General features: G+C 57.1%; 47 protein-coding genes and 1 pseudogene (2 of these 48 running past the window's edge). 43 read left to right on the top strand and 5 right to left on the bottom strand.

Annotated features, from left to right (window positions below; genetic code table 11):
- Positions 1–2,591: the 5' portion of a polysaccharide lyase family 7 protein gene (locus G8764_RS19250; RefSeq protein ID WP_166166826.1), read on the bottom strand. 2,044 nt of this gene lie to the left of the window's left edge; the window shows 2,591 of its 4,635 coding nt (coding positions 1–2,591); its start codon is at positions 2,589–2,591; its stop codon lies off the left edge, out of view.
- Between the two features lie 610 nt (positions 2,592–3,201).
- Positions 3,202–3,528 carry a flagellar protein FliT gene (locus G8764_RS19245; RefSeq protein WP_166166823.1) on the bottom strand — a complete coding sequence of 109 codons (327 nt, stop codon included), beginning with the start codon at positions 3,526–3,528 and terminating at the stop codon, positions 3,202–3,204.
- A gap of 342 nt (positions 3,529–3,870) precedes the next feature.
- On the opposite strand from G8764_RS19245, the gene G8764_RS19240 reads away from it, so the two are divergent.
- The 11 genes from G8764_RS19240 to G8764_RS19190 all read left to right on the top strand — a co-directional run bounded on the left by G8764_RS19240 (position 3,871) and on the right by G8764_RS19190 (position 18,131).
- Positions 3,871–5,595 (top strand): flagellin N-terminal helical domain-containing protein, encoded by a 1,725-nt coding sequence (locus tag G8764_RS19240; protein ID WP_166166820.1) that lies wholly within the window; start codon positions 3,871–3,873, stop codon positions 5,593–5,595.
- A 373-nt stretch (positions 5,596–5,968) separates the two neighbouring features.
- Positions 5,969–7,705: a flagellin N-terminal helical domain-containing protein gene (locus tag G8764_RS19235; protein WP_166166817.1), complete on the top strand. Its 1,737-nt coding sequence runs from the start codon at positions 5,969–5,971 to the stop codon at positions 7,703–7,705.
- Between the two features lie 89 nt (positions 7,706–7,794).
- A complete protein-coding gene (locus tag G8764_RS19230; protein ID WP_166166814.1) occupies positions 7,795–8,178 on the top strand; it encodes a flagellar protein FlaG in 384 nt (127 codons plus the stop codon).
- A gap of 242 nt (positions 8,179–8,420) precedes the next feature.
- The gene (fliD, locus tag G8764_RS19225) at positions 8,421–11,204 is read left to right on the top strand and encodes a flagellar filament capping protein FliD (protein WP_166166810.1); all 2,784 of its coding nucleotides are present in this window, start codon (positions 8,421–8,423) and stop codon (positions 11,202–11,204) included.
- A 173-nt stretch (positions 11,205–11,377) separates the two neighbouring features.
- Positions 11,378–12,355: an NAD-dependent 4,6-dehydratase LegB gene (locus G8764_RS19220; protein WP_166166807.1), complete on the top strand. Its 978-nt coding sequence runs from the start codon at positions 11,378–11,380 to the stop codon at positions 12,353–12,355.
- A complete protein-coding gene (locus tag G8764_RS19215; RefSeq protein WP_166166804.1) occupies positions 12,348–13,502 on the top strand; it encodes a LegC family aminotransferase in 1,155 nt (384 codons plus the stop codon). The genes G8764_RS19220 and G8764_RS19215 overlap by 8 nt, the downstream gene beginning before the upstream one ends.
- The gene (gene neuC, locus G8764_RS19210; protein WP_166166801.1) at positions 13,495–14,688 is read left to right on the top strand and encodes a UDP-N-acetylglucosamine 2-epimerase; all 1,194 of its coding nucleotides are present in this window, start codon (positions 13,495–13,497) and stop codon (positions 14,686–14,688) included. Before G8764_RS19215 ends, neuC begins: the two co-directional genes overlap by 8 nt.
- Positions 14,688–15,764, top strand: a complete 1,077-nt coding sequence (gene neuB, locus G8764_RS19205; RefSeq protein ID WP_166166798.1) for an N-acetylneuraminate synthase — start codon at positions 14,688–14,690, stop codon at positions 15,762–15,764. The genes neuC and neuB overlap by 1 nt, the downstream gene beginning before the upstream one ends.
- Complete coding sequence (locus tag G8764_RS19200; protein ID WP_166166795.1) at positions 15,757–16,368, top strand: NeuD/PglB/VioB family sugar acetyltransferase; 612 nt, start codon at positions 15,757–15,759, stop codon at positions 16,366–16,368. The genes neuB and G8764_RS19200 overlap by 8 nt, the downstream gene beginning before the upstream one ends.
- Positions 16,368–17,423, top strand: a complete 1,056-nt coding sequence (locus G8764_RS19195) for a nucleotidyltransferase family protein (RefSeq protein WP_166166792.1) — start codon at positions 16,368–16,370, stop codon at positions 17,421–17,423. Before G8764_RS19200 ends, G8764_RS19195 begins: the two co-directional genes overlap by 1 nt.
- 12 nt (positions 17,424–17,435) lie before the next feature.
- The gene (locus G8764_RS19190) at positions 17,436–18,131 is read left to right on the top strand and encodes an acylneuraminate cytidylyltransferase family protein (RefSeq protein WP_166166771.1); all 696 of its coding nucleotides are present in this window, start codon (positions 17,436–17,438) and stop codon (positions 18,129–18,131) included.
- 445 nt (positions 18,132–18,576) lie between these two features.
- Here the strand turns inward: G8764_RS19190 and G8764_RS19185 are convergent, their stop codons facing one another.
- The gene (locus G8764_RS19185) at positions 18,577–20,613 is read right to left on the bottom strand and encodes a motility associated factor glycosyltransferase family protein (protein WP_166166768.1); all 2,037 of its coding nucleotides are present in this window, start codon (positions 20,611–20,613) and stop codon (positions 18,577–18,579) included.
- Between the two features lie 228 nt (positions 20,614–20,841).
- Between G8764_RS19185 and fliS (G8764_RS19180) the strand changes: the two genes are divergently transcribed.
- Complete coding sequence (gene fliS / locus G8764_RS19180; RefSeq protein WP_166166765.1) at positions 20,842–21,219, top strand: flagellar export chaperone FliS; 378 nt, start codon at positions 20,842–20,844, stop codon at positions 21,217–21,219.
- A 207-nt stretch (positions 21,220–21,426) separates the two neighbouring features.
- On the opposite strand, the gene G8764_RS19175 is transcribed toward fliS (G8764_RS19180), so the two are convergent.
- Positions 21,427–23,100 (bottom strand): tetratricopeptide repeat-containing response regulator, encoded by a 1,674-nt coding sequence (locus tag G8764_RS19175; RefSeq protein ID WP_166166762.1) that lies wholly within the window; start codon positions 23,098–23,100, stop codon positions 21,427–21,429.
- Between the two features lie 301 nt (positions 23,101–23,401).
- Between G8764_RS19175 and G8764_RS19170 the strand changes: the two genes are divergently transcribed.
- The 6 genes and pseudogenes from G8764_RS19170 (at position 23,402) to G8764_RS19145 (ending at position 29,380) form a co-directional block, all read left to right on the top strand.
- On the top strand, positions 23,402–23,773 hold the full coding sequence (locus tag G8764_RS19170; protein ID WP_166166759.1) for a flagellar export chaperone FliS: 372 nt from the start codon (positions 23,402–23,404) through the stop codon (positions 23,771–23,773).
- A 122-nt stretch (positions 23,774–23,895) separates the two neighbouring features.
- Positions 23,896–24,156, top strand: coding sequence for a hypothetical protein (locus tag G8764_RS19165; RefSeq protein WP_166166756.1), 261 nt, complete (start codon positions 23,896–23,898; stop codon positions 24,154–24,156).
- Positions 24,157–24,222: 66 nt separating this feature from the next.
- On the top strand, positions 24,223–24,594 hold the full coding sequence (gene fliS, locus G8764_RS19160; RefSeq protein ID WP_166166753.1) for a flagellar export chaperone FliS: 372 nt from the start codon (positions 24,223–24,225) through the stop codon (positions 24,592–24,594).
- A gap of 343 nt (positions 24,595–24,937) precedes the next feature.
- Positions 24,938–26,384, top strand: a pseudogene (locus tag G8764_RS19155) (sigma-54 dependent transcriptional regulator).
- Between the two features lie 196 nt (positions 26,385–26,580).
- A complete protein-coding gene (locus G8764_RS19150) occupies positions 26,581–27,807 on the top strand; it encodes a sensor histidine kinase (RefSeq protein WP_166166750.1) in 1,227 nt (408 codons plus the stop codon).
- A 1-nt stretch (position 27,808) separates the two neighbouring features.
- The gene (locus tag G8764_RS19145) at positions 27,809–29,380 is read left to right on the top strand and encodes a sigma-54-dependent transcriptional regulator (protein WP_166166747.1); all 1,572 of its coding nucleotides are present in this window, start codon (positions 27,809–27,811) and stop codon (positions 29,378–29,380) included.
- A gap of 230 nt (positions 29,381–29,610) precedes the next feature.
- On the opposite strand, the gene G8764_RS19140 is transcribed toward G8764_RS19145, so the two are convergent.
- Positions 29,611–29,799, bottom strand: coding sequence for a PA3496 family putative envelope integrity protein (locus G8764_RS19140; RefSeq protein ID WP_166166744.1), 189 nt, complete (start codon positions 29,797–29,799; stop codon positions 29,611–29,613).
- 451 nt (positions 29,800–30,250) lie between these two features.
- Between G8764_RS19140 and fliE the strand changes: the two genes are divergently transcribed.
- The 25 genes from fliE to G8764_RS19010 form a co-directional block, all read left to right on the top strand.
- On the top strand, positions 30,251–30,625 hold the full coding sequence (gene fliE / locus G8764_RS19130; RefSeq protein WP_166166738.1) for a flagellar hook-basal body complex protein FliE: 375 nt from the start codon (positions 30,251–30,253) through the stop codon (positions 30,623–30,625).
- A gap of 135 nt (positions 30,626–30,760) precedes the next feature.
- Positions 30,761–32,452, top strand: a complete 1,692-nt coding sequence (fliF, locus tag G8764_RS19125; RefSeq protein ID WP_166166735.1) for a flagellar basal-body MS-ring/collar protein FliF — start codon at positions 30,761–30,763, stop codon at positions 32,450–32,452.
- Positions 32,445–33,482, top strand: a complete 1,038-nt coding sequence (gene fliG / locus G8764_RS19120; RefSeq protein WP_166166732.1) for a flagellar motor switch protein FliG — start codon at positions 32,445–32,447, stop codon at positions 33,480–33,482. The genes fliF and fliG overlap by 8 nt, the downstream gene beginning before the upstream one ends.
- A gap of 47 nt (positions 33,483–33,529) precedes the next feature.
- Positions 33,530–34,495: a flagellar assembly protein FliH gene (locus tag G8764_RS19115; protein ID WP_166166729.1), complete on the top strand. Its 966-nt coding sequence runs from the start codon at positions 33,530–33,532 to the stop codon at positions 34,493–34,495.
- A gap of 2 nt (positions 34,496–34,497) precedes the next feature.
- A complete protein-coding gene (fliI, locus tag G8764_RS19110; protein WP_207951978.1) occupies positions 34,498–35,865 on the top strand; it encodes a flagellar protein export ATPase FliI in 1,368 nt (455 codons plus the stop codon).
- Positions 35,866–35,876: 11 nt separating this feature from the next.
- Entirely contained in the window at positions 35,877–36,320 is a 444-nt protein-coding gene (gene fliJ / locus G8764_RS19105; protein WP_166166723.1) for a flagellar export protein FliJ, read from the top strand.
- Positions 36,321–36,841: 521 nt separating this feature from the next.
- The gene (locus G8764_RS23010; RefSeq protein WP_166166720.1) at positions 36,842–37,876 is read left to right on the top strand and encodes a diguanylate cyclase; all 1,035 of its coding nucleotides are present in this window, start codon (positions 36,842–36,844) and stop codon (positions 37,874–37,876) included.
- Between the two features lie 533 nt (positions 37,877–38,409).
- Entirely contained in the window at positions 38,410–39,990 is a 1,581-nt protein-coding gene (locus G8764_RS19095; RefSeq protein ID WP_166166717.1) for a flagellar hook-length control protein FliK, read from the top strand.
- A 498-nt stretch (positions 39,991–40,488) separates the two neighbouring features.
- Complete coding sequence (locus G8764_RS19090; protein ID WP_166166714.1) at positions 40,489–41,010, top strand: flagellar basal body-associated FliL family protein; 522 nt, start codon at positions 40,489–40,491, stop codon at positions 41,008–41,010.
- Positions 41,011–41,050: 40 nt separating this feature from the next.
- The gene (fliM, locus tag G8764_RS19085) at positions 41,051–42,067 is read left to right on the top strand and encodes a flagellar motor switch protein FliM (protein WP_166166711.1); all 1,017 of its coding nucleotides are present in this window, start codon (positions 41,051–41,053) and stop codon (positions 42,065–42,067) included.
- On the top strand, positions 42,064–42,501 hold the full coding sequence (gene fliN / locus G8764_RS19080) for a flagellar motor switch protein FliN (protein WP_207951972.1): 438 nt from the start codon (positions 42,064–42,066) through the stop codon (positions 42,499–42,501). The genes fliM and fliN overlap by 4 nt, the downstream gene beginning before the upstream one ends.
- 7 nt (positions 42,502–42,508) lie before the next feature.
- On the top strand, positions 42,509–42,997 hold the full coding sequence (gene fliO / locus G8764_RS22355) for a flagellar biosynthetic protein FliO (RefSeq protein WP_207951971.1): 489 nt from the start codon (positions 42,509–42,511) through the stop codon (positions 42,995–42,997).
- A 155-nt stretch (positions 42,998–43,152) separates the two neighbouring features.
- Positions 43,153–43,851 (top strand): flagellar type III secretion system pore protein FliP, encoded by a 699-nt coding sequence (gene fliP, locus G8764_RS19070; protein ID WP_166166886.1) that lies wholly within the window; start codon positions 43,153–43,155, stop codon positions 43,849–43,851.
- A 27-nt stretch (positions 43,852–43,878) separates the two neighbouring features.
- Positions 43,879–44,148 carry a flagellar biosynthetic protein FliQ gene (locus tag G8764_RS19065; protein ID WP_166166708.1) on the top strand — a complete coding sequence of 90 codons (270 nt, stop codon included), beginning with the start codon at positions 43,879–43,881 and terminating at the stop codon, positions 44,146–44,148.
- 7 nt (positions 44,149–44,155) lie between these two features.
- Complete coding sequence (gene fliR, locus G8764_RS19060) at positions 44,156–44,935, top strand: flagellar biosynthetic protein FliR (RefSeq protein WP_166166705.1); 780 nt, start codon at positions 44,156–44,158, stop codon at positions 44,933–44,935.
- Positions 44,935–46,071 (top strand): flagellar biosynthesis protein FlhB, encoded by a 1,137-nt coding sequence (gene flhB, locus G8764_RS19055; RefSeq protein ID WP_166166702.1) that lies wholly within the window; start codon positions 44,935–44,937, stop codon positions 46,069–46,071. Before fliR ends, flhB begins: the two co-directional genes overlap by 1 nt.
- 791 nt (positions 46,072–46,862) lie before the next feature.
- Positions 46,863–49,088 carry a flagellar biosynthesis protein FlhA gene (gene flhA, locus G8764_RS19050; RefSeq protein ID WP_207951970.1) on the top strand — a complete coding sequence of 742 codons (2,226 nt, stop codon included), beginning with the start codon at positions 46,863–46,865 and terminating at the stop codon, positions 49,086–49,088.
- A gap of 129 nt (positions 49,089–49,217) precedes the next feature.
- On the top strand, positions 49,218–50,786 hold the full coding sequence (gene flhF, locus G8764_RS19045) for a flagellar biosynthesis GTPase FlhF (RefSeq protein ID WP_166166699.1): 1,569 nt from the start codon (positions 49,218–49,220) through the stop codon (positions 50,784–50,786).
- A 93-nt stretch (positions 50,787–50,879) separates the two neighbouring features.
- The gene (locus tag G8764_RS19040) at positions 50,880–51,713 is read left to right on the top strand and encodes a MinD/ParA family protein (protein ID WP_166166696.1); all 834 of its coding nucleotides are present in this window, start codon (positions 50,880–50,882) and stop codon (positions 51,711–51,713) included.
- A 30-nt stretch (positions 51,714–51,743) separates the two neighbouring features.
- Positions 51,744–52,493, top strand: a complete 750-nt coding sequence (locus G8764_RS19035) for an RNA polymerase sigma factor FliA (RefSeq protein WP_166166693.1) — start codon at positions 51,744–51,746, stop codon at positions 52,491–52,493.
- A 360-nt stretch (positions 52,494–52,853) separates the two neighbouring features.
- Positions 52,854–53,240: a chemotaxis response regulator CheY gene (gene cheY, locus G8764_RS19030; protein ID WP_166166690.1), complete on the top strand. Its 387-nt coding sequence runs from the start codon at positions 52,854–52,856 to the stop codon at positions 53,238–53,240.
- Positions 53,241–53,264: 24 nt separating this feature from the next.
- Complete coding sequence (locus G8764_RS19025) at positions 53,265–54,065, top strand: protein phosphatase CheZ (RefSeq protein WP_166166687.1); 801 nt, start codon at positions 53,265–53,267, stop codon at positions 54,063–54,065.
- A 20-nt stretch (positions 54,066–54,085) separates the two neighbouring features.
- A complete protein-coding gene (locus G8764_RS19020) occupies positions 54,086–56,434 on the top strand; it encodes a chemotaxis protein CheA (RefSeq protein ID WP_166166684.1) in 2,349 nt (782 codons plus the stop codon).
- A 20-nt stretch (positions 56,435–56,454) separates the two neighbouring features.
- Positions 56,455–57,465 (top strand): protein-glutamate methylesterase/protein-glutamine glutaminase, encoded by a 1,011-nt coding sequence (locus tag G8764_RS19015; protein ID WP_166166681.1) that lies wholly within the window; start codon positions 56,455–56,457, stop codon positions 57,463–57,465.
- A gap of 127 nt (positions 57,466–57,592) precedes the next feature.
- Positions 57,593–57,671, top strand: partial view of a flagellar motor protein gene (locus G8764_RS19010; protein ID WP_166166678.1) — the 5' end (the start) only. It continues 662 nt past the right edge of the window; 79 of the gene's 741 nt are visible here — the first part of the coding sequence; its start codon is at positions 57,593–57,595; the stop codon falls past the right edge of the window.

Raw genomic sequence — 57,671 nt, 5'->3', positions numbered from 1 at the left:
CCGCGCAGCATTTCACGAAGTTCGGTGCGAGAGTACTTGGTGTTCGAGCTGGTGGTGCCAGCGATATTGGGTGTTTTAAATACCGCACCGCCATCTGCCGCGTAGAAAAACTCATCTGGCCGGGTGCCGCCGTCCACCAACCACTGGGGATTGGATTCGGAGTTGCCACTGGGGAAGGTAATATACCAGTGTGAGAAATCAATATTGATGTCACCGTCGTAGCTACCCGGGGCTGGCTTGAAACTGGAGCCGGGACCCACGTCGCTGTCGCTCAGCACAAGCAGTTCGTCGGCATTGGCGCCAACGCCCGAGGCGGCGAGCAAGCCATTGGCTGCGGTGGTCAATATCGCTTCGCCCTCAGCGCCGGCAAGTACACCGATGTCGGTAGCCGCGGCATAGTACTGGTCACCGGCAAAGCTGCTGGCAGCGCTGATGGCACAGTCGTTTTTAAAGGCCGCAGCACCAGTACCATTGCCGCCCTGGTTGGCGACGCCGTTGGCCACAAGGTTACTGGCAAAGTTGGCGATAAAAACATTAGCCTGGCATTTGCTGCCGCTGTAGGTCTTGATGGCATGGTTGCTGTTGATAACCGTGTTGTGGGCTACGGTTACCGGGCTTACCGGCAGTTTACTGTTACCGCTGTTGGCGAAGGTTTCAGTGTTCAACAGCAATGCAGCGCGCTGCGATGAAGTTGTTTTCAAGCCTGCGATATAGTTGCCGGTGATGGTGTGGCCGAAGGGCGCAAACATAATACCGCTGTCGTCGCTATTGTCACCGGAAGAAATAATTACGTTTTTACTAACGGTATTTTGAAAGCCATCTTCCAGCGAAATACCGCCGCTAGAGTTGACGATGGTGTTGTTATAAATGCTGCTGCGGCTGGCTTGCACCCTGATTACCCGACGGTCGGCAATCACATTGTCGAAGCGGTTATAACGTACCACGTGGTTGCCCTCACCGTTGCCGTCCCCGGATGTAGAGCGTCCTATCTGCACGGCGTAGGCGTTTGCTTGCACACTGGTACCAGGCATGTCCTTGAACAGGTTGTATTGAATGACATGACCGCCTTCGGTGCCATCACCTTTGTTGTAAACGGTGATTGCCGCACCATTGGTATCCAGGTTTTTGCCGCTGAACAGATTGCGTTCAATCAGGTTGGCTGAACCTTTGACGTAAACCCAGTTGTATTCGCTGCTGTGGCTGGTTGTTGCTGCCTGGCCGAGGAAGCTGTTGTTGCTCAATAGCACGTTGTCACCGGAGAGCAGCAGGTTGCTGTCGCCACAGCTGGAGCCGGGCAGCACGTCCAGTCCGTCAAACGTCAGGCCGACCAGGCCGGATTTGTTTCCGCGCAGTTCAATACAGGTGCTGCCGCTAATGATCGCGTCACTGTCTTGCGCGAGGGTGAGCGTGACCGCGTTGCCAATTCGAATGCTTGCCATAGCAGCGTAATTGCCACTGGCCAGGGCGACCCAGTCACCATCGGCGGCCGAGGCAAGGGCGCTGGACAGTTCACTCTCGCCACTGACCGCAATGGTGGCGATATGGGATGTGCTGGCGGTGGCTGCTTCGGCGTAGTCGTCGTAGTCGCTGTAACTGGCAGTAACGCTAATGATTCTGCCCACCAGTGCGGCATCGAGCGGTAACGATGAGTGAGTTGCATCCTCAATCGCAATACCATCGGCAAACCACTGATAGCTGGCCGCCTGGGCAAGACCGTTGCTGTCATCGAGTACCGCCTGCAGGGTGTTGCCCATTAAACGTTCACCTTGAATATCCAGCTTACCGGCAATGTTGGCATTGCGCGCTGCCACGGCAGGGGTGGCGTCTGAGGTGATGTCTTCCGCAAACGCAAGGTCGTCACTGTACGATGCTTTAACGGTGATGATTTTGCCTTCTTCGTCTGCGGTCAGTTTGTAGGTGGCGGCAGTGGCGCCGGTAATATCTGCACCGTCGGCCTGCCACTGATAGTCAATTGCAGAAGAAATACCATCGGGGTCGCTAACCTCGGCAGTCAAGGTGCGCACAACCCTGGTTTCGCCGCTAATCGCAATAACGCCGTTGCTGATCTTGGCTGTCTCAAAACCGGTGCTGAAGCTCAGGGGCAAGAGCTTATGTTCAAATTCTGCGCGAACAGTAAGTGATTCCCCGTTGGCAATAGCCTGGGTAGTTTCAATATAGGGTTGACCACTTGCGGTCAGGCCGCTGCCGTTAGTCAGTGCCAGGTTGGCGCCGGCAATGATCAGTCTCGAGCCGGCTGGAATTTCAGTGCCGGTGTTGTTGTTGATGGTGATATCGCTGTAGAACAGCTGCTTGTCCTTGTCGACGGCCTGGTGGGTCTTGCCGATGGTCAATCCGGCCTCGACTTCTGTCCAATCGATAACAGGCTTGCAGGCATTTTTATGCTCGGGCCACCAGACACTTAAAAATGTGGAACAGCCTTTTTGTTTGGGGAGGTTTAGTTGATTGGTAATTTGGCCGTAAGCGTTGCCATTACCCGGGGTCCATTCATCTTGACCGCTGGCAGTTTGCACAGCGGCAGTTAATACCACGCCTGAAGTTAGGGCGAGTGCAGGCATCATTATTTTTTTCACGTTTTATTATCTCCAGAAAATTAACCAGGACGTTGTCAGCTGGATGCTTTATTGCGTCGTCGGCTGTTGTACAGAGTGTTAGCCGCCCCACGCTGTATCCCCAGGAGGGACACAGAAAGTGGCAACCAAAACCCGCTGTTGTTATGGATTCCGTTACGGGCGGGGGGCTTTTTGCTGCTCTCTGTTGCGGCCTGGAGCCTCTCCGGACTGATTCGGTGCGCATTTTTAACACCTTTATGAAAAACCGGCCAATACTTTTTGTTTGTCCGAAACGTGGCAAATATATTACATTTTGTTATTAATAAAAATGGTTGCCAATTGGTAATAATTTCTGGGCGAAGCGCTGTATTTTTGTCTTACAAAGAAATGAATAGGCAACCGGAATAGATACCCGGTTTGTGCCGCAAACTGGGTCGATTGGATTGCTAGCGTCTAAGTGGTAGCGGTGGCGGCTACCCTTGCCTGAAGGGTCGGGGGTGAAGGAATCCGAGGATTATGGTCTAAAAAGAGGGCTGCCGTCCTGTGGAGACTGCAGGCAGAAGAGGCGGGCAAGGAGCTAGCGGGACTGGTCTCAGGCGAGATAGATTGCAGGGTGGCTCGAGCTTTGCACCTATAACAAACCGGTTTTATTGTAAGAGTTGGCGGCTTTGCTACCCTTGTGAAATTTCTGCAATTCCCTGGCTTTTCTTTGCCGCGCGGCGAAGACCAATTCTCTTATCTGTTTATCCTTGTTGGTCAATTGCGCAATTGCCTGGCGCACCGAATCCGCCAGTTGATCGGGAATCTCCTCGGAAAACGTTTGCCGTATCAACTCTTGCCGCTGGGTTTCTGTGGTCTCCACATCCTCCCAGCGTTCCTCTTCTATTAAGTGGAATTCCAAATCGCACAGCGCAGTTATTTCCTTCAATTGCTGATGCAGGGTAGCGGCAGTTAACACGGGGTAGCTCTCGCAGTAAAAAACATAGAGTGACAGGGTAGAGCGGACACGAGGTCTGTGCAAGCGGCAATAGCGGTCGCCGCCAGGTGACCGGAAAGGCAGCGGCATGATCTTGCCGGTTTACCCCGGTTTCGCCATTCGAACCTTTGCTATTCGTTTTTTTCTTAAATTAATTCCTTTAAAAACAACCTGTTAAGTTTTTTGTTGAGATTGGCACAGGGGTTGCAATATCACCTGCAACAACAGTATTGCGGCAAACATTTGCACAGCGGCTCGCGACACTGAGTCATTACCGTAGAGCAATTCCTAACTTGGCAGCTCTCAATCAACAGGGGAACAGTTATGCCATTAGTCATTAATACCAATGTGGCGGCACTCAGCTCACAGCGCCAACTGATAAAGTCCGGGTTGGAGCAGGACCAGGCCATGGAGCGCCTGTCGTCCGGTAAGCGGGTCAATACCGCCGCTGACGACGCCGCCGGCCTGGCCATTGCCAATCGCATGACGTCACAAATCCTGGGTCTCAACCAGGCGGTGCGAAACTCCAATGACGGCATCTCCCTGATGCAGACCGCGGAAGGGGCACTGGAAGAAACCACCAGTATCCTGCAGCGCATGCGCGAACTGGCCATCCAGTCCGCCAACGGAATCTACTCCGACGCCGATCGCAGTACTTTGGATGCCGAGGTACAGCAACTGAAGGCGGAAATTGATCGCATCGCCGAAACCACCACCTTTAACGGCCAGCCGTTACTGGATGGCAGTCTCACCAATCTTGAGCTGCAGGTGGGTTCCGAGGCCAACCAGACGGTTTCCCTGGAAGTGGGGTCACTGCGGGCCACCAGCCTCGGTGGTAACGGCGGTAATATCGTCGGCGAGGCAACCGTTAACGGTCTCGCCGACCTCACGGCACTGGCCGCCGGTGATATTGTCGTCAATGGCGTCTCCAACAGCGAGTTGACCGCCACCTCATCGGTTAAAGGTGCGCTGGCGCTGCTGAATGCGGATTTTGAGAGCGCCGGGGTCGAGGTGTCTTCGCTGGTCTCGTTTACGGCCAGTGGCGTCGGTGACGGACAATTGGTAGCCGGTACCGACACCATGGTGATTACCGTGGTCGATGGCGATCGCAACAGCTCCACCTACACCCTGTCGGGCACCAAAAACCTGGCCGAACTGGTGGACAAAATCAATTCCGATACCAGCGTCACGGCTACCCTCGACGATACCGGCAAAATGGTCTTGTCCCAGCAGGGCGTGGAGTCCATCGCGGTCAATGATTCCACCAGTGGCAATGCCACCGGCGTCAGCGTTACCACCGCCAATAACTTCAGCCTGGTGTTCAGTGATGGCGAGGCTGGCAACATGACCATCGTCAACGGTGGCCTGACCAACGCCGAGGTGCTGAACCTGGGTGTGAGTTTTACTGATGCCCGTGGCAATCAAGTCGGCACCACCATTACCGATACCGGCAGCACGGTCATTAACGAGGGTGACCTGATGATCAACGGGGTGGCGGTAGGGGCGTTCAGCGGCGCCGGTACTGTCGCCAGCAGCCAAGCTAATGCCATCGCCGCCATCAACGATGTCTCCAGTCAGACCGGAGTGGTCGCCTTCGCGGCAACCGCGACTACTCTGGGGTTGCGCTCCACCAGCGGCGCGGTAATTTCAGTCGAATATGGCGGCGGTGCTAATTCCGCCAATATGATCGCCGTTACCGGTTTGCAGGAGCAGAATGCCGCCTCGGGTTCGGGCTCTATTGCCGGCATCAGTATCGATACGGCGGCCGGGGCGCAGAACGCTATCGATGTGCTCGATTCGGCGCTGGAAGAAATCAACGCGATTCGGGCCGATATTGGTGCCATTACCAATCGTCTCGAACACACCATTTCCAACCTGATGAACGTGTCGGAGAATACCTCGGCCTCGCGCTCGCGGATCATGGACGCTGATTTTGCCGCGGAAACCGCCAACCTGTCCCGGGCCCAGGTTCTGCAGCAGGCCTCCCAGGCGATGTTGGCCCAGGCCAATGCCCAGCCACAACAGGTGTTGCAGTTGCTCAACGGCTAGCGCCAGACCTGAAATTAGCCCTGCCCATGAGAACCGCTGCCCGACCAGGGCAGCGGTTTTTTGCCGTCTATAAGTGTGCCAATTCCAGTGAATTGGCAGAATTTAATTTTAGATCGTTGGGTTATAAATATTGAATTTTAATATTTATTCTTTGCAAGTTATTGAAAAGTAAAGGATTTTACTTTGAAAATGGTGTTGATGGCGCCTTGCGATTAAATTCAAATTGGCGCTAAAGATCCTTCCTCCGTTGTCGATAACCTTTTCAGGAACGCCCGAGACAACCTCTTGATCGCTCCATAGATTAGGTTCTTTAGTTATCAAGTAGCTCGTCATGTTGCTGGCGCTACAGTAAACAACCACGAAGGAGGCCACCATGCCTTTAGTTATTAACAGTAATATCCCCTCGTTGAGTTCCCAGCGCCAGTTGGTGAATTCCGCGATGGACCAAGAAAAAGCAATGGAGCGCCTGTCGTCTGGTAAGCGCATCAACACCGCAGCGGATGACGCGGCGGGTCTGGCCATTGCCAACCGTATGACCTCGCAGATTTCCGGCTTGAACCGGGCCGTGGCCAACGCCAACGACGGTGTGTCACTGTTGCAAACTGCGGAAGGTGCGCTGGACGAAACCACTTCCATCTTGCAGCGGATGCGCGAACTGTCCATCCAGTCTGCTAACGGAATTTACTCCGATGCCGACCGCACCACCCTGGATGCGGAAGTGCAGCAGTTGAAGGAAGAGATCGACCGCATCGCCGAGACCACCACCTTCAACGGCAAATCACTGCTGGACGGCTCTCGCGGCAAAATTGATTTGCAGGTGGGTTCCGAAGCCAACCAGCTGATCTCCCTGGAGCTGGGTTCCACCAAGGCCTCCACCCTCGGCGGTGCCGGCGGTGACATTATCGGCGAAGCCGCTGCTAACGGCCTGGCGGATATTACCGGTCTCGATGCGGCTGCTGATATCACCATTAACGGTATCGACAGCAGTGCTTACAGCGGTGCAACGACATTGCAGGAAGCTTTGGACCTGATGAACGCCGACTTTAATGCGGTTGGCGTCGAGGTCGGTGCACTGGTCTCCTTCAGTGCTTCCGGCGTTGGTGATGGCCAGTTGGTAGCCGGTACTGACGTACTGACTATTAATGTAATTGACGCTAACGGCAACTCATCAGAATACAATATTACCGGCACCAACAACATGGATGCCCTGATCGCCAAGATCAATAAAGAGACCGCTGTTGAGGCCTCGCTGAACGAATACGGCAAGCTGACCCTGACCCAGGACAATGTACTGAGTATTTCGGTGAGTGAAGCCAACGGTGCTTCCGCGGGTGACGCGGCCGGTTTCCAGTCTGCAGGTACCAATGTAACGCAAAACTTCTCGCTGGTACTTTCAAGCACGAACGGCGACCCCATTACCATTGAAGCGGGCACGATTACGACCGCACAATCCGATGCCCTGGGTATTATGTTGACCGACGACCAGGGCAACCTGCAGGGCCGGGCGGTCACCGGTACTGCGGATGTCAACGAAGGTGACCTGATTATCAATGGTGTAGAAATTGGTGCCTTTGCCGGCGGTACTGCGGCAGCAACCACTCTCGCCAACGCTATCGAAGCTATCAACAAGGTATCCGGCGAGACCGGTGTAGTGGCCTACGACAATGGCAGCACCTCGCTGGCATTGCGCGCCGCCAGCGGCGAGCCGATCTCCATCGAGTACGGTGAGGCGGCAACGGCGGCAGCGGTCGAGGCAGCGTTTGGTTTGTCTGAACAGAACGCTTCCGGCAGCGCCGGTTCCATTGCCAGTATCAGCATCGGCACCCAGTCCGGGGCCCAGGCGGCTATCGGCGTGATTGACGGTGCGCTGGAGCAGATCAACGCCACCCGCTCGGACATCGGTGCCATCAGCAACCGGCTCGATCATACGGTGAGCAACCTGCTGAATATTTCGGAAAATACATCAGCGGCTCGTTCGCGGATTGTGGACGCCGACTTCGCGGCGGAAACAGCGAATCTGTCACGGGCCCAGGTGCTGCAGCAAGCTTCGCAGGCGATGTTGGCCCAGGCTAATGCCGCACCTCAGCAAGTACTGTCGTTACTCCGTTAATAAAGTAACGAGGGACTTGCGCCGCAGTGAAGCAGCTTGAAGTAGTGTTTCCCTGCGGTTCTTGGAAAGATTGAACGAGGTCAACCCATATGAATGAAGTCAGCGGACAACTAACCAGCCCTATACCGGCACGGTCAGCTTCTTCGAAGGGTACTGTTGATGTCGCTGCCAGGCCCGCACCAACCGGCAATAGTTTGCCGGAAGCGGAAGGCAGGGACCAGGCGAAGATGCAAATGGTGGAAGTCACCAAGGAAAAATTGCAGGACGCTGTAACCCAAATGAACCAGAGTGTTCAAATGGAGCAGCGCGATCTTCGCTTCAGTATCGATGAAGCGTCCGGTCACACGGTGGTTCGTGTGCTTGACCGACACAGCGGCGATGTTATTCGCCAGATACCTAACGAAGTTTTTTTGGATATGGCCCGCACTGTTGGCGACGATGAGCCTCTTCATCTGATCAACGTGCACGGCTAAACCAACTTCTACAGGTGTTTAGTGAAGGGTGTGCCTTGTGGCACGCCCTTTGCTGCGTTGTTGGTAGAAATCGGTAGGCGATTAATTTACTAATGCCTGGAGCACGGGAATTTGTTATTCACTTAGTCCAAAGCTGTCTTTGGCGGTGATTCAGAATGACTCGCAGCAGCCGATAACCGTAGTAAGTCATCGTGCTGTGGTCGCGGTATTCGATAACAACGGCCAGGCGGAGAAGGTTGGTAATGGTAGACAATGTTGGCAGTAATATTGGTAGCAATATCATCAGCACCCTTGGTGCTGGTTCGGGTATCAATAGCAAAAGCCTTACCGACCAGTTGGTGGAAGTCGAGCGCTCGGCGCGCCAGACCACCATCGACAGCCGCCGCGAAACTTTTGAATCGCAAATTTCCGATTACGGACTGGTGCGCAGCGCCCTGGCAACCCTGCAGGACGGTGCCAACCTGCTCAGTAACTCAGCCACTTTTAACAGTAAGAGCGCCTCCTTCGGCAGCAGCGAAGCGTTTATTCCCACCGAGTTGAAGGAGACTGCTCCGGTTGGCGACTACTCCTTTAGCGTGGAGGCCATTGCCAAGTCGCAATCGTTTTCAAGCGCTTCCACCTATACGGATCCCACCGACAGTGTGGGTAAAGGTACCCTCACGTTCAGTTTCGGTGAGTGGGATGGGGCGCTTACCAGTTTTAGCCAAAACACGGAAAAAAATCCGGTAATTATTACCATTGACGACAGTAATAACTCCTTGAACGGCTTGCGCGACGCTATCAACGGTGCCGATATGGGAGTGCAGGCCAGTATCGTCAACGACGGCGTCAGCGGCTATCGCCTGTTGATCACCGCCGAGTCCGGGCTCAGCAACCAGCTCAATATCGGCACCGCGGAAGATCCCGGCGCGCCGGGTCTCAGCAATTTCAGTTTTAACGAATCCAGCCAGAACCTGACCCAGCAACAGGCGGGGGCCGATGCCCATTTGACCGTCAATGGCCTGGATGTATACCGCAGCAGCAATGCCATTGACGATGTGCTGGAGGGCTTTTCCTTTAGCCTGGCAAAAGCGGATCCGGGGGTTGCTGTCAGCGTCAGTATCTTTGATGACAAGACCACGGCCCGGGAAGCGGTACGCGGCTTTGTGGAAACTTTCAACGCCTTTTTGGAGGCGGTGCAGCCAGCGGTTGGCTTTAACGAAGAGCTGGATGACTACGGCAGCCTCAATCGCGATGCCTCGGCGAAGTCGGTGATATCCCAGATTCGCAGTATGATCAGTGCCACGGTGCCGGGTATTGACGGTGGCTATAACGCCCTTACCAACGTGGGTATCCGCACCGAATTGGATGGCACCATCAGTATCGACGAAGACGACTTCAGCGCGGCTTTTGATGACAACTACGACCTGGTGAAAACCCTGTTTGCGCCGCAAACTTCATCCAGTTCCGACAAGATTACAGTGACCGGGTTTGGTCCGACCACGGTACCCGGTGACTACGCGGTAGAAATTTCCCAGCAGGCAGAAAAAGGGTATTTGACCGGTACAGCGCCAGCCGCGACCTTGCTCGCCGATTTGGCCGCGGCGCCGGGTAAAAGTGGCTATTATACCGGCGGCCCGGCGGCGTCCAGCCTGATCGCTGATTTTACCCAGCAGAGTGGGTACCTGACCGGGAATACCATTACAGCCCCGCTGGATCTCGCTACCCAAGGGGCCGGTGCCAATGACTATGATTTTAATATCAGTATTGACGGTGTCGCCTCAGCCGCGCCCATAAGTCTCAACGTTAGCGATTATGCCGATTACGACAGCATGGCTGCGGCGTTGCAGACGGCGATAAATTACGACGCCAGTTATAACGGCCTGTACCCGCTCGCACCTGTCAGTGAAGATATTCTGGTCACTTTCGATACCGATCACTTTGTTATAACCTCACCCACCACCGGCACCGACTCGGTGGTATCCGTCACCGATGTTGGCGGCAGTGCGTCCACCCTTGGTTTGAGTGGCGGTGTTACCACAACCGGGACCGGCGATGCCAACGACTTTGATTTTTCCATTACTGTGGACGGTGTCGCTTCGGGTACCATTAGCCTGACGCCCGCTAACTATGCCGACGAAGATGCCATCGCCGCTGAAATACAAACGCAAATCAACGCCGACGCCAATTTGTCCGGTGCCGGTGCTGCAGTCACAGTGGTCTGGGATACAGATCGCTTCGTGGTCACCTCCCAGAGCAATGGTCCTGACTCCAGCGTTACCGGCATCACCGCTATTGGCCTGTTGGCGCCGAACCTTGGGCTCAGTAGCGGTGTTGCCACGCCGGGTTCTGACGATACCAGCGCCTATGATTTCACCGTCAAGGTCGACGGCATTACTTCCGGCACCATTAGCCTGACTGCGGCTGCCTATGCCGATGAAGATGCCCTGGCCCAGCATATCCAGAACAAGATCAATGCCGACACCACGCTTGCGGCCAGCGGTGCCGATGTTGACGTCAGTTGGGATGGCAGCGCTTTTGTCATCACCTCGCGGGAATACGGTGCCAAGACCGGGGCGACGTTTACTGCGGTGGGTGCTAATGCAGCGGACCTGGGGCTCGGTTCGGGCACTTCCACTGCGGGCAAAGACGTGGTCGGCAGTATTGGCGGCGAAGCCGGCTTCGGGGTGGGAAGGGTATTGTTGCCGTCCCTGGACTCCGACGCCTATGGCCTGAAATTGCTGGTCAACCCGGGGGTAACTTCGGCCACTGTGTCATTTTCACGGGGCTTTGGCGGTGAACTGAGTAAGCTTATCGATGCCTATTTGGGCAAAGGCGGCGTGATCGCCACCCGGGAAGCGAACATCAACCAGGATATCGACGACCTGGATCAGGACCAGGAGGTTCTGGATCGCCGTATGACCGCCTACCAGGAGCGCCTGCAGGCGCAGTTCCTGGCCATGGAGCGCATCATTGCCGGTATCAGCGGCAACAGCAGCTACCTGGATGACATCGCCAATCGCTTGCCGAACACTGCCCAGCGCTAGGTTTTTTTGTCGTCAGCCCAGTGGTTTACCCGCTTGGGCGCAATTCTTGCTAGTTTCCCCGGCAGGTGCCAATTTTTTGGCTGGTATAGTGCCAGGCGCGCATTGGTTACCCGTTTGGAATACACGTGGAGGTTGTGTCCTGGCGACACAGCCGCAGGGGAAATCTGGCAGTTATGAAAGTACTGGTTACCGGCGCTGACGGTTTTATTGGCTCCCACCTGGTGGAAATGCTGGCGGGGGAGGGCTGCGAGGTTCGCGCCCTGGCGCAATACAATTCGTTCAATGATTGGGGCTGGCTGGAAACGGTCGACTGCCTCGCTGACATCGAGGTGGTGTGCGGCGATGTGCGTGACGCCGGCTTCTGTCGCCAGATTGCCAGCGGCGTCGACAGCATCTTCCATCTGGCCGCCCTGATCGCTATTCCCTATTCCTACCAGGCGCCCTCCAGCTATGTGGATACCAATGTCCAGGGCACCTTGAATATTTGCCAGGCGGCGCTGGACTGCGGCGTCGGCCGGGTGGTGCACACTTCCACCAGCGAAGTCTACGGTACGGCCCGGTATGTGCCCATCGATGAGAAACATCCCCTGCAACCGCAGTCGCCCTACAGCGCGTCGAAAATCGCGGCGGACGCCATGGCCATGAGCTTTCATCACAGTTTTGAGCTGCCGCTCACCATCGCGCGGCCGTTCAATACCTACGGCCCGCGGCAGTCGGCGCGGGCGATCATTCCCACCATCATCACGCAAATCGCCGCCGGGGTAAAAGAGATCAAACTTGGGGATGTATCACCAACCCGGGATTTCAACTATGTGCTGGATACCTGTCGCGGCTTTGTGCAGCTGGCACAAGCGGACAGTGCCATCGGTGAGGTGGTGAATATCGGTTCCAACTTTGAGATTTCCGTGGCCGCTACCCTGGCCATGATCAAGCGCCTGATGAACAGCGATGTCACCTACATCACCGACCAGCAGCGTTTGCGCCCCAAGGATTCGGAAGTGCAGCGCCTCTGGTGCGACAACGGTAAAATTCAGTCCCTGACCGATTTTGCCCCCCGATACAGTCTCGAGCAGGGCCTGCAACAGACCATAGACTGGTTCTTGCAGCCGCAAAATCTCAGCCGCTATAAAGCCAATATTTACAATGTTTGACGACCTGTTTGAATTTATCCAGCGCCAGTATCCCGCTGAAGCGCCGGTGGCCTTGCACCGGCCGCTGCTGGGAGAGTTGGAAAAGCAATACCTGGCAGAGTGCATCGATTCCACCTTTGTATCTTCGGTAGGGCCCGATATTGCCGAGTTTGAACAGGGCATCTGCGAGCTTACCGACCACCGCTATGCAATTGCCACGGTCAATGGCACCGCTGCCTTGCAGCTGGGCTTGACCCTGAGTGGCGTCGATGCCGGCAGCGAAGTGATTATCCAGCCCTTCACTTTTGTCGCCACCGCCAATGCCATTCGCTACTGCGGCGCCAATCCGGTGTTTGTGGATATTGAGTCCCGCAACCTGGGCATTTGTCCGCAAAAGTTGCGCCAGTGGTTACTCGATAACGTCGAAGTTCAGCAGGGTGTCTGCGTCAATAAAACCAGCAACAGAAGGGTGGTTGCCTGCCTCTGTATGCACACCTTCGGCCACCCGTCGCGCATGGACGAGTTGTTGGCGGTCTGCCAGGAGTTCGGCGTATTGTTGCTGGAAGATGGCGCCGAGGCGCTGGGCAGTCGCTATCGGGGCGAGCACGTGGGTCATCACGGTGACTGGATGGCGATCAGCTTTAACGGCAATAAAATCATTACCACCGGTGGTGGCGGGGCACTGCTCAGCAACGATGAGTCCTGGGCGCAGCGGGCCAAACACCTCGGCAGCACCGCAAAAACCCCCCACCCCTGGGAAACCAGCCACGACCAGCTGGGTTTTAATTTTCGCCTGCCGAACATCAATGCGGCCCTGGGCCGGGCCCAGCTGCAACGCTTTCAGGCAATCCTGGCCGACAAGCGGCAACTGGCTCGACAATACCAGCAGTGTTTGCAGGGTTCCGGGCTGGAATTCGTGCTCGAACCTGACGCCTGTGAATCCAACTACTGGTTAAATGCGGTCTTGTGCCGGGACCAAAAACAGCGCGATCACTTGCTGCAGCTCGGTGGTGAGCAGCAGCTGCAATTGCGTCCGGCCTGGACCCTGTTGCACCGGCTGCCCATGTACCGCGACTGCCTCCGCGGCGACCTGGCCACCGCCGAAGCCATGGCGATGCGGCTGGTCAATTTGCCCAGTTCGGCGCGAGCAGGGGTGCTGGATGCGTAAAATTGCGGTAGTAACCGGTACCCGGGCCGAGTACGGTTTGCTCTCCCGCCTGCTGCGATTGATCGAGGCTGACCCGGACTGCGAGTTGCAGTTGATTGTCACTGGCATGCACCTGTCTGAGAAATTTGGCAACACGCTGCAGGCCATCGAGGCGGATGGTTTTGGCATTGCCGCGCGGGTGCCGATACCAGTGGAGGACGATACCCCCCACGGTGTCTGTGTCGCCATGGCCCAGGCCTGCGCGGGAATTTCAGCCGCATTTGACCGCCTCGCCCCCGATATCCTGGTTCTGCTGGGGGACCGATTCGAAGCCCTGGCTGCTGCCCAGGCGGCGTTGATTCACCGGCTGCCGGTGGCGCATCTGCACGGAGGAGAAGTCACCGAGGGCGTCGTTGACGAGGCGCTTCGTCACGCCATTACGAAAATGTCGCACCTGCATTTTACTGCCACTGAGACCTACCGCAGTCGGGTGATCCAGTTGGGTGAGCAGCCGGCGAGGGTGCATTGCGTCGGCGCTGTCGGGGTGGAGTTAATTCACCATTTAAAGTTACTGACCGCAACTGAGTTGCAGCAGGCGCTGGATTTCAGGTTCAAGGCACAGAATGTGTTGCTGACCTATCACCCGGAAACCCTGAGCGAAGGCCAAGCCCTGGCGGATATTCAGCAGCTGCTGGTTGCGTTGTCGCAACTGCCCGAGCTGGGTGTGATTTTAACCTATCCCAACGCCGACACCGAAAGTGCCGGTATTATCCAGGCGTTGCAGGATTTCCAGCGCGCCAATAGCGACAGGGTGCTGCTGGTAAAAAGCCTCGGCCAACTGCGTTACCTCAGCGCTGTTCGACACGTTGATGCGGTGCTGGGCAACTCGTCCAGTGGTTTGATTGAAGTACCCAGCCTGGGAACGCCGACGGTGAATATTGGCGCTCGACAGAAGGGCCGTATTGAGCCTGGCTCGGTGATCAGTTGTGGTCACGAGACGGCAGACATTGTTGCGGCGATAACCCGGGCCCGTTCCGCGGAGTTTCAGCAGCACTGCCGCACGATTGTTAATCCCTACGATGGCGGAGCTGCCAGTGAAAAAATACTGGCAATTATTAAAGCAATAGAACTGTCTTCACTGACTGTAAAAACCTTTTATGATTTGCCGCGCAACGGCGATTCACAGCATGGGTCGGGAGCGGAGTAATGAGTGTCTGTATTATCGCCGAGGCGGGCGTCAATCATAATGGTTCACTGCAGCGCGCGCTGGAGTTGATCGACGCTGCCGCCGATGCCGGCGCCGATGTGGTCAAGTTTCAAACCTTTAATGCCGCCAGCCTGGTGAATCAGCAGGCGCCCATGGCGGACTACCAGAAGCAGAATATCGGCGTCGAGCAATCCCAGTTTGAGATGCTGAAAGCGCTGGAGTTACCACTAGACGCCTACGCTCAGCTGCAACGCCACTGCCAGGCCCGGGGCATCGAGTTTATGTCATCGCCGTTTGATATCGGCAGCTTGAAGTTGCTGGTGCAGGAGCTGCATTGCCAGCGTATCAAGCTGGCGTCCGGGGAAATTACCAACGGGCCGCTGCTGTTGGCTGCCGCTCGCTGCGGTGCCGAATTGATTCTCTCTACCGGCATGGCCACGACCGACGAGATCAGTGACGCGCTGGCAGTATTGGCCTGGGGGATTGGAGAGCCTGAGCGGGATCCGGACAGTTTGCAGCAGTGCCACGCTGCGCTGGGCGACCCGGCGCTACTGGAAACATTGCGCCAGCGGCTCATTCTGCTGCATTGCACTTCCCAGTATCCGGCGCCAGTTACCGAGGTGAACCTGAAGGCGATGCAGACCATGGCCCAAAGCTGGGGTATTCCGGTGGGCTACTCGGATCATACCGAAGGTATTGTGGTACCCATCGCCGCCGCGGCCCTGGGAGCCTGTGTGATTGAAAAACATTTCACCCTCGACCGCAGCCTGCCGGGCCCCGATCACAAGGCTTCGCTGGAGCCGGATGAATTGGCGCAAATGGTCGCTGCCATTCGGGCCACCAGCGCTGCACTTGGCAGCGGGGTAAAAGCGCCGAGCCCAGTGGAGGCCAATACCCGCAATATCGCGCGCAAGAGTTTGCAAGCGGCGACCGCAATCCAGCCGGGCGAGAGGTTTGACCAGGCCAATTTGATCGTGCGCCGGCCGGGCACCGGCATCAGCCCCATGCACTATTGGGATTATCTACAGCGCTCGGCTAACAGGACTTATCAGGTCGGGGATTTACTGGATGAGTAGGGCCATTATCCTGCTCGGCGGCGGTGGTCACGGGGCGGTGATTGCCGATGCCCTGTTGAACAACGGACGTCAATTGATCGGCGTGGTGGACCCCTCCTTGCCGCGGGGTAGTGAGTGGCGCTTTGGCCTGTCCGTGCTCGGCGGGGATGAATTTATTACCCAGTACGCCAGTGACCAGGTCGAACTGGCCAACGGCATTGGCTATGTCCCGGAGACTCGATCCGAAGCGTTGCGCAGTTCGCTGTTTAACAAGTGGCGCGCCAAGGGCTACCAATTTGCCAGCATTATTCATCCCCGGGCCTGGGTCGGCATTGATGTGACTCTCGGAGCCGGCGTGCAGGTGTTGGCCAATAGTGTGATCAATACCGGTGCCCGGATCGGTGACAATTGCATCATCAATACCGGTGTCATTATCGAGCACGATACCGACATTCAGGCCGACACTCATGTCGCTCCCGGGGCGGTGATTTGTGGCAATTGTGTGGTAGAGAACAACAGCTTTATCGGCGCCGGTGCAACCGTAATCCACGGTCAGCGTGTGCTCAGGAACAGCGTGGTGCCAGCGGGCAGCTGTTACCGAGGTAACAAGAATGAGGATAAGTGATGGCCTTTAATTGGCAGAACGCAGTCATTGATTCCGGCTGCAGCATTATCGATGCGTTGAAAGTGATTGATCGGGAGGCCACCCAGGCCGCTTTCGTGGTGGACGATCAACGCCGCCTCAAAGGCCTGGTGACCGATGGCGACATTCGGCGCGGCTTATTGGCGGATATTGGTCTCACCCAGCCGGTCTCAAAAGTGATGAACAGTACACCGTTAAGCTGCAAGGAAGACGACAGTTCGGCGTCTATTCTGCGCCTGATGGAAGCCAAGAAAATTGTCCACATGCCGATCCTGGACAGTTTCGGGACATTGATTAATGTGCTCTCCATGCAGGACCTGATTCGCAAACCCCGGCACGACAACCCGGTGTTACTGATGGCGGGCGGGTTTGGATCACGGCTATATCCCCTCACGGAAAAATGCCCGAAGCCAATGTTGAATGTGGGCAAGCAACCGATACTGCAAACTATACTGGAAAGCTTTATCGACAGCGGCTTTCACCAATTTTATATTTCTACCCACTATTTGTCGGACGTGATTCGCGAGCACTTTGGCGACGGCTCGAAGTGGGACGTTTCGATCCGCTATATCCACGAGGCCGAACCGCTGGGTACCGCCGGGGCGCTGGGCCTTCTGCCCGGGGACCTGCCCGATCTGCCGATGATTATTATGAACGGCGACATTTTGACCAAGATCGATTTTTCCCGCCTGTTGGCCTATCACCAGGAGTCGAACGCCGATGCAACTCTCTGCGTGCGCCAGCACGAATACCAGGTTCCCTACGGTGTGGTGCAGAGCAACGATTTTAAAATCAGCAATATCGAAGAAAAGCCGGTGTCGCGGTTTTATATCAACGCTGGTATCTATGTGCTTAACGCTGAGTTGGTTGGTGGGGTTAAAAAAGACGAACACTGTGATATGCCCACCTTGTTGAACCGCAAGGCGGAGCAGGGTGGCAATGTGTTTATGTATCCGCTGGATGAGTACTGGCTGGATGTGGGCCGTATCAATGATTTTGAACAGGCGCAACAGGATGTGCTGAACCTGTTCCGCTAGCAGATATTCACTATGATTCAGGGTAAATCGGTACTGGCGTTGATTCCGGCCCGCGGCGGCAGTAAACGGCTGCCGGGGAAGAATGTTCGCGACCTTGGCGGTAAACCGCTGATCGGTTGGAGTATCGAGGCGGCGCGAAACGCTGAGTATGTTGATCGGGTGATGGTGTCTACGGATGATGCCGGGATAGCCGCCGCGGCCCAGCAGTATGGTGCCGAAGTACCATTTATGCGGCCCGCTGCACTGGCGAATGATACGGCCAGTACCAATGCAGTAATCCTGCACTGTCTCGAGAGCCTGGCGCCGCAGCAGTTCGATATCGTGGTGGTGTTGCAACCAACGTCGCCGCTGCGCAATGCGGTTGATATCGATCAGGCGCTGGCGCAATTTGTGCGGCAGGGCGCCGATGGGGTGGTGTCGGTGTGTGAGTGTGAGCACAGTCCGCTGTGGTCCAATACCTTGCCGGCGGATAACAGTCTCGGCGATTTTCTCCGCCCTGAAGTTCGCGGCAAACGCAGTCAGGATCTGCCCGGCTTTTATCGATTGAATGGGGCGATGTATGTGTTTAGTAGCGCTGCGCTATTGAATCAGGGGGGGATTCATTATTCGCCGGCGGTGTATGCGTATGTAATGCCGGCGGAGCGTTCGGTGGATATTGATAGCGAGTTGGATTTCAAGTTTGCGGAATTGCTGGTGAGCGAGAGTTGATTGAGGTTCGCGTCTAAGCGATGGTTATATCGATTGTGCGTTAAAAGTATGGGACGGATTGCTAATTCGGTATGGTGGGATTGGTGCGATAGCTTTATGAGGTTGATGCTAAAGCTTGGTGAATTTATAAGTGTAGTTCGGAGTTTAGCGCGGCGGCCCGGTGGCTGTGACCGGCCAGACCGGCCGCAGGCTCTCCGCGCTTTTCGCGCTCCCGGAAACTCACTCCGCTGCGCTACGTTCAAACATCCGTCCGCGAAAGCCCGAAAAGCACGGAGAGCCTAAACGCGACCTGATTGGTCTGGCCGATCACAGCCACCGGACCTTGATCGAGCTGTTCGCGGTCTGCAGGTTTGAAAACGTTTTCTGAAAAAGGCTAAAAAACCTTGTTTTGAACGCTCCTTTGTTAGCCACTCTATCTATCTGCAATCAGAATTAATTTTATCCGTTAGTCAGTAGAGAAGCTGTGCGAGTCATCCAGTTTGAGTATCTCGCCGCTGTTGGCTTTGAGGATATGGGTCTCGATAACGTCAATCATGGTGTCGACACCCAGTTGGTAATAATGGGCTATTTGCTCGGTGGTTTTTGCTCCGGTGGCGTACAAACTGGTGGCCTGCATAAAGGTGTCGGTTATGGAGCGCAGTAGCAGGTAGGGAATGCCGTTGCTGTGTTCCAGTTTTCTGATTTGGGCGTAGATATCGTCCAGGGCGCTCATTGCTTCAGCCTGGGTGGTCGGAGTTTTGACGGCCTTAATGGCCTGCAGCAGTTGTTCGGTGTTTTGTTTGATCTGTTGCTCAAGCGCGGCTTTGGGCAGGGCTTTGGCGGACAGGTTGCGAAAGTTACAGGCAATCAACTTTTTCAGTATCTTGTGTTTGTCTTTCATGCCCTTGATGCGAATGTCATCGACTTTGATCGGCAGGGCACCGTCAATAAATGCGCCGTCGTTGGGGTTGTAGCAGGTGACGTTGGGGTTGGTGTGGAGCAGGGTTTGGGCGCTGTCCCGGGCCAGTACAAAAGTTGGCGTGGTGTAGACCGTATCCTGGAAGTTGCCCTTGACGGTGTCTTGCATGGCGTAAAATTTTGCGCCTTTATCGGCACTGAGCTGGTAGTGCAAGCTCGACTTGGCGTGGGTGTGGTCGGCTTCGATGCTGCCGTAGTCGCAGCCCAACAGATAAATTTCCTCGAAGCCCAAATTGATGGCAAATGCCAGTCCGCCGTTGGTGACGGTGGGGTTGGCACAGGCGATGCGCTTGGCTTCGTTGTCCGCGGCCATCGCCTTGAGCACTTCGTGGCCAATATCGCCGGCGTTTTGTGCCAGGTAAGCCTGGTCGAATAGCTGCAGGGTTTTGGGGTGGACTTTGTTCGAGGCCAGCAGGGTGATGCCGCGGCGGAAATCGTCGTCGGCGTACTGGGGGTAGAGTTCGGCGATGACCTGGCGATGGTCGATTTCCACCTGGAAATCCGGCTTGATGCCGCTGTTGGCCAGGGCTGACAGCGCACTGCCGCAGGAGAAGAGTACTACCTCGTCGCGGTGTTGCTTGATCAGGTCGAGTTGGGCGTCGAGGGAGGGGCCGTTGCCGATGATCAAGGCCGGTGGCAGTGTCAGCTTTTGTTTGCGCTCACACAGGACTTTCTGTTTGGCGCTGTAGTTACTGAGGCTGGCTGCCAGGCTGCCCGCTTCCTGGGTGAAGGCCTTGTTGGCGCGGGTGGAAAACAGCAGGGAGTCGGAGGTGTTGTTGCCCAGTGTGCGATTTTTTACGCTGTCGATATGGGTGTAGTAAAAGGGCCTTATGGTCTTGTGAGAACCGATGTTTTGCGACAGGTTCTTGATATCGATGGCGGCGTATTCGGGCGTCATGCCAATGGAGAAACGGATTTCGCCGTGGCCGTTGCGGCCGATCAGGGCCACCAGTTGTTGCCAGTCGACCGTGTGCATACTGGCATAGAAAGCGTCCGGGTTGGCCTCGTACAGGTACAGGGTGTAGATGTTGAGCGACTGTAGCAGGGGCTCCAGGTGGTAGCCCAGGCCGCTGCCCATCATGACCATCAGGCCAACCGGGGTTTGCAGGGTCAGGTGCTGGGGGTAGTCCAGCTCTTCGTAGGCGTTGAGCAGCTGCATGTAGCGCTCGCTCTGCTCGGTGCGGCTGCCTTCGAAGCGGGTTTTCTGGCCTTCGGTGGTAGCCAGCTTGTATTTAAAAAAACCGGGGGCGGCCAGATAGTCGCGCACCTGGGCGAGGGCGAATTGTTTCGGGTCTTCGCGGTATACCGGAGTGTTGCCGACCTTGAAATTAATCAGGTTGAGGTTGTCGTGGGCGTCGAGGCCGAGGCGCAGGGTGTCGGGGCTGTATTGCTCAAAGCGCTGGTAGATGGCCGGTACACTGGTCTTGAAGTACTGCAGGTTTTTTTGCAGCTGGGTACTAAGCTGCAATTGCAGCTTCTGGATTTCGGCTTGCCGGATCAGGGCATCTAGTTCGGTAGTGCTCATGGCGTGGAATTCTTTGCAAGAGGTCGTTAAAGCGTCCATTTTCTGACGCCGGCGTGGTAATCACTCGATTATCGGGTATTTGATGCAGGGTTTGTGCCAGAGGTGCGACGGAGGTCGGAAGGGGGGTGCTGCTGAATTTGGAAAAAGTTGGCTTCGGCGACTAAAGTCGAGCGAGCCATGGCCGATAGCATTTTCAGACACAGTTACAGCAGTTCTCGGAGTGGAAATATGAATGCACAGTTAGCACTACAGAGTTACGGTTCGGTGAAAGTGGATGCGGCCGTGCAGGGAGCCAACGCGCATCGCCTGACCTTGATGCTGTTTGACGGCTTTTTGGAGCGTATCGCCCAGGCGAAAGGCGCGATTCAGCAAAACGATATTGAGCTGCGGGGCAAGAAAATCAACGCGGCTGTCAGTATTCTGCTGGGCTTGCGCAACGCCCTCAATCTCGAGCAGGGTGGTGAGCTGGCGGAAAACCTGGATTCCCTGTACGACTACGTGCAGCGCACTTTATCCCAGGCCCATATAAAAGCCAGTGAGGAATTGCTCGATGAGTGTGGGCGTCTGATGGCGCAGGTGGCCAGCAGCTGGCGGGAAATTGGCTGACTACAGCGGCTCGCTGATAGGGTAGGAGGGCGTACCACACCCGGGAAATACCGGCACAACCAGTAAATGCGGGCGCCCGGGAGCCACAGGGCAACGGGGGCGCCTCTCCAGAAAAAGTATGACTCCCGATTTCCCGGCGCCATAATCAAAATACCGTTACATCCTTCCCATTATCCTCAATGACTTGCAGTCACCGAAAATGACGGCCTACTCGATACTCCCGGCCAGATCCTTTGCTGCCACGCCAAAGTATTTTTGCGCTTGTTTAAGCAGGTGCTGGTAGCGCGGGTATTGCGGGTGTTCGGCGCTGATATCCTTGATCGCCTGCAGGTGTTGCCGGCAGGCATTGGCACCCGCCTCGGTGGCGCTACTGGCTGCGGCTTTTGCCAGTGCGGCCTGGGCAATATTCAGGCGCAATGAAATATGCTTGGGAAATAGTGAGATCGCCCGCTGAAACTCCCGCATCGCTGCATCGTAGTCTTTCGATTCATAGTACTTGATACCGCTGCGGGTCAGTTCCGCCGCCAGGCGCCGGCCTTTATCGCTGACCGGCTCGTCTGAGAGCGCGTCTACCCGGTCCGCCAGCTCCTCATCGTCCGGGTTTTCTCGCACCACTTTCAAAAGCTGGGCAGTAGCCTCGTCCCGGTCGCCGCAGGCGAGCATTGCCTGGGCGATCTCCAGTTCAGCCAGGCCCGAGCAGCTGGTGCCGCTGCTCAGTTCTTTGGCTTTGGCCAGCCAGTTGGCGGCTTCGTCAGTTTTTTGCTTCTGGCTCGCCAGGCGCGCCTTGGCGGCAGCCGCCTGGGTGCGAATGGAAATGTCCTGGGGATGCTTTTTTTCTGCCCGTTGAATGTACATTTGGGCGTCTTTCAATTCTTTGGAACTCTGCCAGCGGCCTTCGCGGTCCTGGGTGTTGCCGCTGTCCAGCAGGTCAGCCGCTACATCAAAATAGTCCTGGGGTGAGTAATAACAGGAGTGTTCCCCCACCTTGAGGGCACTGCGCCTGGCCTTGATACGCACCTCGCGGTCGTTGGTGATTTGCGCCATATTGGCCAGCCGCCGCAGTCGCAATACTGACTTGGGCGACACCTCCACCGCTTTCATTAGCGCTGCCTGGGCCTGGGGGTAGTCCGCTTGCTCGCTGTAGAGCTGTGCCAGCAGGTCGTGGGCATCAACATAGCGCTGGTCGTACTCGATGACCTGCTGCAGCAGGGCTTCAGCATCGCTGTAGCGCTGCTGGGCCAACCTGGTTTTGCCCAGCCCCAGTTGCGCCCACACCGGGTTGTGGGATTGCAGGCACTGCTCATAGATGGCGCCGGCTTCACTGTATTTGCCGAGTCGAAACAACAGCTCTGCCTGGATGCGCAGGCAGTGACTGCTGTATTTGCTGCCGCTGTCCAGTTTTTGTTGGCACATCTGGATGGCCAGCTCCAGCTGGTCGTCGTCGATGGCCTGTTTGATTGGCAACAGATCTTCGTGGCGCAGCACGATTCGATTCAGTCGGGTTTGCAGCAGGCTTTGGGTAATCGGCTTACTGAGGTAATCATCGGGCAGGTATTCCAGTGCTCCCAGCACCATGTCTGTGGATGTCTCAGCGGTGATCATCAGGAACAAGCTGGTGTTTTTCAGCAATTTGCTGAAGCGCAGGGCTTCCAGTACCTGTTGGCCATCCTGGCCATCGCCGAGATTGTAGTCACACAGCACCAGGTCATAACTGGTTTGTCGACACATCTCCATGGCCTGTTCGCCGTTGGCTGCGGTGTCGATGCTGGCAATCCCGAAACTTACCAGCATACGTTGCAAGCTGCCCCGAACCTCGCTCATGTCGTCGATAATCAGGCAGCGCTTGCGCTGGTAAATTTTAATGGCATCTATATGTCGCATCGAGGTCCTGTGGCAGTGGTGCGTGAGATTAAATGGAAAGTGGTTGCTCGCAATATCGATTGAACCGTGATTGGGGAAGTATAGACCAGCCGCGTGCAGTTTTGCGCCGCATTTGGGGGGGTGTCGGGCAAGTAATTGCAAGCCGGGCGCGCATTGTAAATGACGGCGCCGATGACTTTCCAGCGCCCTGGCCGGCAGTGTGCGCTGGAAGTAAGCGGTTGCTGGCATGCAATGTGCTTAATAGGGTTCAAGCGGCAATTTTTTGCCACTTTCCTAATTTTTCCTGTTGGAGGATGCTCACATGTCAATTGCTGTGACACAAGCGGCCCTGAAAATGGAGGCCGCCGGTAACGAGTTGTCGCCGCACGCGGTCATTCAGTTGTTGCTTGACGGCGCGTTGGAACGGTTGGATGAGGCGGCGCTGCACCTGCGTTGCGGCCGGGATGAGGAGGCAGGCCGGTTGATGGCAAAGGCCATCGGTATTATCAACGGCCTGCGCGAAAGCCTGGATTTTGATCGCGGTGGTGAAATGGCGGTCAAGCTGGATCGACTCTATGCCTATTTGATTTCGCGCCTGTCTGATGCCGAGACTGATACCGGTGCGTTTGTGCTGGCGGAGTCGAGCAAGTTGTTGAGTGAGCTGAAGTCCGGCTGGGATGCAATTCCGGCTTGATGGTGCTGTAGCGGAAGACAATTTCCTGCAAGTAATGAGCGGAATCCACTAAAGAAATCATTGCTGCAGCCGCTAGTTTATCCAGTGAACAGTCTTTAAACGACTTATTACGGGAAGCTAGCATGGCCGTTATACCCTCATCTCAACTGGACCTCTGTCGACAGCGCAAATTGATGGCGACAGCATTGCACCAACACGACTGGAGCTCGATCAAAGCGCTGGACTCGGAGCTTTGCCAAAGTGTTGCCGACGCGGCCGATGACCCGAGCCGGGACCTGGCATTACTGCTCAAGGAGTTGCGCGTGGTGGTTGGCCTCTATCGCAGCATTCTCAGTCAGTGCGACCTGTCTGCCCGCGACCTGGCCGGGCAGCTACTGAAATGATCTCGCGCCGAAGAAACTATCCACTTGTGGCCGCGCTGTTGCGTGCGCCGGGGGCAGTGGTGCAAAGTGAAAACTGAGCTCTACCGGGGTATCGATATCAGCGCGCGGGTTGGTTCCGCCACTCCCTATGAGCTTATCAGTTTGCTCTATGAAGGGTTGCTGACCTCGCTGGCGGACACGCGGCTGGCCCTGGACAGCGGTGACCTGGAAGCCAAAAGTCGCTGCCTGACCAAGGCCATAAGTATCGTGCACGCCCTGCGTGAGAGCCTCAATACCGATATCGAATCTGAATTACCCCACAATGTCCTGTTGCTCTACAACTATATGATTGACCGTTTGCTGCTCGCCAGCCGCGAGTGCGATACGGCGGCGGTGGTCGAAGTGAGCGAGCTGGTTCTGACTATTAAATCCGGCTGGGACCGAATCAGACCAGAGTGATGTAAGTGCCATTGCTTGCAGGTTGTGCCTCGGGTTCGAAACTTCAGACAGTGATTCACAGGTTGGCAGCCTCGGCCCAAAACTGTGGCGCCATTCGCTACAGTGTGCAAGCAGGGCTTGCTGGGGCGCCATTTTGCCGAACTTTGCGCTAAATCATCTGCTCTACTGACAATTTCGTCTTTTCGCGGGCGCCAAGTTTCTATACTATCCGACGTCAGAAAATTGACCTTTTACCGGGTTAGCCTATTGTTTGTTGTTGTGTGCTTGTGGACAGCAGTGGCAATACTCAGCTTGATACACTCTGTTTGCTTTATAGTAAATGGTCAAAAACTGGACCTTGATAATGTGGCAAGACTTTAAAATCCTGGTGGTGGACGACGATGAGCAGCGCCGCTACGACCTGAAACTGATACTCGATTTTCTCGGCGACTCGGCCCTGGCCACTGCCTACGGGGAATGGCGTGAAGCGGCCAAGGCCGCGGATGAGGCGAACGCGCCAATTGTCTGTGTGTTCCTCGGTGACTGTCGACAAAATCAGCCGCTGGCCGAGCGCCTTACGGAGATCCGCCAGTGGAACGAGCTGGTGCCGGTGGTGGTTCTGGGCTCACGACAGCAAATACCGGACAATCTCAGTCCGGCGTTAAAATATATGGTGGTGGCTGCGCTGGAGTTACCCCCTACCTACAGCAAGTTGGTGGACACGCTGCATCGGGCGCAATGTTACCGGGAGGCCCAGGAGAGCAGCAAGCGCGCCAAGGACCGCCGTCCCGCGCACCTGTTCCGCAGCCTGGTCGGCACCAGTCGTGAAATCGTCGCCGTGCGCGAGATGATGGCCCAGGTCGCCGACAAGGATGTCACGGTACTGATTACCGGCGAGTCCGGTACCGGCAAAGAGGTGGTGGCGCGCAACCTGCACTACAACTCGGCGCGCCGGGACAAGCCGTTCGTACCGGTGAACTGCGGGGCGATACCGGCAGAGCTGCTGGAGAGTGAGCTGTTCGGGCATGAAAAGGGCGCTTTTACCGGTGCTATCAGCACCCGCGCCGGGCGCTTTGAAATGGCCGAAGGCGGCACCCTGTTCCTGGATGAGATCGGTGATATGCCGCTCAATATGCAGGTTAAAATATTGCGGGTGTTGCAAGAGCGGACCTTCGAGCGGGTCGGGGCCAACAAAACCCAGGAAGTGGACGTGCGCGTAATCGCCGCCACACACCGCAACCTGGAAGACATGATTGCCGCCGGTACTTTTCGCGAAGACCTCTACTACCGACTCAATGTCTTTCCGATCGAGATGCCGTCGCTGCGGGAGCGCACCGAGGATCTGCCGCTGCTGCTGTCCGAGCTGGTATCGCGTATGGAGAGTGAGAACCGCGGTTCCATTCGCTTTAACTCCGCCGCCATTATGTCGCTGTGCCAGCACGAGTGGTCGGGCAATGTGCGGGAGTTAGCCAACCTGGTGGAGCGAATGGCGATTACCCATCCCTACGGAGTGATCGGGGTGCGTGACCTGCCGATAAAATATCGCCATGTGGAAGATGGGGATGAAGAGTTCGTGGTCAATAGCACTCATGCCAGTGCGCAGACCACCGTCGTCAGCATGAACGATACCACCCTGTTGCCTGACCAGGGCATCGACCTGAAGGAATACCTCACCAACCTGGAAAAAAAACCTGATCCAGCAGGCTTTGGACGACTGCGGCGGGGTGGTGGCGCGTGCCGCTGACCGGTTGTCGATTCGGCGCACCACCCTGGTTGAAAAAATGCGCAAGTACGAATTGCAAAGGGTTTAGTGAAGTACTGACCCCTGGCGTTCGCCGCAAAAAACCGCAGCCTTGATGCTTGCGGTTTTTTTATGCCTGTTGCTCAGCCGCTGCCCTTCTCTGATATGTCAGGCGAAATTGGCACTCCGCTTGCACTATCCCTGTTAAATCGCTCAAGCGTTAATTCTTTGACGTTTTTGGGCGCCAGGTTATAGGGAGTTAGTCAATGGTCAGCGCACTTAAGGCAATCAGCAATGTTCGCGACTCGGTTGGATCGGAAGATCTTGCCAAGCGCGAGGATTTGCGGGCCGCCTTCGATTTGTTCAACCAGGTGTCGCAACAGCTGTCGAGCTCCTACGAGCACCTGGAGACCCGGGTTGCCGACCTGACCCAGGAGCTGAATACGGTTTCCGCCCAGCGCATGGAGGAGCTGGCGGCCAAGGAAGCCATCGCCGAACGGCTGGAAAGCCTGCTCAATGTGCTGCCCGGCGGCGTCATTGTGATCGACTCCCGGGGGGTAATCTCCAAGGTCAATCCCGCCGCCCGGGAAATGTTGGGTGAGCCGCTGGAAGGGCTGCGCTGGCGCGACATTATCCAGCGCAGCTTCCGGCCCCAGGATGACGACGGTCATGAAATTTCCACTCGCGACGGTCGCCGCATCAGTATTGCCACCAGTTCCCTGGCCGAAGACGGCCAGATTATTCTGCTTACCGACCAGACCGAAACCCGGCGCCTGCAAAGCGAACTGAGCCGGCACGAGCGTCTTTCTGCCCTCGGCAAAATGGTCTCGGCCCTGGCCCACCAGATTCGCACACCGCTGTCCGCGGCAATGCTCTACGCCGGCCACCTCTGTGGCGGCCACCTTTCCGGCCAGCAGCAGCAGACCTTTGCGGAAAAATTATTAAAGCGGCTCAACCATATGGAGCGCCAGGTGCAGGATATGCTGGTGTTCGTGCGCGGTGATATACCCCTCAATGACCTGGTCACCTGCGCCGAGCTGCAACAGGGCATTCGCGAAGAGGTCGAGGTTTTGTTGAGTACCAATCGGGTCGATTGCGACTGGCAGTTGCACTGTCCTACCCACCAGTTGCGCTGCCAGAAAGACGCCCTGGTCGGGGCGGTGCTGAACCTGGTTCACAACGCCATCCAGGCCGGCGGCGCAGGGGTGCGGCTGGAGATAACCATGTACCTGCAAGGGGAGGGCTATATCGGTATTACGGTTACTGACAATGGCCCGGGAATCGAGCCGGCTATGCTGGCCAGCGTCAAGGATGTGTTTGTCACCACCAAGCCCCAGGGCACCGGCCTGGGGCTGGCGGTGGTCGAGAGTGTCGCCACTCGTCACGGCGGAAAATTTACATTGAGATCGGAGCCCGGCCAGGGCACCAGCGCAACACTGCTGCTGCCTCTGGCACAGTTGGTCACGTCGTCAAGTTATGAAGCGGGAGAGTAGTATGTCATCGTTAGCGGTTAAAATGCCCCGGCAAGCCCTGGCCAAAATACTGGTTGTCGAAGACGACCTGGATTTGCGCGAGGCGGTGCAAGACACACTGGAAATCGCCGGTTACGAGGTTGTGGGGGTAGATAGTGGCGAGGCGGCACTGGTTGAGCTGGCTGGCGAGACCGAATTTCACTGTGTGATTTCGGACGTCAATATGGGGGGGATGGACGGCCATGAATTGCTGCGCTCGATCCGCTCTCTCTATCCCCAGTTGCCGGTAATCCTGAATACCGCTTACGGCAGCATAGACCGCTCGGTTACGGCCATGCGCGAAGGTGCGGTGGACTACCTGGTCAAACCCTTTGCGCCGCAGGTGCTGGTGGATACAGTGGCGCGTTACACCAGTGAGCAGCTGCACGTCGATGATGGCGAGCCCATCGCCAACGACGCCTCCAGCCTGCAGTTGCTGCAGCTGGCCCGGCGGGTGGCCAACTCTGATTCCACCGCGCTGATTATCGGCGAGTCGGGAACCGGTAAGGAAGTGCTGGCGCGCTACGTGCACGCTCATTCCCCGCGCGCGGACAAAGCCTTTGTCGCCATCAACTGCGCGGCGATACCGGAGAATATGCTGGAAGCTATGTTGTTCGGGCATGAGAAGGGCGCCTTCACCGGTGCTTACAGCAGTGCCCCGGGTAAATTCGAACAGGCCAATGGCGGCACCCTGTTGCTGGATGAAATTTCCGAAATGGATATCGGCCTGCAAGCGAAACTGCTGCGGGTGCTGCAGGAAAAAGAAGTGGAGCGCCTCGGCGGCCGCAAAACTATATCTCTCGATGTGCGGGTGATCGCCACCTCCAACCGCGATATGCGCGAGTTTGTCGAAGCGGGCAAGTTTCGCGAAGACCTGTATTTTCGTCTCAGTGTGTTGCCTTTGCAGTGGGCGCCGCTGCGCGACCGGCCCGCGGATATTTTGCCGCTGGCGGAGAAGTTGTTGGCCAAGCACGCCGCCAAGCAGTATCGCAAAGGCGTACAGCTGGACCCCGGTGCGCGCGAGGCGCTGCTCGCCTACCTCTGGCCCGGCAACGTGCGGGAACTGGATAACGTTATGCAACGGGCCCTGATTCTGCAGCCCGGGGCCAGCATATCGGCGCAAGACCTGGGACTGATGAGCAATTCCAATTTCAGTGCCAAGCCCGGCTTGCTGGCAGCGGCCAGTGGCCCGATTTCCGGAGGCACGCCAGGCGGCGGGGCGATCGCCGCGGGCGCGCTTGCCGGGGTGGCAGTTTCCAGAACCGGAAATGTCGGCACCGGCTTGCCAGCGGATCTGTCCCAGCCCGCGGCTAACAACAGTCAGTTGATGGCGGCGGAAAATAGTCAGGGCGCGGCTGCAGTAGATGAGGCCGCGGTGCTGGGTGATGACCTCAGGCAGCGGGAATTTGAAATTATTATCAGCACCTTGCGCCAGGAGCGAGGCAGCAAGAAGAATACTGCTGAGCGGCTGGGGATCAGTGCCCGCACTTTGCGCTATAAAATAGCCAGGCTAAAAGAACTGGGTTTGGATGTGGGTGATGCCTACGCTCGCTAGCGAGCAGGGTAGCGGCTCGGCTTGCAGCGCATCAGCGTGTGTCAGGATTCAGGCGGGGAATGGCGGCAGGGCGCCAATAGGGAATAAGGCGGTGGCCCGGGTTTGCTGCCGTTATAGCCAGGAACGTCGTCGCCAGAAAAGTTGTAGCTGGGAACGTTGTAGCTAGTCGCGTTGTAGCAAGGAAACCGGGCTGGCCGTTTGCGCTTGTTAACTGCGTTAGTTGATGATCATTAAAAGTCGAAATCGAACTCCATCAGGTCGCGCCTCAGGCGCATTTCTTCAAGCTTCTCTTCCAACTTCCGGCGGGCGTCTGTGGTGACCGGGTAAGACTCCTGGTCGTCCATCTGGCCACCAAAAAGGTGGGCATCAGCCAATTCCGCATCGATGTTTGGGTTGACGTGTAAGGCATCACTGCTCATATCGATTTTCCTCCGCTTCGATAATCACTGCACTGCTTGTTTGCTGGATTTAATAACCGCCAAACTACTACTTTAGACCCTGACATTTAGCCTGCGTCTGTTCGTGAACTATACATCGGAAAGGCCCGCGGTCAAGCGTTTTGCGATGATGTTTTGATGAATTTCAGGTGACGGGAAACGTTGTTTTTTTACTAGCCCGACAGGTGTAGCGGGGTAGCGTTCGGCGCGGTGACTCGGGCCAGCTAATTTTGCCCTTTTGGCGCGATATTCATCCTCTGTTTTGAGTTTTTCCGCCGCCACTTGTGCAAGCAGTATGCGCTTGCCGGCAAGTTTGTTCCTGCGGCAACAATTGGCCCATTTTGTGCAGAATTGAGTCAGTAATCAGGAAAAACGGCAAAACAGTCAAATATTTGTCGTTTAGGCGGTGCAACGTGCAGGAGTTGAAAGGGCCATGGTTGAACGAGTGGATATAAATCGTCTGTTGCTGGAGATGCGCTCCCTCAAGTCCCAGGCGCAGGCGTTTCAACGCCCCCAGGACCTGGCCGCTAAAGACGTGGCTGGAGCACAAGGGGCAGGGCTGCAGACTGGCAAGGCGGAGCCGGTGCCATCTTTTGGCCAGATGCTGGAGCAAGCGGTCAACAAGGTCAATGACGTGCAACAGGCATCTTCGAGCATGGCCAAGGCCTATGAAGTGGGCGACCCTAACGTGGACATCACCGATGTGATGGTGGCCTCCCAGAAAGCCAGCGTCAGTTTTCAGTCGATGGTACAAGTGCGCAACAAGTTAATAGAAGCCTATCGCGATGTCATGAATATGCCGGTATAAGCGAGCCTTGGGCGTATTGCCTCCTGTTACCTGCGAGCGCAACCCCGGCCATGAAACGAAATTCAACACACGCTGATTGCATAAGTTACCCAACCCAAACAACACAGAACTGAACTCAACCAAAAGAGTAGAACCATGGCTACAGCAGAAACCGAGTTGCCCTCTGGTAACAGCGGCGCGGCGACCAACGACCTGATTGAGGGGTTCAATAACCTCAACCTCGTGCGTCAGGCCGGTTTGATGGTGGGCCTCGCCGCCAGTGTCGCTATCGGTTTCGCTGTAGTGCTCTGGTCCCAGGGAGAGGATTACCGGCCGCTGTACGGCAGCCTGGATCGATTGGATTCGGCCGAGGTTGTGGAAATCCTTGAAACCAATGACATCACTTTTAAAATTGACGGTGCCAGCGGGGCCCTGCTGGTAGCCCAGGACCAGGTGCACAAAGCGCGCCTGAAACTGGCAGAGGCGGGCCTGCCGGGGGAAAGCTCCGCCGGTTTCGAATTGCTCGACCAGGAACAGCCGCTTGGCACCAGCCAGTTTATGGAAAATGCGCGCTACCGCCGCAGCCTGGAAGGCGAGCTGGCGCGCACCATCACCAGTATTAACGCCGTGCGCAGCGCCCGGGTGCACCTGGCCATACCCAAGCAAGCGGTATTTGTGCGGGAGCCGCGGCGGCCCAGCGCGTCGGTATTTGTGGAGTTGTTTCCCGGCCGGGGTATCCAGCCGCAACAGGTCAAGGCCATCGCCAATTTGGTGGCGTCCAGTATCCCGGAGTTAACTCTGGACAATGTCACCGTGGTGGATCAAAAGGGCAATTTGCTCTCTGTTATCGATGAAGACCAGGAGTTGGTCGCCGCTGGTCGCCAGCGCGACTATACTCGCAAGATAGAGACGGATATTACCCAGCGTATCAACGGTATTCTCGACCCGATCATCGGCACCGGCAATTTCAAGGCCGAGGTCAGCGCCGATATTGACTTTACCGAGGTCGAGCAGGCGGAGGAGGTATTCAACCCGGATCTGCCGGCGGTGCGCAGCGAGCAAACCCTGGAGGAAGCCCGCACCGGCAGCGCGGCGGCCGCCGGTATACCCGGTGCACTCACCAATCAGCCGCCCGGCAACGGCGCCGCACCGGAACAGGCCGGGGCCAGGGACCAGGGTGAGGGGGCCATTCCCCAGAACAGCCGCCGCCAGGCTACTCGCAATTTTGAACTGGACCGCACGGTCAGCTACACCAAGCACCAACTGGGCAAAGTCAATCGCCTGAGCGTGGCGGTGGTGGTGGACGACCGCATCCGCATCAACCCCGAGACCGGTGAGGCGATGCGCCAACCCTGGAGTGAGAATGAGTTGGAACGCTTGTCTATACTGGTACGCGATGCGGTGGGCTTTTCCGCGGCCCGGGGTGACAGTGTCAATGTGCTGAACTCGCCGTTCCTGGTTCAGGAAAGCGATGCCCAGTTGGCCGAAGTGCCGATCTGGGAACAGCCCTGGTTTTTATCCATCCTCAAGCAGGTGGTGGGGTTGCTGATCATTCTGGTGTTGTTGTTGGGCCTGCTGCGGCCGGTGCTGAAGAGCCTGACCGCCGGGGGCGTCAAAGCCCGGGAGGAGGAGCGCGCGCGGGAAGCGGCGGCCCTGGAATCCGCCGGCCTGGACAGCTTCGAGGGTTTATCCGATGAGACAGTTACCCTGACCGGGGGCCAGGCGCTGGCCCTGCCCAGTCCGGAGGAGAGTTACGAACAGCAGTTAAACGCGGTCAAGGGTATGATCGCAGAAGACCCGGGCCGCGTGGCCCAGGTAATTAAGAGTTGGGTGAAAGCCGATGAGTGATGCCGCCGCTGGCCAGGCGCAAGACCAGCCCCCTAAACTGAACCTGCCCAAGGTGGACCAGGCTGCCATTCTGTTGATGAGCCTGGGCGAAGCCGATGCGGCGGAAATCCTCAAGCATATGGGGCCGAAAGAAGTGCAGCGGCTGGGCACGGCCATGTCGCAACTGGCCCATGTGCAGCAGGAAACCGTGGAAGCAGTGCTGGGCACTTTCCTGGAAGAAGTTCGCACCCTCACCGGCCTCGGTATGGGGGCCGACAGCTATATTCGCAATATGCTGGTGACCGCCCTCGGCGAGGACAAGGCCAGTGGCCTGATCGATCGTATCCTGCTGGATGGCAGCACCACCGGCCTCGATACCCTGAAGTGGATGGAGCCGCGCTCAGTGGCCGATATCATTCGCAACGAACACCCGCAGATCCAGGCCATTGTGATCGCCTACCTGGATTCCGACCAGTCCGCCGAAGTACTGGCGCTGTTTAGCGAGAAGGTGCGCCTGGATATTATGATGCGGGTAGCGGCACTGGACACGGTGCAGCCGGGTGCGCTGCAGGAATTGAACAATATTCTCGAGAAACAGTTCTCCGGCAGTGCGGCCTCGAAAACCCGCACCATGGGCGGCGTAAAAGTCGCCGCTGAAATTATGAATAATCTCGACCGCTCCATCGAAGCTGACCTGATGGATTCCATCAAGGAAGTGGATGAGGATATGGGCAGCCAGATCCAGGACCTGATGTTTGTATTCGACAACCTGATCGAAGTGGACGATCGCGGTATCCAGGCGCTGTTGCGCGAGGTGTCTTCCGAGGTTTTGATCGTTGCCCTCAAGGGCGCAGAAGACGAATTGCAGGAAAAGATCTTCAAGAATATGTCGTCGCGAGCGGCCGAGTTGCTGCGCGACGATCTCGAAGCCAAGGGGCCGGTCAAGGTCTCCGAGGTGGAAGGGGCACAAAAAGAAATTCTCACCATCGCCCGGCGCATGGCCGAAGCCGGCGAAATTATGCTCGGTGGCAGCGGCGAGCAAATGCTGTAAATGTCTACCGTGACTGCGCTGTTTAATCGCCGACAACTGATGCTTATATGAACCCCAAAATCCCCAATCGCATTGCCGCCGAGGATATCTCCGACCTGGTAACCTGGTCGCCGCCCCAGGTGGGCAGTGCCAACGCCAGTGCGACAAAAACCGTGCGGGCGACCGCGGAAAAGGACAAGCGCCAGGCGGACGGCAAGCGCCCGGCGGGACAGGCGCGCCAGCGTGACAGTGAAATCATAGAGGACGTGGCCGAGGGCGAGGTCAATTATTCACCGATAACCGCCGAAGAGCTGCAGGCGATTACCGAAGCAGCTGAAAAAGAAGGCCTTGAGAAGGGTTACCAGGAGGGCTTTAGCAAGGGCGAGGCCGACGGCAAGCGCATCGCCCAGGAGAAGGCCGAGGCCGAGGCGCAACAGCAACTCGGTATGCAAGTCAGTCACTTGCTGCAGGTGGCCGAGGTGCTGGTGGAACCCATCGCCGGGCAGGAAAAAGCGCTGGAAAATATGCTGTTGGACTTTATTTGCGGTTTGACCCGCCAGCTGGTGGAGCGGGAGATGTTGCAGGACTCATCGCAGGTGTTGCAAGCGGTGCAGACGGCCATAGAAGCCCTGCCAAGCGGAGCGTCCAATATCAAGATCTGCCTCAATCCGGACGACCTGGCCCTGATTGAAACCTACGCTGAAGAACACCAGAAAGACTGGGCGTTTCGGGCTGACCCGGGCCTGATGGCTGGCGGTTGCCGAATCGAAACCCGGGAGAGCCTGGTGGATTACAGTATGGAGCACCGGCTGGATGAATTGTTGCGCCAGTTTCGCGACAAACAATTGAGTGCTGGCAGCTCCCAGCAGTCGGACCCGACCGGGGAGCCGGCGACGGAAGTGGCGCCAGAGGCGGAGTCGGTGGCCGCCAGCGAAGATGCGGCGCCAGCCGGCGGCGACGTTGATGCGCTCGCAGTCGCCGGCGATCCCTCCGTCGCGAGCGATCCCTCGGCTGCAAGTGAGAGTGGTTTGTGAGCCTGTTGCAGCAATTGCAGGGCTATCGGCCGGCGCGAAATTTTGACTTTAGCGCCCAGGCCGACGGTCGTTTGACGCGGCTGGTGGGCATGACTATTGAAGCTGTGGGCCTGAATGTGTCGGTGGGTCACCAGTGCGAGGTGATAACCCGGGACGGGCGCAAAATCGAAGCCGAAGTGGTGGGTTTTGCCGACGACAAGGTGTACCTGATGCCCATCAAACACGTCGAAGGCGTGCAGCCGGGGGCCTTGGTCAGGCCCAAGGGGGCGCACAACGGCATTCGTATCGGGCCCGGGCTACTGGGGCGGGTAATCAATGGCCTGGGCCAACCGCTGGATGGATTCGCCCACTGGTCCGGTGACGATTTTCTTGATTTTGCGCCCCACACCATCAACCCGCTGCACCGCCACCCTATCAGCGAACCCATGGATGTCGGCATTCGCGCCATCAATGCGCTGTTGACTGTGGGCCGCGGCCAGCGGCTCGGCTTGTTCGCCGGCAGCGGCGTCGGCAAGAGCGTGTTGCTGGGTATGATGACCCGCTTTTCCAAAGCGGATGTGGTGGTGGTAGGGCTGGTGGGTGAGCGGGGTCGGGAAGTGAAGGAGTTTATCGACCACATACTCGGCGAGGAGGGTATGCGGCGTGCCGTGGTGGTGGCATCGCCGGCAGATGATGCGCCGCTGATGCGATTGCGGGCGTCGCAACTGTGTACCCGGATCGCCGAGTACTATCGCGACCAGGGCAAAAACGTGTTGCTATTAATGGACTCGCTGACTCGATACGCCCAGGCCCAGCGGGAAATCTCACTGGCCATCGGTGAGCCTCCGGCCACCAAAGGTTACCCGCCGTCGGTGTTCGCAAAAATTCCGCAGCTGGTGGAGCGGGCGGGCAACGCCGCTGAAGGGGAGGGTTCCATCACCGCTTTCTACACGGTGCTGACCGAGGGGGACGACCTGCAGGACCCCATCGCCGATGCCGCCCGGGCCATTCTCGATGGCCATATCGTACTGTCGAGAAAGCTGGCGGAAGAAGGCATCTACCCGGCCATTGATGTGGAGGCATCCATCAGCCGCGCTATGCCTAATATCGTCAGTGAGCAGCACCTGGCCTCGATGCAAAAGTTCAAGCAGCTGTTGTCACTGCATCGGGAGAACAAGGATTTGATTAATATCGGCGCCTATCGCGCCGGCAGCGACCCCAATATTGACCGCGCCATCGAGCGAATTCCCCATCTGCGCAATTTTATTCGCCAGGGCCTGCGCGAAGCACTCAACTATGAAACCAGTTGCCAGCAATTGCAGGCTGTGCTGACACCGGCGCCGGCGGGGCAGCAGCCCGGCAAGCCTGGTCCCGGGCAGAATCGCCAGTGAGAAACTGAGTTATGGCCGTCAGCAGGTCCCAGCGCATGACCGTGGTATTGCAGTTGGCCAACCGGGCCGAGGAGGCCGCCGTCAACGCACTTAACGACAGCCGCGATAACGTCGAGCGCGCCCGTGAGCAGCTGGAGCAAATAAGTCGCTACCAGCAGGAGTATACCCGGCAACTGAACGCCAAAACCGCGGGCTTGTCTGCCCAGAACATGATCAACGATCGCCGCTTCCTGCAACAGTTGGGGCAGGCGCTCAGCGCCCAGCAACAGCAGATCCTGCAGTTGCAACAGGCCGAGACCGGCTGCCTGCGCAACTGGCAACAGTGTTACCAGCGGCGCCAGGGCATTGAAAAGTTGATCCAGAGCCTGAAGTCTGCCGAAGACGCCAGTGCCGAGAAACTGCTGCAAAAAGAGCTGGACGAGTTGTCCTCCCTGTTTCGAAACCGCGAAACCTAGGAGCCTGTCGGACTTAGGGTTGCCCTGCTGCGAAAAGCCGAGTTTGGCCATTTTTTAACCATTTTCTCGTTAAATAGAACCACTATTCGCCTCAAAAATGGTTAAAAACTGACTCAAATCGGACTTTCTCTCGCTACGGGCACCTAAGTCCGACAGGCTCCTAGCCCTGGAGATAAAGCCCTGTAAACAAAGCCCCGGAAATACAGCCCTTTAATGCCTGCTCCTTGCTTGTATTGAGACCGCGACGGTTAATCCGGGCACATGGTTTTAACCGCCGCTCGGGCTGGTGGAGGGCTTATGTACAGTGGTATCGGCATTGTCTGTGGCAATTGCCACAGCTGGGTCTATAGTTAGTTGAAGAGCGGAAAACCCGGGCGCGGAAGGTGATTTGCTGGCGGATTGCGCCAGACTTTAGAAAAAATGAGTATTATTAAACACTTGCCAATGAGTAATACTATAATTGTGCCGAATTTGCAGTTGTGAATGCAGTAGTTGGATGTGCCAGAGGAGCAAATGTCACAGTGACAAGTAACCCCTACCGGGAGGACGATTTCGGCCGTGCGTCGGAGTATATGCGTTTGGCGCTGGCGCTATTGGGGAAGTATAAAATTCCACCGACGCCTTTTAACTATCGCATTGGTTACGAATATGTGGCCGGAAATAACCCGCCGTTGAAGCAGTCCTTTGATCAATTGAGCGAGCAGGCCGAGGGTTTCAGCGCTGAGGCGCTGCTGGAAATGTACCACCAGTACGTGGCTGAGGATGAGCGGGCCTTTGAAAAACTGCGGCAGGAATTGAAAAGCATCATTCTCGATGTACAGTCAGAATTCCAGAATTCCGGTGGCAATCTGTCCAACTATGCCCGTACCCTGAGCCAGTTTGCCGACATTCTGGAAGCCCCCACGGCGCCCAAGGTTATGTCCAGCGAAGTGCAAAAAGTGCTCAGTGATACCCAATCTATGCGCGAGTCCCAGCGGCAGATGGAATCCAATATGAGCCAGATCATGGCGGAGATGGGTTCGCTGCGCAAAGAGCTGGAGCAGGTCAGGGAAGATTCGCTGTTGGATGCGCTTACCGGTATCTCCAATCGCAAAGCCTTTGATTCCGGTCTGGAAACTACCATTAGTGAGTCTCGGGAACAGGGATCCGTGTTTTGCTTGCTGTTGATCGATATAGACCATTTCAAACAGTTCAATGACACTCACGGCCACCTGGTTGGCGACAAGGTGTTGCGCTTTGTCGCGGCGACCCTGAAACGCTGCATCAAGGGCAAGGATCTCTGTGCGCGCTACGGCGGCGAGGAATTCGCCATCATATTGCCGGATACAGACCTGGCGGGTGCGCACACTATCGCCGAGCAGATCCGCGTGGCGATTTCAGGCCGGGTGCTGAAAGATTCCGCCAGCGGCCAGGCCTACGGTCGCATCACGGTGTCCATTGGCGCCGGGCAATATTGCGACGGCGAGTTGCCCAACGATACCATCGGTCGTGCTGACCAGGCTTTGTACCAGGCCAAGGCGCGAGGCCGCAACCGGGTGGTGGTGGCTGAGTCCTGAGCGAGTCAGTGGCCGAGCGGTTTCTGCAAGATAACCCTGGGCAAAACATTGCCTAAACACCAGGATTAATCAGCTTTACCCATTATCGGTAAATCCAAGCGTCCTATAACTGGCGCGATGGCAGGTCTGGCTGCGGGGGCTTGCTTGCAAGACCCTCGACAGCATGGATGCTGTCGTGGAGCCCCCACGGACGGGTTTACGGCGAGTCTTGCAAGCAAGTTCCCGCAGCCAGGCCGGAGGTAGAACTGAAATCCCAAGGGCCCTAAGGCAACTATCTACCGGCGCCGATTGCTGGCGTAAATCCAAACTCAACAAGTCCAAACGGCTCGCTACCAATAACAGTGGGCTGCCAGCTTTTCCCCAGCGCCAGATCAACTTGGCATCAGCTTTGCAAAACCCTCTCTATAGCGATTACTTGGCGACGAAAGCGGCAATCTATTACCGCTTTGTGCTTGCCAGGCTATACGGCCAAATGGCGGGCCAGCGTCTGCCAACAGTGAACAGACGAATATTCGATAATCTTGAGGGCTAGCATGAATACCCAACCGAATGCCGTGTCAGCGAGTGCCTTGCTGAATCTCAGCCGCCCGGAAAAACTGGCGGACAGTAAAATCAATGCGTTGCAACAGGGGGATGCGTTCAAGGACATTTTTGCCAGCGAGTCAGGGGTGAAACCGGCCCCCGCCAGTGGGCAGGCGTCGCTGCAGCAAAAACTTGCGGAAGACAGGGTTGCGACCAGCAAGCTCGCCGAGAAAAGGACCCAGGCCGATCGAGTTGCGGCTGAGCAGGTAGAAGCGAAAAGGGTAGAAGCCAGCAGGGCAGAAGCTAAAAACGCCGAAGCCAGGCGCACCGAGCAGACGGCCGCGGCCCGGCGGCAGCAGGCCGGAGCGGATGAGCCCGTGACGGAGCGCGCCAATCAGGCGGCTGTTAGCGACGAAGCAAAGCCCAGCGTGGCGCCGTCAACCCGGGAAAGCGGCAAGGATCCCCGTGCCGACAGGACGGCACCCGGGCGCGACAATGCCACTGCGGATGATGCAGTAGAAGAAGCGGCGACACCATTGGTGGCTGCCGCGGCCGGCACCGAGCAGGCCTCATTAACCCTGAATCTGCCTGCCGATACGCACCTCTCCCTGATGACCGTTAGCGATGCAGTGGCAGGCGCCGCCACCGAACTGGAGTCGCGCCTCGGTGACGGCGGAGAGAATCCGCTGGCGGCACTGATCGCCATGATTGCCGCCGGTGATCCCGGCCAGAACCCGGCCGCTGCAGCGACGCCAGCATTGACGCCAGCTGCCGCCGACACGACTGCCCGGCCGCTGCGGCAGTGGTCTTCACTGAGCGAGATCGCGACTGCGGCCGCAGAGCTGGGAGAGGAGAGCAGTGATGGTTTGTTGAGCGAGTTGTCACTGGAAGAATTGACGACCGGGTTAAAGGCGGAGTCGCTGGCGGGGAAAGCTGACGGCACTAGATTGCCGGTGGATATGAGCCGTCCTGCCGATGCCAGTTTACTGGCGCAGTTGGCTTCCCAGGCCACCACCCAGCCAGCCGCCAGCAAGGCCTTTGCCAGCCAGTTGCAGGAGTCGGTGAAAGGGGTAGTGGAAGGCGCCCAGCCGCGGGTTAACCTCGGCGCTGCGGTGGCTGAATTACAGACCCAGCCCGGCACCAACCGGGCCAGTGGCCAGCCCCAGTTTACGCTGCCAGGCGACGTTAAAGGCGCAGTTGGCCAGCCCGAATGGCACACTGCGGTGGCCGAGCGGGTGGCGATAATGGCCACCAAGCGCCTGTCCTCGGCGGAGATACAGCTCGATCCACCAGAGCTCGGCCAGTTGCAAGTGCGGGTGACCCTGAACCAGGACCAGGCCAGTGTCAGTTTTGCCAGCCAGCACGCGGTGGTCCGCGAAGCGCTGGACCAGACCGCTTTCCGTCTGCGGGAAATGTTCGAAGCTGAAGGTTTTAACCTGCTGGATGTGGATGTTTCTGACCAGTCCTTTCAGCAGCAGGGGCAACAGCAGCAGCAACTTGCCGATGGCGGAGTTGCCGGCGAGGCTGATGGGGCCGGGGCAGAGGTCGAAACCCTGGCGGTTTCCAATCAGCTGGTCGATCACTTTGTCTAGCGCTGCCGGGTGACAATGGGCTGGCACCTGCCTGTTGCTAGTGGCGGCCTGTCATTCAAGTAACCCTTGCCGGGCGTGTATTTGCCCGGCAAGACTGCGCTCAAACCTGGGTTGTTTGCTGGTTAATCAACCGGCTCAACAACCAGCTCAACAACCAGCGCAACAATCAGCGCAACAACCAGCGCAACAATCAGCGCAACAACCAAGTCTGCAATTCCGGGCCGCCAAGCTCTTGGCGCCCGGGTTCCAGGAGCGCTGACTTGCGGACCACATCCGCATTCGTATACGCCAGCATATCTGCGCTGAACTCCGGTCCAGAACCGGCGTTTGTCATAAAACCGTCTACTATCAATGCGTAAGGGCTTAAGGGCGTAAGGGCTGCAGAGCTTCAGGGCTTAAACGCTGGCTGTTCGCGCCGCCCCACGGCAGGAGCCTGTTGAGTTACTGGCATGGCTCTTGCTCACATCCACTTTATTCATTGATAGACGGTTTTTTGACATGGCAGAAGCAGACGAACAGGCCGCCGGGTCCGGTGGTAAAAAGAAACTCATTCTCATTGTTGTTATCGCCCTGGTGCTGATCGGTGCATCCGTGGGCGGCACACTGCTGGCGACCAAATTCCTCGGTGGCGACCAGGGGGCAGGGGATGCCGCTGCCGCGCCGGAAGCCGCAGTGGCAGAACCGGCGGCCAAAGCCAAATCCTCCGCTATCTATTTCCCCCTCAAACCCACCATCATTGTCAACTTCAATGCCCGCGGTAAGCAGCGCTTTTTGCAGGCGGAAGTGAGTCTGCTGGTGCGCGATTTCAAAGTGGTAACGGCCATTGAAGAGCACAGCATGATGCTGCAACACGGCTTGCTGATGTTGTTCAGCGCCCAGGATTACACCGAACTGCAAACCGCCGAGGGCAAGGAGCTGCTGCGCCAGCAAGCGCTGGCGGAAGTGCAGCGCCTGCTGGAGCAGGAAATTGGTGAACCCGGGGTAGAGCAACTGCTGTTTACCAATTTGGTGATGCAATAAGTGACCGGGCAGCGGCCGGCTCACAGGACGGGGCAATAATATGCAGGATCTGTTATCCCAGGATGAAATCGATGCGCTGTTACACGGGGTTGATGACGGCGATATAGAAACCGAAAGCGATGCCAGTCCCGGCTCGATCAACGGTTACGACCTGACCAGCCAGGACCGCATTGTTCGCGGTCGCATGCCGACTCTGGAAATGATCAACGAGCGTTTTGCGCGCTATACCCGGGTCAGCATGTTCAATCTGTTACGACGCGCCGCCGATGTGTCGGTGGGCGGTGTCCAGATTCAAAAGTTTGGCGAGTATGTGCACACCCTGTACGTGCCTACCAGCCTCAACCTGGTCAAATTTCGGCCGCTGCGCGGCACTGCTCTGTTTATCCTGGATGCCAAGCTGGTATTCAAACTGGTGGATAACTTTTTTGGTGGCGATGGCCGCTACGCCAAAATTGAAGGCCGGGAGTTTACCCCCACTGAGCTGCGGGTCGTGCAGATGGTGCTGGACCGGGCTTTTGTGGATTTAAAGGAAGCCTGGCGGCCGGTGTTGCCAATTGATTTCGAGTTTGTTCATTCCGAAGTCAATCCGTCCATGGCGAATATTGTCAGCCCCAGTGAAGTGGTGGTGGTCAGCACGTTTCATGTGGAGCTGGATGGCGGTGGTGGCGACCTGCACATCACCATGCCCTATTCGATGATTGAACCCATGCGGGAAATCCTGGATTCCGGCTTGCAATCCGATTCCGACGATCGCGATGACCGCTGGGTATCGGCTTTGCGCAATGACATTATGGAAGCCAAGGTCGACCTTGAATGTGAAATTGCCAGCCGGGAAATTACCCTGCGCGATGTAGCCGACCTGAAAGTCGGCGATGTGGTGCCGATTGAAATGCCGGAGCTGCAGGTGGTAACGGCCAACAAAATCCCCATGTTTCGCATCCAGTTGGGCCAGTCAAACGATAACCTCGCCTTTAAAGTGAAAGAGGTTATTGATCGCAGCTCGGTGCAGAACAAGTCGGTGTCGTTCAAGCCCAAGGCGGAGGAAGCTAAAAAATGAGTGACGATATGCAACTGGACAAAGACAGCAAAACCGATCAGGACGCATTAGCTGAAGAGTGGTCCGCGGCGCTGGAAGAATCAAAAAAAGAGGGCGGGGCGCGCAAGTCGCCGTCTGCCAACCCTGTGGAGCTGGATGAATTGATAGACGAAGGATCAAAAAACGCGAAGACGAATCCGGACCTGGATGTGATCCTGGATATTCCGGTAAAAATATCCATGGAAGTGGGTGCCACCTCCATCAGTATTCGCAACCTGCTGCAGTTAAACCAGGGCTCGGTGATCGAACTGGACCGGCTCGCCGGTGAACCGCTGGACGTGCTGGTCAACGGCACCTTGATCGCCCACGGTGAAGTGGTGGTGGTCAATGAGAAGTTCGGTATTCGCATGACCGACGTCATCAGTCCGTCGGAACGCATCAAGCGCTTGCGGTAAATACGCTATGTCTTTGCCCACAAGAGCTGCCATGCCCCAGGCGCTACCGGTTTTGATCGCGGTATCGGGTTTGATCCCGACACTGGCCTGGGCCGAGTCCGCTGCCAAAGCCGAGTCCGCTGCCAAAGCCGCGGCCACGGCCAGCTCGGCCGTGCCGGCCCAGGGTGCCTACCTGGCCCAGGTGCTGATCGGCTTGCTGGTGGTGCTCGGGTTGATTGTCGCGATGGGCTGGCTGCTCCGGCGCGTGGGGCAGGGCGGCCTCGGTGGTGCCCACCAGAGTATGAAGATTCTTGCCAGCTTGTCGCTGGGCACGCGGGAGAAAGTTGCCTTGATCCAGGTGGGCGACCAGCAGTTGCTGCTGGGTATCACGCCCAATTCCATTAATACCCTGCACACCTTCGCTGAGCCGGTGATCAGCCCCCGGGAAACACCAGCGCCCGGAGACTTTGCCGCCAAGCTCAAAGCCATGATGCCGAATCGGTCGGAAAAAAATTGATGATCCGGTCATTGAGCTCCAGGTTGGGCGCAACAATCGCCGCCATTTGCCCGCTCCGTACCGGTTTGCTGCTGTGCCTGCTGGTCGCGGCCCTGTGGTCGCCGGCGGCGGCGCTGGCGCAAGTGGCCGATCCCGCAGCCGCCAGCCAGGCCAGTATGCCCGCAGCCATCAAAGGTATTCCCGGGTTGCCCGCTGTGACCGTGCAGACCAATGCCGATGGCAGCCAGGATTATACGGTTACCCTGCAAATCCTGGCGATAATGACGGCGCTGTCGCTGTTGCCGGCGCTGTTGATGATGATGACTTCGTTTACCCGCATCATTATCGTCTTCGCGATTTTGCGCCAGGCTTTGGGTTTACAGCAATCGCCATCCAACCAGATACTGATTGGTCTCACTCTGTTTTTGACGTTTTTTATTATGGCGCCCGTGTTTGAACGGGTAAACGAACAGGCGCTGCAGCCTTATATAGCCGAGCAAATGAACGCCCGGGACGCCTTCGATGCCGCCATCAAGCCGTTTCACAGTTTTATGTTGGCGCAAACCCGGGAGACCGATATCGGCTTGTTTATGGAGATCGCCGACCGCCGGGATATCCCCGACCCCGAGTCGGTACCGATGAATATCCTGGTGCCGGCGTTTGTGATGTCGGAGCTGAAAACAGCGTTTCAAATCGGCTTTATTATTTTTATTCCCTTCCTGGTAATTGATATCGTGGTGGCCAGTGTACTCATGGCTATGGGAATGATGATGTTGTCGCCACTGATTATTTCCCTGCCCTTTAAAATTATGCTGTTTGTGCTGGTCGACGGCTGGGGCCTCATTATTGGTACGCTGGCGGCCAGTTATGGATAGCGACACGATCAATATAGCGGGGCGATTATGACACCGGAAGTAGTAATGGACTTGCTGGGTGCGGCGTTCTACCTGACCGTAACCATGGTGGCGCTGATTGTTGGCCCCAGTTTGGCGGTGGGTCTCCTGGTGAGTATGTTCCAGGCCGCCACCCAGATTAACGAGCAGACCCTGAGTTTTTTGCCGCGCCTGTTGATTACCCTGGGCACCATTATGTTTGCCGGTGCCTGGCTGCTGCAGCAATTTATGGATCTGTTTATCGGCCTGATCAGCCGCATCCCGCAGCTCATCGGTTAGCTGAGTCGTGTTTTACCTGACCGATACCCAAATAACGGAATTTGTCGGTCGCTATCTGTGGCCGCTGTTCCGCATATCGGGCCTGCTGATGGCCATGCCAATTATCGGCACCCGGGTGGTCACGGCGCGGGTCAGGGTGGTGCTGGCGTTTTTTATCACCCTGGTGGTGGTGCCGTTGTTGCCACCCCTGCCCAGTGTGCCGCCCCTGTCCATGCAGAGCCTGGTGATTATTGTCCAGCAAGTGCTGATTGGCCTCACCATCGGCTTTTTCTTGCAGGTGCTGTTTCAAATCTTCGTCCTGGCCGGGCAGTTTATGGCCATGAAAATGGGCCTTGGTTTTGCCTCCATGAACGATCCGGCCAACGGCGTCAACGTCACGGTGGTATCGCAGTACTACCTGATTCTGGCAACCTTGTTGTTTCTCAGCCTCAACGGCCATTTGCTGGTGATCCGCCTGATTGTGGAAAGCTTTATCACCATACCGATTTCCGAGCAGGGCTTGCACATTGAAGTTTTCCTGGCGGTGGCAAACAGTGGCAGCTGGCTGTTTAGCCGCGCGCTGCTGGTGGCCATGCCGGTATTGACGTCACTGCTGGTGGTCAATATCGCCTTTGGTGTGATGAGCCGGGCGGCGCCGCAAATGAACGTGTTTGCGGTCGGTTTTCCCATCACCCTGATTTTCGGCCTGGTCTTGATCTGGTTCAGCATGAGCAGTTTTTTACCCAGCTATGAATTGTATATGGGCGAGGGCTTTGCTGCCCTCAGCAATTTCCTGAGGATGCCATAATGGCCGAAGAAGACAGCAGTCAGGAAAAAACAGAAGAGCCCACCCAGAAACGCATCGACAAGGCCCGTGAGGACGGGCAGGTTCCCCGGTCGCGGGAACTGACCACTTCAGCCATCCTGCTCGGCGGTACAATCGGCCTGTTTACCCTGGGTCCCTATATGTCGCAGCGCTTGCTGGACATCATTCGCTTTAACTTCGTGCTGGAGCGGGAGGCGATGTTCGATCCCTCCTATATGATTCGCCATTTAACCCACTCTTTCGGCGACGCACTCTGGTCGCTGGTGCCGCTGTTTGTGATTCTGGTGGTGGTGTCTATTCTCGGCCCCATCGCCCTGGGCGGCTGGCTCTGGAGCACCAAGGCCATGGCGCCCAAGGCCAGTCGTATGAACCCGATGGAAGGCCTGAAACGCATGTTCGGGGTCAAGGCTTTGATGGAGCTGGTCAAGGCCCTGGGCAAGGTGATCCTGATTCTCAGTCTCGCCATTGTGCTGCTAAAAATGATGCAGCAAGATATGCTCGATCTCGCCCGCCAGGCGGTGAAACCGGCGATCGTGGATTCGATGCTGATTGCCGGTTGGGCGGCCATTGCCCTCGCAGCAATTACGATGTTTATCGTGTTGCTGGATGTGCCGTTCCAGATTTGGGATAACTCGCGCAAGCTGAAGATGTCGCGCCAGGACATCAAGGATGAAATGAAAGACAGCGAGGGCAAGCCGGAGGTCAAGGGCCGCATTCGCCAGTTGCAGCGGGAGATGGCCAACAACCGGCAATTGGCGGCGGTGCCAGAAGCGGATGTGGTGATCACCAACCCGACCCACTTTTCTGTGGCGGTCAAGTACGATCCTGACAATATGAATACGCCAATTGTGGTAGCCAAGGGAGCGGACTTTTTCGCCCTTAAAATTCGTGAGGTGGCGAAGGCCAACGATATCCAGATTATGGAGTCACCGGTGTTGGCGCGGGCCATCTACCACACCACAGAGGTGGATCAGGAGATTCCCGCCGGTTTGTATATGGCGGTGGCCCAGGTGCTGGCTTACGTCTTCCAGTTGCGCAATTACCGCCGTGGCAAGGGCGAGCGGCCGCCTTATCCTCGTAAGATCAAGGTGCCCAAGGATATGCAGTTTGATGTGTGATGTTTGTTTGTTGCGGAGGCTATTGGAGTGTTGCTGTGTTGGAGTGTGGGGTAAGAGAGTCCGGTGGACGAAGCTTGCGGGACTCGCCGTGAATACGTCCGTGTAGGCTCGAGTGCGGCATCCATGCCGCACACGGTCCCGCAACCTCCATCCACCGGACTCTCACCGAACATTTTCGCCGTCTGGTAGATTTAAAGAAAATTTCTTTATTAGCTTATCGCTGTGGCGAGCACAGTTGGATTTATAAAGTTGCTGGCGAACTTTCAACAGCACCCCGCAACAATGAGTTGGTGTGAGTGAGTCCCGCAACCTCCATCCACCGGACTCTCACCGAGCATTTTTGCCATCTGGTGGTTTTAGAGCATTCTTTTTTTAACTTTTCGCTGTGGCGAGCACAGTTGGATTTATAAAGTTGTTGGCGAACTTTCAACAGCTCCCTGCAACAATGAGTTGGTGCGAGTGGGTGTTGCGGACCACATTTTAAATTCTCCCAGTTGGCAGGGAGGTGGGGGGAGAGGCTGGCAGATTAATGATACAGGACCGTGTGCGGCATGGATGCCGCACTCGAGCCTACATGGACGTATTCACGGCGAGTCCTGAATCGTTAATCTGCCAGCATCTCCTAAGCAGACACACCAGCACCAAACCAAACCAAACCAAGAACATACTTTCACCGCTATAACCTGCAAAACAGCCACTCAAGCTAACAATTTTATCGAGGCCTGCAGAATAGGTACGCTTCTTGCGATAGACGCTTATGTCTACCTAAACCGTCAAGAATCCGTAACCCTATGCCGTCCCAATCACTGTCTGAATTTCGACAATTTGCCGCAGGAATCGATCGCAAGACGGCGCTGAACCACGTGCGCAGTGTCGGTCAGGGTAATCTCGGTGTGCCGCTGCTGCTGTTGATGCTGCTCGGCATGATGACGCTGCCGCTGCCACCCTTTCTGCTGGACCTGTTTTTCTCCTTCAATATTGCCCTCTCTATTGTGGTGCTATTGGTGGGTGTCTATACCTTGCGGCCGCTGGATTTCGCGGTGTTTCCCACTATTTTGCTGGTGGCCACATTGCTGCGCCTGGCGCTTAATGTCGCTTCGACCCGGGTGGTGTTGCTGGAAGGGCACGAGGGCGGCGACGCTGCCGGCAAGGTGATCCAGGCGTTTGGCGAAGTGGTGATCGGCGGTAACTACGCTGTGGGTATCATCATTTTTATCATCCTGATGATTATTAACTTTGTAGTGGTTACCAAGGGTGCTGGCCGTATCTCGGAAGTCAGCGCGCGTTTTACCCTGGATGCCATGCCGGGCAAGCAAATGGCCATCGACGCCGACTTGAATGCCGGCCTTATCGACCAGGATGAGGCCCGCACGCGGCGCGAGGATGTGGCCTCTGAAGCGGACTTTTACGGTGCCATGGACGGTGCCAGCAAGTTTGTGCGCGGCGACGCCATCGCCGGTATTTTGATCCTGGTGCTGAATATTATCGGCGGACTGCTGGTGGGTATGGTGCAGCACGAGCTGGAATTCCAGGACGCCTTGGAGAAGTATATTTTGCTCACCATCGGTGACGGCCTGGTGGCGCAGATTCCGTCGCTGTTGCTGTCCACTTCGGCAGCGATCATGGTTACCCGGGTCAATAGCTCGGAAGATATGCGCAACCAGATTATGCGGCAGATGTTTGACTCACCCAAGGCGCTGGGTGTAGCTGCAATTGTACTGTTTATTATGGGCGCCGTGCCCGGCATGCCCCACGTGTCGTTTCTGAGCCTGGCGGTGGTTGCGGCGGGCATGGCGCTGTATCTCTACTATCGCAAACACCAGAATGAACAGGCCCAGCTCCAGCCAGCTCCGGCGGCAGCGCGAGCACCGGCGGGTTCGGGGCTGGTGCCGGTGGCCGCCCCGCCGCCACGGGGCCAGCAGGGGGTTACTGTTGATGCCGAGCGACCCAGCCCGGTGGAAATTGCCGATGTGGGTTGGGATGACGTGCAACCGGTGGATGTGGTCGGGCTGGAAGTCGGCTATCGGCTCATACCCATGGTGGACAAAACCCAGGGCGGTGAATTGTTGAGTCGTATCAAGGGAGTGCGGAAAAAACTGTCCCAGGAACTGGGCTTCCTGATTCCCTCCATTCATATCCGCGACAACCTCGACCTGGTGCCCAATGGTTATCGCATCAGCCTGATGGGAGTTACCCTCGCCGAGGCGGAAGTCTATCCGGAAAAGGAGCTGGCCATTAACCCCGGCCAGGTGTTCGGTAGCCTCGATGGGGTCGCGACCACCGATCCGGCCTTTGGCCTGGAGGCGGTATGGATCGAGCGGGACAAGAAAGACAAGGCGCAAACCCTGGGCTATACCGTGGTTGACGCCAGTACTGTGGTAGCGACCCACATCAACCAGATCTTGCAGAAGCACTGCAGTGAACTGCTGGGGCATGAAGAAGTGCAAAAGCTGCTCGACAAACTGGAAGAGAGTTCCCCCAAACTGGTGGAGGAGCTGGTGCCGGGCGCTGTCACTCTCAATCTGCTGTTAAAGATTCTGCAAGGATTGTTGCTGGAAAAGGTGCCGGTGCGGGATATGCGTACCATCGCCGAAGCTTTGGCGGCTGCCCCCAAGAGTCAAGATACTGACGCTCTTATCGCGGTGGCGCGGGCGGCGCTGGCACGCCAGATCGTCCAGAGTATCGTGGGACAGGCGCAGGAGGTGCCTGTTATCACCCTGGAGGCCGGACTGGAACAATTATTGCTGCAGACCCTGCAACAGGCACAAAAAACTGGCGCTGAGGCCAGCTTCCTGGAGCCCACGTTGGCGGAGAAGCTGCAGTACTCGTTGATCGAGGCGGCCCAGAAGCAGGAGGTGAAAGGCAAGCCGGCCATATTGCTGGTGGCGGCACCGATCAGGAACCTGATGTCGAAATTTGTGCGCTTTAGTTTGCCGGATATGCATGTGCTGGCTTACACCGAAATACCGGATAACAAGCAGATAACCGTTGAGGCGTCAGTCAGTGTCCAGAGTTAAGGCAGGGTTAAAGAGTTTGAAAAATTTTAGTGCTGGCGTCGTTACAGAAGTCGTAAAAGAAATAGCCGGGTTGCCATTTTTCAGGGTAAACCGAACCAGGGCGGTGTGCCGCGGGTTGGAGGATTTGTTATGTCTGTAAAACGTTTCGTGGCGGCGGATATGCGCCGTGCGCTGGAGCTGGTGCGGCAGGAGATGGGGCCTGAGGCAATCATTCTGTCCAGTCGCCGGGTCAAGCAGGGCGTTGAAATACTCACCAGCCTGCAGGCAGAGCCGCAACCACAGCAGGTCACTGCTGCCAACCAGCCCATCAGCGGGCTGGAAGTGCCTATGGACAGCGATGATGCCTGGCGCCAGCAAGCACTGGTGGACCAGACGTTGACCCAGCACACGGCTTTGCAGCGCAGCGGGGCAGATGCCGGGGTGGCGCCAATAGCCGGCTTTGCCGACCCGAATCGCATCGCTGCCGACGCTGAGCCCCGCGGCCAAGCCTCGGGCAAGACGCCGGCGGAATTGGCGGCGGAAATGGAGCGAGCGCGGGAGAAGATGATCGCGGCGCGCAAACGGGAAGAATTACAGCAGTCTGTTGCCGCTGGCCGCCCCCTGGAGCAACAGGCGAACCTCAGGCCTGTGGCTGCCCCGTCGGCTGCTACAGATCTGGCGCAGCGGCACGACCGCGACTTCAGCAATGATCGCGAGCAGCAGCGCCAGCAAGAGCGGCGTCAACAGGATCAGCGTCAGCAAGAGCAGCGCCATGAAGATCGCGAGCAACAGGCACGGGAGAGCCGTGAGCAGCAGGCACAGCTGCAAGCGCTGCAGTCAGAGTTGGCGGATATGCGCCTGCTGCTGGAAGAACAACTTTCGCGCATGAGCCAAACTCCCCAGCAGGGTTCCACTCTGCACACCGGCCTGATGCGACGCCTGCAACACATGGGCTTTGTCGACAGTATCGCCGCCCGGATTGTGGCCGGTGTATCCAACTGCAGCACCATGCAAGAGGCCTGGTCCAACGCCCAGGCCATTCTCGCGCAAAAAGTGCCGGCCTCCAGCCTGGACCCGGTGATGGAAGGCGGCATGTACGCTTTTGTCGGCCCCACCGGGGTCGGAAAAACCACCACCATCGCCAAGCTGGCGGCACGCTATGTACTCGAGCACGGCTCCCAGAATGTGACTCTGGTGACCACCGATACCTACCGCATTGCCGCCCACGATCAGCTGCGCTCCCTCGGGCGCATCCTCAATGTGCAGGTCAAGGTGGTGGATGACAATCAGGATTTACCCTATGTCTTGCGCACCTTGCGCGGCTGTCCACTGGTGTTGGTCGACACCGCCGGCTTCCGCCAGGGCGACGGGCAGCTGAAAGAGCAGCTGGATATCCTTGCTTCAGTGCCGGACTTGAAAACCATGCTGGTGATGGCCAGCAACTCCCAGTTGCAAATGTTGAAGGCCAGCATTCACGCCCACCAGAGCCCCGGCCTGTATGGCTGTGTCCTCACCAAACTGGACGAAACGGCGAGTTTGGGTGAGGCTTTGAGTGTGGTGATGGAGCACGGCCTGACGGTTTACTACAGCACCAACGGCCAGGAAATCCCCCAGGACCTGGCGGTGGCCAAGGGCCACAAGCTGGTGGCCAGCGCAATCAGCCTGATGAAATCGGGCATGGGCAGCCTGGCACCACTATCTTCCTCCTCATCTTCCTGAGAGCAGCTATACTCAAATGTTGATGGTCATCTGTAACAAAATAACCCCCTGGCTCGCGAACGCCGAGACAGGGAGAAAGGAGTACGGAATCAAATGAGTTCCACACGACCGGTACAAGTAATTGCCGTAACCGGCGGCAAGGGTGGTGTCGGCAAGACCAATGTTTCGGTCAACCTGAGTATTGCCCTGGCCCAACTGCGACGGCGTGTGGTATTGCTGGATGCCGATTTGGGACTGGCCAACATTGACGTACTGCTGGGATTGAAAGCCGACCGCAACCTGACGGATGTACTGGCAGGAAGTTGTGACCTCAACGATGTGCTGTTACCGGGCCCCGCGGGTATCAAAGTGGTACCCGCGTCCTCGGGTGTGCAGCAGATGGCTGTGCTCGGCCCCCAGGAGCACGCCGCCCTGATCAACGCTTTCAGTAGCTTGAGTGACCAGGTGGACGTGCTGGTAGTCGATACCGCCGCGGGGATTTCCGATACGGTAGTGAGCTTTGTGCGGGCTGCCAACGAAGTACTGGTGGTGGTGTGTGACGAGCCGTCTTCCATTACCGATGCCTATGCCCTGATCAAACTGCTGAACCGGGAATATGGCATGTTCCGTTTTCGGGTGCTGGCCAATATGACCCGCACCCAGCAGGAAGGGCAAAACCTGTTTAACAAACTTAACGGTGTCTGCGAGCGTTTTCTGGACGTAACCCTGCAGTACGTCGGCAATGTGCCGTTTGACGAAAATGTGCGCAAGGCGGTGCAAAAGCAAAAGGCGCTATTGGAGTATGCTCCCACCAGCAAGGCGGGTGTAGCGCTTCGCAACCTCGCCGGCAAGGTCGACCAGTGGCCCCTGCCAATGGCGGCTCGCGGCCACCTGGAGTTTTTTGTTGAACGTTTATTGCATACGGAGGCCGCCCGGGTTGGCGGTTAAAGTACAGGCCATGAAGATGAGACTTTCAACATGCCAGCTGCAGATCGTCTAGCCATGTACGGCGACACCCAGAGAAGCCTCACCGCCGTCCAGGTGGAGGAGTACGCGCCGCTGGTGAAGCGCATTGCCCACCATATGATGATGCGCATGCCGGCCTCGGTGCAGGTAGAAGACCTTATCCAGGCGGGCATGATCGGCTTGCTGGAGGCGGCACAAAAATACGATATGTCGCTGGGTGCCAGTTTTGAAACCTACGCCGGGATTCGGATTCGCGGCGCCATTATCGATGAAATGCGACGCGGCGACTGGGTGCCCCGTTCGGTGCATCGCAATGCGCGCCGGGTCAGCAATGCCATAGCGCAGGTGGAAGCGCGCAGTGGCCGCGGTGCCAGCGACATGGAGATCGCCACCGAACTGGGTGTGGAGATCGATGAATACCACAATATGCTTAACGACTCGGCCTCCAGCCGCCTGTTTAGCTTCGAAGAAAATTTTGGCGATGAGGACGCCGGGCTGGAGGATTCCAGCACCAGTATTGCCTTTCGCCCACCCCAGGAGGAATTCCAGAAGGGGGCCCTGAAGGAGGCATTGGTACAGGCCATTACCGATTTGCCCGAGCGTGAACGGCTGGTGTTGGCGCTGTATTACGACGAAGAGCTCAACCTGAAAGAAATTGGGGAGATCATCGGGGTAAGTGAATCGAGGGTCAGCCAGATCCATTCCCAGGCGGCCCTGAGATTGCGCGCGCGGCTGGCAGACTGGCAGGCCGAAGACGGCTGATCTATAGTTGGCTGCCGGCCTGTCCTGAATCTCGAAACTACATTTATAACTTATGGCAACCTATTGATAGGTCGCCTTTTTTTCTTGTTTTCCGGCTAAAAACTGGCTAGCGACAAAACTGCTACTAGACTGGTAGTAAATTTCTTTTAATTCACGTTGATAGAGTCGCCGCAGACAGTGAACTCAGTTCACTCGTCCGTACGGGCAGCAATTTGGGCCCTCGCTGCGGCGCCTTCAGTGTTGCAGTTTTAATGGCGATTTAGCCCTGCCCATGCCAGTGGGGTTAATGCCGCTTGAACCTCAAAATATTACCGAGGTTCGTAATTATGTATATCTCAAGCTTCGGAGAGGGAGGTAGCTTTGGATAAAAATATAAAGATCCTGGTGGTTGATGATTTTGCGACCATGCGCCGGATCATAAAGAATTTATTGCGGGATCTGGGGTTTACCAATATCCAGGAGGCGGACGATGGCGCCACCGCGCTGCCCATGCTCAAGTCCAATGATTTTGATTTTCTGGTCACTGACTGGAATATGCCGGCAATGAGCGGTATCGAGCTGTTGAAAGCGGTGCGGGCGGATCAGCGTTTGTCAGGCCTGCCGGTGCTGATGGTCACCGCTGAGGCGAAGCGGGACCAGATTATCGAAGCCGCCCAGGCCGGCGTGAACGGCTACGTAGTGAAACCGTTTACCGCGGCGGTACTGAAAGAAAAGATCGATAAGATTTTCGATCGGGTTGAAGGTTAATAATCATTTCAACAGGACTGGTCAATGGCGACAAATCCCCAATTACACAATAATCAGGAGTTCATGCATGAGCTGCAGGATTGTGCCAAGCAACTGTCGCAAAAACTGAACAGCGACGACATTGTCGGTGCATCGCTGCTGATTGAACGGCTGGTAGAGGTTCGCGACCGCAACATCTTTACTGCGGTGGGCAAGTTGACCCGGGCCTTGCATGACGCCATTGTTAATTTTCACGTCGATGCGGGGCCGGGCTCTGAACCTGTCGCAGCGACAAATTCAGATATGCGCGACGCCTCTGAACGCCTCAATTACGTTATCGAGATGACCCGGGCTGCGGCGGATAAAACCATGGATAAGGTGGAAGCTTCGGCGCCCATAGCGGCGGACCTTAGCCAGCGGGCCGCTATGTTGCAACAGGAATGGCTGCGCTTGCAAAAACGCGAGATGACGGCGGACGAATTCCGCCAGGTGTATCGGCAGGCGCTGGAGTTTTTTGCCGATACCCAAACCGGCAGTACCCGCCTCAACGAAAATTTTCAGCAAATAATTCTCGAACAGGGTTACCAGGATCTCTCCGGGCAAGTGCTGAAGCGCGTTATTGGCCTGATGGTAGAGGTGGAGGAAAACCTGGTGGAGCTGGTGAGTATCGCCGGCAGTGTGGAGGAAATTACAGGTTTGGTAGCGCTGGCCGATAACCCGGTTAAGCACAGGAAAGAAACCGGTAATGTCAAAGCTGAGGGGCCTCAAATTCATTCCAAAGAACGCAATGACGTTGTCTCCGGCCAGGATGAAGTCGACGACCTGCTGTCCAGCCTCGGTTTCTGATCCGGTGAGAGGGGTTGTGAATGGGGATTGCTGACGACGATGATATCCTGCAGGACTTTCTGGTCGAGGCTGGGGAAATCCTCGAGACGTTATCGGAACAACTGGTGGAATTGGAGCAGCGTCCCGCCGACACCGAACTGTTGAACGCTATTTTTCGCGGCTTTCATACGGTCAAGGGCGGCGCCGGCTTCCTGCAACTGCACGCCATGGTGGAGTGCTGTCACGCCACCGAAAACCTGTTTGATATTTTGCGCAACGGCAAACAAGCGGTTACTGCTGAACTGATCGATACCGTGTTGCAGGCCCTGGATGCGATTAACGCCCAGTTTGAGCAGGTGTCCCGGCGGCAGGAAGCAGAGGCGGCACCGGCGCAATTACTGGCCACACTGGCACAGTTTATCGACGGCGCGAACGACGGAGCCATTGCACCACCAGTGCGCGGAGCTAACAGCGTGCCATTGGCCGCGGCGGTCTCGACGCTGGGAGCTGGACAGGGCAGCGGCGAGATTACCGATGCCGAGTTCGAGCAACTGCTCGATGCCATCAGCGCCGGTTCCGAACCGGTTTCCGTCGCGGCCACTGCCACAATGGCCGCACTGGACGCGGCGCCAGAATCCGATCCGGAGACGGACAGCTCGGCTTCCAGTGGCGATCTCTGTGACCTCGAGTTTGATGCCCTGCTTGACCAATTGCACGGCCAGGGTAGAGGGCCGACGTCAAAAAAATCCCCTCCTGCGGCACCGCTTGCGGCGGCAGAGAAACCTTCACCGGAGCCAGTGTCACCCGCCGCAGCCGAGATTACCGACGCCGAGTTTGACTCGCTGCTGGATCAGTTGCACGGCAAGGGCCGGGCTCCCGGGGCCGAAACAAAACCCAGCGCAATTGCCCAGCCGGCTGCAATAGTGAGCGCTGCGGACGACGTTATCAGCGAAGATGAGTTTGAACAGCTACTGGATCAGTTGCACGGCAAGGGGCAGGGGCCAGGTCGCCAGAATTCAGCGGCCACTGCCGGCTCAGGTACAGCTGACTCGGCCGCAGCAGCCGCGCCGCTTGCTGCGTCGGCGCCAGCAAGGTCGTCGCCAACTCAACCCCCTGGGCCAGCGCAACACTCCCAGGCTACAGCCTCTGGTCCCATGATCGCCGCGCATCCCGGTAGCCTTGGCAAATCGTCAGCCGCTGTCTCTCGCGACGCCGCCGCAGCCGACACCTCGGTGCGGGTCGATACCCAGCGTCTCGATGACATTATGAATATGGTGGGTGAGCTGGTGCTGGTACGCAACCGCCTGGTGCGCCTCGGCGGCGAGGCGGAAAATGAGGCGCTGGCCAAAGCGGTAGCGCACCTGGATGTGGTCACCGCCGACTTGCAGACTTCGGTGATGAAGACCCGGATGCAACCCATTCGCAAGGTGTTCGGACGTTTTCCGCGGGTGGTTCGCGATATTGCCCGCAACCTGCAGAAAGAAATTGTGCTGGAAATGCACGGTGAGGATACCGACCTCGATAAAAACCTGGTGGAGGCACTGGCCGACCCGCTGGTGCACCTGGTGCGCAATGCGGTGGACCACGGCATTGAACTGCCTGGGCTGCGGGAGTCCATAGGCAAGCCGCGCACCGGTCGCATCGTGCTGGCGGCGGTACAGGAGGGCGACCATATAATGCTCTCCATCAGCGATGACGGTGGCGGTATGGACCCGCAAAAGCTGCGCGCTATTGCAGTAGAGAAGGGCATTATGGACGCCGACAGCGTGGCCAGGCTCTCGGACACGGACGCGTTTTCCCTGATTTTTGCGCCGGGCTTTTCCACCCGCAAGGAAGTTTCCGACGTCTCCGGTCGCGGTGTCGGCATGGACGTTGTGAAAACCCGGATTGCGCAGCTGAACGGCGCTATCGAAATTGATTCCGTGCCGGGAGAGGGCACCCGCATTAACATCAAATTGCCCCTGACCCTGGCGATAATGCCCACTTTGATGATTGTGCTCGAGGCTCAGGTCTTTGCCTTGCCCCTGGTCAGTGTCAATGAAATCTTCCACATGAATTTGGCCAAGACCCATACGGTGGACGGCCAGGAGTGCATGACCGTGCGCGACAAGGCGATTCCCATTTTCCACCTCAAGCGTTGGCTGGTGAAAGGTGCCGCCAATGCCGCAGTGCCGGCGGACGCCCATGTGGTTGTGGTGTCTGTGGGGACTCGCGATGTGGGCCTGGTGGTCGACCAACTGATTGGCCAGGAGGAAGTGGTGATCAAGCCGCTGGGCAGCTTGCTGCAGGGAACGCCGGGAATGTCCGGTGCCACCATCACTGGTGACGGTACCATTGCCCTGATACTGGATGTACCGGGCCTCCTGCAACGCTATACCGGGCACAGCTGAGCCATGACGACGGATTTTCCATGCCAATAAACGTGCTGGTAGTTGATGACTCCCCCTTTTTTCAGCGGCGCCTGCGGGAGATGCTGGACGAGTGCGCCGACTTGAATGTGGTCGGGGTTGCGGCGAATGGTCGCGAGGCGGTGGCGATGACAAAAAACCTGCGCCCTGATGTCATCACCATGGATTACGAGATGCCGGTTATGGACGGGGTCAGTGCGGTGCGCCAAATCATGGCCGAACAACCTACTCCGATCCTGATGTTCTCATCCCTTACTTATGAGGGCGCGCGTATTACCCTCGATGCCCTCGATGCCGGCGCAGTGGACTTCCTGACCAAGGATTTTGCTGAAGCTTCCGCCCATGCACCGACCCTGAAGCAAACCCTGCACGACCGCATTATGACCATCTGTGCACGACAGGTTCGGGCGCCAGTAGCCCCGGCAAGGGCGATTCAACCGGCGCTGTTGCGGGACCGGGTCAAGCTGTTGCTGCTCGGCGCTTCTACCGGTGGGCCGGTGGCCTTGAGCGAAGTGCTGGCGCAGCTGCCGGAGAACTTTCCGCTGCCGATCGTACTGGTGCAGCATATGCCGGAAAACTTTACCCGGCCGTTTGCCGAGCGCCTCGATGCCACGGCCCGCGTGCGGGTGCGAGAGGCGCAGGATGGCGACATCCTGGTGGCAGGCACGGCACTGCTGGCCCCGGGCGGCAAGCAATTAATGCTCGACCGCCTTGGCCGGGTCCGAATTCTCCCTGGTGACGAGCGGGTTAATTACCGGCCGTCGCTGGATATCACCTTTGGCTCGGCGGCCAATGCCTTTGCCGACCAGGTGTTGGCGGTGGTGTTGACCGGCATGGGGTCGGATGGCTGCGAGGGAGCTCGCCTGATCAAGCAGAACGGCGGCTTTGTCTGGAGTCAGGACCAGGCCAGTTGTGTGGTCGATGGCATGCCGATGGCAGTAGCCCGGGCCGGGCTGACTGACCGGGTGCTGAGTCTCAGTGATATTGGCGCTACCCTGGCGCGGGAGTTGTAGTGTAGTGCCTTGTATTTTTGGCAAAGGTAGCCGACATTCCCGGCGAAATACGTCCGCGTGCCGAACCACTTGTGGTGACAATTTTGAGGGCCACTGAATGAACACGTTTTGCGAGGCACTACGCTAGATGGATATCCTCAGTCTGCTCGGTGTGATAGTCGGTTTTGCCGCCCTTATTGGCGGCAACTTTATTGAAGGTGGCAGTT

This window comes from Pseudomaricurvus alcaniphilus, assembly GCF_011440395.1.
In the GTDB taxonomy this organism is placed as follows: Bacteria; Pseudomonadota; Gammaproteobacteria; order Pseudomonadales; family Cellvibrionaceae; genus Pseudomaricurvus; species Pseudomaricurvus alcaniphilus.
Note: the sequence above shows the minus strand (reverse complement) of the source record. Positions and strands in the feature narration are given on the sequence as shown.

Coding starts and splice junctions, on each gene's coding strand:
- G8764_RS19240 (WP_166166820.1), top strand. CDS start 3,871: ATGCCATTAGTCATTAATACCAATGTGGCGGCACTCAGCTCACAGCGC.
- G8764_RS19235 (WP_166166817.1), top strand. CDS start 5,969: ATGCCTTTAGTTATTAACAGTAATATCCCCTCGTTGAGTTCCCAGCGC.
- G8764_RS19230 (WP_166166814.1), top strand. CDS start 7,795: ATGAATGAAGTCAGCGGACAACTAACCAGCCCTATACCGGCACGGTCA.
- fliD (WP_166166810.1), top strand. CDS start 8,421: ATGGTAGACAATGTTGGCAGTAATATTGGTAGCAATATCATCAGCACC.
- G8764_RS19220 (WP_166166807.1), top strand. CDS start 11,378: ATGAAAGTACTGGTTACCGGCGCTGACGGTTTTATTGGCTCCCACCTG.
- G8764_RS19215 (WP_166166804.1), top strand. CDS start 12,348: ATGTTTGACGACCTGTTTGAATTTATCCAGCGCCAGTATCCCGCTGAA.
- neuC (WP_166166801.1), top strand. CDS start 13,495: ATGCGTAAAATTGCGGTAGTAACCGGTACCCGGGCCGAGTACGGTTTG.
- neuB (WP_166166798.1), top strand. CDS start 14,688: ATGAGTGTCTGTATTATCGCCGAGGCGGGCGTCAATCATAATGGTTCA.
- G8764_RS19200 (WP_166166795.1), top strand. CDS start 15,757: ATGAGTAGGGCCATTATCCTGCTCGGCGGCGGTGGTCACGGGGCGGTG.
- G8764_RS19195 (WP_166166792.1), top strand. CDS start 16,368: ATGGCCTTTAATTGGCAGAACGCAGTCATTGATTCCGGCTGCAGCATT.
- G8764_RS19190 (WP_166166771.1), top strand. CDS start 17,436: ATGATTCAGGGTAAATCGGTACTGGCGTTGATTCCGGCCCGCGGCGGC.
- G8764_RS19185 (WP_166166768.1), bottom strand. CDS start 20,613: ATGAGCACTACCGAACTAGATGCCCTGATCCGGCAAGCCGAAATCCAG.
- fliS (WP_166166765.1), top strand. CDS start 20,842: ATGAATGCACAGTTAGCACTACAGAGTTACGGTTCGGTGAAAGTGGAT.
- G8764_RS19175 (WP_166166762.1), bottom strand. CDS start 23,100: ATGCGACATATAGATGCCATTAAAATTTACCAGCGCAAGCGCTGCCTG.
- G8764_RS19170 (WP_166166759.1), top strand. CDS start 23,402: ATGTCAATTGCTGTGACACAAGCGGCCCTGAAAATGGAGGCCGCCGGT.
- G8764_RS19165 (WP_166166756.1), top strand. CDS start 23,896: ATGGCCGTTATACCCTCATCTCAACTGGACCTCTGTCGACAGCGCAAA.
- G8764_RS19150 (WP_166166750.1), top strand. CDS start 26,581: ATGGTCAGCGCACTTAAGGCAATCAGCAATGTTCGCGACTCGGTTGGA.
- G8764_RS19145 (WP_166166747.1), top strand. CDS start 27,809: ATGTCATCGTTAGCGGTTAAAATGCCCCGGCAAGCCCTGGCCAAAATA.
- G8764_RS19140 (WP_166166744.1), bottom strand. CDS start 29,799: ATGAGCAGTGATGCCTTACACGTCAACCCAAACATCGATGCGGAATTG.
- fliE (WP_166166738.1), top strand. CDS start 30,251: ATGGTTGAACGAGTGGATATAAATCGTCTGTTGCTGGAGATGCGCTCC.
- fliF (WP_166166735.1), top strand. CDS start 30,761: ATGGCTACAGCAGAAACCGAGTTGCCCTCTGGTAACAGCGGCGCGGCG.
- fliG (WP_166166732.1), top strand. CDS start 32,445: ATGAGTGATGCCGCCGCTGGCCAGGCGCAAGACCAGCCCCCTAAACTG.
- G8764_RS19115 (WP_166166729.1), top strand. CDS start 33,530: ATGAACCCCAAAATCCCCAATCGCATTGCCGCCGAGGATATCTCCGAC.
- fliJ (WP_166166723.1), top strand. CDS start 35,877: ATGGCCGTCAGCAGGTCCCAGCGCATGACCGTGGTATTGCAGTTGGCC.
- G8764_RS19095 (WP_166166717.1), top strand. CDS start 38,410: ATGAATACCCAACCGAATGCCGTGTCAGCGAGTGCCTTGCTGAATCTC.
- G8764_RS19090 (WP_166166714.1), top strand. CDS start 40,489: ATGGCAGAAGCAGACGAACAGGCCGCCGGGTCCGGTGGTAAAAAGAAA.
- fliM (WP_166166711.1), top strand. CDS start 41,051: ATGCAGGATCTGTTATCCCAGGATGAAATCGATGCGCTGTTACACGGG.
- fliN (WP_207951972.1), top strand. CDS start 42,064: ATGAGTGACGATATGCAACTGGACAAAGACAGCAAAACCGATCAGGAC.
- fliO (WP_207951971.1), top strand. CDS start 42,509: ATGTCTTTGCCCACAAGAGCTGCCATGCCCCAGGCGCTACCGGTTTTG.
- fliP (WP_166166886.1), top strand. CDS start 43,153: ATGCCCGCAGCCATCAAAGGTATTCCCGGGTTGCCCGCTGTGACCGTG.
- G8764_RS19065 (WP_166166708.1), top strand. CDS start 43,879: ATGACACCGGAAGTAGTAATGGACTTGCTGGGTGCGGCGTTCTACCTG.
- flhB (WP_166166702.1), top strand. CDS start 44,935: ATGGCCGAAGAAGACAGCAGTCAGGAAAAAACAGAAGAGCCCACCCAG.
- flhA (WP_207951970.1), top strand. CDS start 46,863: ATGCCGTCCCAATCACTGTCTGAATTTCGACAATTTGCCGCAGGAATC.
- flhF (WP_166166699.1), top strand. CDS start 49,218: ATGTCTGTAAAACGTTTCGTGGCGGCGGATATGCGCCGTGCGCTGGAG.
- G8764_RS19040 (WP_166166696.1), top strand. CDS start 50,880: ATGAGTTCCACACGACCGGTACAAGTAATTGCCGTAACCGGCGGCAAG.
- G8764_RS19035 (WP_166166693.1), top strand. CDS start 51,744: ATGCCAGCTGCAGATCGTCTAGCCATGTACGGCGACACCCAGAGAAGC.
- G8764_RS19025 (WP_166166687.1), top strand. CDS start 53,265: ATGGCGACAAATCCCCAATTACACAATAATCAGGAGTTCATGCATGAG.
- G8764_RS19020 (WP_166166684.1), top strand. CDS start 54,086: ATGGGGATTGCTGACGACGATGATATCCTGCAGGACTTTCTGGTCGAG.
- G8764_RS19015 (WP_166166681.1), top strand. CDS start 56,455: ATGCCAATAAACGTGCTGGTAGTTGATGACTCCCCCTTTTTTCAGCGG.